58 protein-coding genes (2 of these 58 cut by a window edge) are annotated in these 54,266 nt (G+C 63.6%); 34 read left to right on the forward strand and 24 right to left on the reverse strand.

From position 1 onward, the window contains the following. Nucleotides 1-59, reverse strand: partial view of a LysE family translocator gene (locus ACX17K_RS11010; protein WP_493774821.1) — the start only. It extends 559 nt beyond the left edge of the window; the window shows 59 of its 618 coding nt (coding positions 1-59); its start codon is at nt 57-59; its stop codon lies beyond the left edge, outside the window. A 125-nt stretch (nt 60-184) separates the two neighbouring features. Between ACX17K_RS11010 and ACX17K_RS11015 the strand changes: the two genes are divergently transcribed. Then, on the forward strand, nt 185-676 hold the full coding sequence (locus ACX17K_RS11015; protein WP_493774822.1) for an Lrp/AsnC family transcriptional regulator: 492 nt from the start codon (nt 185-187) through the stop codon (nt 674-676). Between the two features lie 108 nt (nt 677-784). Here the strand turns inward: ACX17K_RS11015 and ACX17K_RS11020 are convergent, their stop codons facing one another. The 8 genes from ACX17K_RS11020 to ACX17K_RS11055 form a co-directional block, all read right to left on the reverse strand. Beyond that, nucleotides 785-1,564, reverse strand: a complete 780-nt coding sequence (locus tag ACX17K_RS11020) for a VOC family protein (protein ID WP_493774823.1) — start codon at nt 1,562-1,564, stop codon at nt 785-787. Nucleotides 1,565-1,593: 29 nt separating this feature from the next. Then, nucleotides 1,594-2,667, reverse strand: coding sequence for a TatD family hydrolase (locus ACX17K_RS11025; protein ID WP_493774824.1), 1,074 nt, complete (start codon nt 2,665-2,667; stop codon nt 1,594-1,596). Nucleotides 2,668-2,688: 21 nt separating this feature from the next. Beyond that, nucleotides 2,689-3,621, reverse strand: a complete 933-nt coding sequence (locus tag ACX17K_RS11030; RefSeq protein ID WP_493774825.1) for an EboA domain-containing protein — start codon at nt 3,619-3,621, stop codon at nt 2,689-2,691. Between the two features lie 26 nt (nt 3,622-3,647). Further along, the gene (locus tag ACX17K_RS11035; protein WP_493774826.1) at nt 3,648-4,589 is read right to left on the reverse strand and encodes a UbiA family prenyltransferase; all 942 of its coding nucleotides are present in this window, start codon (nt 4,587-4,589) and stop codon (nt 3,648-3,650) included. Further along, the gene (gene eboE / locus ACX17K_RS11040; protein ID WP_493774827.1) at nt 4,579-5,808 is read right to left on the reverse strand and encodes a metabolite traffic protein EboE; all 1,230 of its coding nucleotides are present in this window, start codon (nt 5,806-5,808) and stop codon (nt 4,579-4,581) included. The genes ACX17K_RS11035 and eboE overlap by 11 nt, the downstream gene beginning before the upstream one ends. Beyond that, nucleotides 5,805-7,088 (reverse strand): 3-dehydroquinate synthase, encoded by a 1,284-nt coding sequence (locus ACX17K_RS11045; protein WP_493774828.1) that lies wholly within the window; start codon nt 7,086-7,088, stop codon nt 5,805-5,807. The genes eboE and ACX17K_RS11045 overlap by 4 nt, the downstream gene beginning before the upstream one ends. Nucleotides 7,089-7,153: 65 nt before the next feature. Then, on the reverse strand, nt 7,154-8,365 hold the full coding sequence (locus tag ACX17K_RS11050) for a ferritin-like domain-containing protein (RefSeq protein WP_493774829.1): 1,212 nt from the start codon (nt 8,363-8,365) through the stop codon (nt 7,154-7,156). A 30-nt stretch (nt 8,366-8,395) separates the two neighbouring features. After that, nucleotides 8,396-10,555: a hypothetical protein gene (locus ACX17K_RS11055; protein ID WP_493774830.1), complete on the reverse strand. Its 2,160-nt coding sequence runs from the start codon at nt 10,553-10,555 to the stop codon at nt 8,396-8,398. Nucleotides 10,556-10,857: 302 nt separating this feature from the next. Between ACX17K_RS11055 and ACX17K_RS11060 the strand changes: the two genes are divergently transcribed. Next, nucleotides 10,858-12,294 (forward strand): alkaline phosphatase family protein, encoded by a 1,437-nt coding sequence (locus ACX17K_RS11060; RefSeq protein ID WP_493774831.1) that lies wholly within the window; start codon nt 10,858-10,860, stop codon nt 12,292-12,294. Nucleotides 12,295-12,374: 80 nt separating this feature from the next. Here the strand turns inward: ACX17K_RS11060 and ACX17K_RS11065 are convergent, their stop codons facing one another. Continuing rightward, a complete protein-coding gene (locus ACX17K_RS11065) occupies nt 12,375-14,042 on the reverse strand; it encodes an ABC-F family ATP-binding cassette domain-containing protein (RefSeq protein WP_493774832.1) in 1,668 nt (555 codons plus the stop codon). Nucleotides 14,043-14,456: 414 nt separating this feature from the next. On the opposite strand from ACX17K_RS11065, the gene ACX17K_RS11070 reads away from it, so the two are divergent. The 4 genes from ACX17K_RS11070 to ACX17K_RS11085 all read left to right on the forward strand — a co-directional run bounded on the left by ACX17K_RS11070 (nt 14,457) and on the right by ACX17K_RS11085 (nt 17,682). Next, nucleotides 14,457-14,672 (forward strand): sigma factor-like helix-turn-helix DNA-binding protein, encoded by a 216-nt coding sequence (locus tag ACX17K_RS11070; RefSeq protein WP_021475958.1) that lies wholly within the window; start codon nt 14,457-14,459, stop codon nt 14,670-14,672. A 121-nt stretch (nt 14,673-14,793) separates the two neighbouring features. Then, nucleotides 14,794-16,155 (forward strand): aspartate aminotransferase family protein, encoded by a 1,362-nt coding sequence (locus ACX17K_RS11075; RefSeq protein ID WP_493774833.1) that lies wholly within the window; start codon nt 14,794-14,796, stop codon nt 16,153-16,155. Between the two features lie 118 nt (nt 16,156-16,273). Then, complete coding sequence (locus ACX17K_RS11080; protein ID WP_493774834.1) at nt 16,274-17,134, forward strand: methionyl-tRNA formyltransferase; 861 nt, start codon at nt 16,274-16,276, stop codon at nt 17,132-17,134. Between the two features lie 233 nt (nt 17,135-17,367). Beyond that, nucleotides 17,368-17,682, forward strand: a complete 315-nt coding sequence (locus ACX17K_RS11085) for a hypothetical protein (protein ID WP_493774835.1) — start codon at nt 17,368-17,370, stop codon at nt 17,680-17,682. 89 nt (nt 17,683-17,771) lie between these two features. On the opposite strand, the gene ACX17K_RS11090 is transcribed toward ACX17K_RS11085, so the two are convergent. The 4 genes from ACX17K_RS11090 to trxB all read right to left on the reverse strand — a co-directional run bounded on the left by ACX17K_RS11090 (nt 17,772) and on the right by trxB (nt 21,368). Further along, the gene (locus ACX17K_RS11090) at nt 17,772-19,175 is read right to left on the reverse strand and encodes a PhoH family protein (RefSeq protein ID WP_021475961.1); all 1,404 of its coding nucleotides are present in this window, start codon (nt 19,173-19,175) and stop codon (nt 17,772-17,774) included. A gap of 58 nt (nt 19,176-19,233) precedes the next feature. Continuing rightward, entirely contained in the window at nt 19,234-19,689 is a 456-nt protein-coding gene (locus tag ACX17K_RS11095) for a peroxiredoxin (protein WP_046157613.1), read from the reverse strand. Between the two features lie 71 nt (nt 19,690-19,760). After that, nucleotides 19,761-20,396: a Smr/MutS family protein gene (locus ACX17K_RS11100; protein ID WP_493774836.1), complete on the reverse strand. Its 636-nt coding sequence runs from the start codon at nt 20,394-20,396 to the stop codon at nt 19,761-19,763. An 18-nt stretch (nt 20,397-20,414) separates the two neighbouring features. After that, entirely contained in the window at nt 20,415-21,368 is a 954-nt protein-coding gene (gene trxB / locus ACX17K_RS11105; protein ID WP_493774837.1) for a thioredoxin-disulfide reductase, read from the reverse strand. 123 nt (nt 21,369-21,491) lie between these two features. On the opposite strand from trxB, the gene ACX17K_RS11110 reads away from it, so the two are divergent. The 4 genes from ACX17K_RS11110 (at nt 21,492) to ACX17K_RS11125 (ending at nt 24,155) form a co-directional block, all read left to right on the forward strand. Then, nucleotides 21,492-21,677, forward strand: coding sequence for a putative motility protein (locus tag ACX17K_RS11110; protein WP_493774838.1), 186 nt, complete (start codon nt 21,492-21,494; stop codon nt 21,675-21,677). A gap of 266 nt (nt 21,678-21,943) precedes the next feature. Then, nucleotides 21,944-22,471: an ester cyclase gene (locus ACX17K_RS11115; RefSeq protein ID WP_493774839.1), complete on the forward strand. Its 528-nt coding sequence runs from the start codon at nt 21,944-21,946 to the stop codon at nt 22,469-22,471. Beyond that, a complete protein-coding gene (locus ACX17K_RS11120) occupies nt 22,468-23,175 on the forward strand; it encodes an SDR family oxidoreductase (RefSeq protein ID WP_493774840.1) in 708 nt (235 codons plus the stop codon). Before ACX17K_RS11115 ends, ACX17K_RS11120 begins: the two co-directional genes overlap by 4 nt. Before the next feature lie 11 nt (nt 23,176-23,186). Continuing rightward, nucleotides 23,187-24,155, forward strand: coding sequence for a polysaccharide deacetylase family protein (locus ACX17K_RS11125; protein WP_493774841.1), 969 nt, complete (start codon nt 23,187-23,189; stop codon nt 24,153-24,155). On the opposite strand, the gene ampH is transcribed toward ACX17K_RS11125, so the two are convergent. Both ampH and ACX17K_RS11135 read right to left on the reverse strand, forming a co-directional pair. Then, complete coding sequence (gene ampH / locus ACX17K_RS11130; protein ID WP_493774842.1) at nt 24,127-25,443, reverse strand: D-alanyl-D-alanine-carboxypeptidase/endopeptidase AmpH; 1,317 nt, start codon at nt 25,441-25,443, stop codon at nt 24,127-24,129. The genes ACX17K_RS11125 and ampH overlap by 29 nt on opposite strands. 138 nt (nt 25,444-25,581) lie before the next feature. Continuing rightward, on the reverse strand, nt 25,582-26,085 hold the full coding sequence (locus ACX17K_RS11135; RefSeq protein WP_493774843.1) for a DUF2938 domain-containing protein: 504 nt from the start codon (nt 26,083-26,085) through the stop codon (nt 25,582-25,584). 102 nt (nt 26,086-26,187) lie between these two features. Here ACX17K_RS11135 and ACX17K_RS11140 point away from each other — a divergent pair, with 102 nt between their 5' ends. Next, nucleotides 26,188-26,841 (forward strand): ArsR/SmtB family transcription factor, encoded by a 654-nt coding sequence (locus ACX17K_RS11140; protein ID WP_347371743.1) that lies wholly within the window; start codon nt 26,188-26,190, stop codon nt 26,839-26,841. Between the two features lie 171 nt (nt 26,842-27,012). On the opposite strand, the gene ACX17K_RS11145 is transcribed toward ACX17K_RS11140, so the two are convergent. Then, nucleotides 27,013-27,906: a LysR family transcriptional regulator gene (locus tag ACX17K_RS11145; protein WP_493774844.1), complete on the reverse strand. Its 894-nt coding sequence runs from the start codon at nt 27,904-27,906 to the stop codon at nt 27,013-27,015. A 70-nt stretch (nt 27,907-27,976) separates the two neighbouring features. After that, nucleotides 27,977-29,761 (reverse strand): M24 family metallopeptidase, encoded by a 1,785-nt coding sequence (locus tag ACX17K_RS11150; RefSeq protein WP_493774930.1) that lies wholly within the window; start codon nt 29,759-29,761, stop codon nt 27,977-27,979. A gap of 97 nt (nt 29,762-29,858) precedes the next feature. Between ACX17K_RS11150 and ACX17K_RS11155 the strand changes: the two genes are divergently transcribed. Beyond that, nucleotides 29,859-30,077: a hypothetical protein gene (locus tag ACX17K_RS11155; protein WP_493774845.1), complete on the forward strand. Its 219-nt coding sequence runs from the start codon at nt 29,859-29,861 to the stop codon at nt 30,075-30,077. Nucleotides 30,078-30,208: 131 nt separating this feature from the next. Then, nucleotides 30,209-30,334 (forward strand): hypothetical protein, encoded by a 126-nt coding sequence (locus ACX17K_RS11160; RefSeq protein ID WP_021475974.1) that lies wholly within the window; start codon nt 30,209-30,211, stop codon nt 30,332-30,334. Nucleotides 30,335-30,463: 129 nt separating this feature from the next. Here the strand turns inward: ACX17K_RS11160 and ACX17K_RS11165 are convergent, their stop codons facing one another. After that, nucleotides 30,464-30,868 (reverse strand): VOC family protein, encoded by a 405-nt coding sequence (locus ACX17K_RS11165; protein ID WP_343479098.1) that lies wholly within the window; start codon nt 30,866-30,868, stop codon nt 30,464-30,466. Continuing rightward, entirely contained in the window at nt 30,865-31,476 is a 612-nt protein-coding gene (locus ACX17K_RS11170; protein ID WP_231153234.1) for a flavodoxin family protein, read from the reverse strand. The genes ACX17K_RS11165 and ACX17K_RS11170 overlap by 4 nt, the downstream gene beginning before the upstream one ends. A gap of 41 nt (nt 31,477-31,517) precedes the next feature. Between ACX17K_RS11170 and soxR the strand changes: the two genes are divergently transcribed. Next, complete coding sequence (soxR, locus tag ACX17K_RS11175) at nt 31,518-31,964, forward strand: redox-sensitive transcriptional activator SoxR (protein WP_493774846.1); 447 nt, start codon at nt 31,518-31,520, stop codon at nt 31,962-31,964. 221 nt (nt 31,965-32,185) lie between these two features. On the opposite strand, the gene ACX17K_RS11180 is transcribed toward soxR, so the two are convergent. Continuing rightward, complete coding sequence (locus ACX17K_RS11180) at nt 32,186-32,344, reverse strand: hypothetical protein (protein ID WP_493774847.1); 159 nt, start codon at nt 32,342-32,344, stop codon at nt 32,186-32,188. Nucleotides 32,345-32,360: 16 nt separating this feature from the next. On the opposite strand from ACX17K_RS11180, the gene ACX17K_RS11185 reads away from it, so the two are divergent. Further along, nucleotides 32,361-32,576: a hypothetical protein gene (locus ACX17K_RS11185; RefSeq protein ID WP_493774848.1), complete on the forward strand. Its 216-nt coding sequence runs from the start codon at nt 32,361-32,363 to the stop codon at nt 32,574-32,576. 128 nt (nt 32,577-32,704) lie between these two features. Next, nucleotides 32,705-33,076 carry a DOPA 4,5-dioxygenase family protein gene (locus ACX17K_RS11190; protein WP_493774849.1) on the forward strand — a complete coding sequence of 124 codons (372 nt, stop codon included), beginning with the start codon at nt 32,705-32,707 and terminating at the stop codon, nt 33,074-33,076. A 57-nt stretch (nt 33,077-33,133) separates the two neighbouring features. Here the strand turns inward: ACX17K_RS11190 and ACX17K_RS11195 are convergent, their stop codons facing one another. Together ACX17K_RS11195 and ACX17K_RS11200 are read right to left on the reverse strand one after the other, a co-directional pair. Next, on the reverse strand, nt 33,134-34,312 hold the full coding sequence (locus ACX17K_RS11195; RefSeq protein ID WP_046168093.1) for an acetyl-CoA C-acetyltransferase: 1,179 nt from the start codon (nt 34,310-34,312) through the stop codon (nt 33,134-33,136). A gap of 69 nt (nt 34,313-34,381) precedes the next feature. Continuing rightward, nucleotides 34,382-36,088, reverse strand: coding sequence for a PHA/PHB synthase family protein (locus tag ACX17K_RS11200; protein ID WP_493774931.1), 1,707 nt, complete (start codon nt 36,086-36,088; stop codon nt 34,382-34,384). A gap of 329 nt (nt 36,089-36,417) precedes the next feature. Between ACX17K_RS11200 and ACX17K_RS11205 the strand changes: the two genes are divergently transcribed. The 3 genes from ACX17K_RS11205 to ACX17K_RS11215 all read left to right on the forward strand — a co-directional run bounded on the left by ACX17K_RS11205 (nt 36,418) and on the right by ACX17K_RS11215 (nt 38,702). Further along, complete coding sequence (locus ACX17K_RS11205; protein WP_493774850.1) at nt 36,418-37,068, forward strand: fumarylacetoacetate hydrolase family protein; 651 nt, start codon at nt 36,418-36,420, stop codon at nt 37,066-37,068. After that, a complete protein-coding gene (locus tag ACX17K_RS11210; RefSeq protein WP_231163956.1) occupies nt 37,068-37,472 on the forward strand; it encodes an RNA-binding S4 domain-containing protein in 405 nt (134 codons plus the stop codon). Before ACX17K_RS11205 ends, ACX17K_RS11210 begins: the two co-directional genes overlap by 1 nt. 69 nt (nt 37,473-37,541) lie before the next feature. Next, entirely contained in the window at nt 37,542-38,702 is a 1,161-nt protein-coding gene (locus ACX17K_RS11215; RefSeq protein ID WP_493774851.1) for an MFS transporter, read from the forward strand. On the opposite strand, the gene ACX17K_RS11220 is transcribed toward ACX17K_RS11215, so the two are convergent. Beyond that, nucleotides 38,680-39,453: a helix-turn-helix transcriptional regulator gene (locus tag ACX17K_RS11220; protein ID WP_493774852.1), complete on the reverse strand. Its 774-nt coding sequence runs from the start codon at nt 39,451-39,453 to the stop codon at nt 38,680-38,682. The two genes, ACX17K_RS11215 and ACX17K_RS11220, sit on opposite strands and share 23 nt — an antisense overlap. 101 nt (nt 39,454-39,554) lie before the next feature. Here ACX17K_RS11220 and leuC point away from each other — a divergent pair, with 101 nt between their 5' ends. From leuC to ACX17K_RS11295, 15 genes are all read left to right on the forward strand, one after another. After that, the gene (leuC, locus tag ACX17K_RS11225; protein WP_493774853.1) at nt 39,555-40,970 is read left to right on the forward strand and encodes a 3-isopropylmalate dehydratase large subunit; all 1,416 of its coding nucleotides are present in this window, start codon (nt 39,555-39,557) and stop codon (nt 40,968-40,970) included. Nucleotides 40,971-41,102: 132 nt separating this feature from the next. Continuing rightward, nucleotides 41,103-41,288 (forward strand): entericidin EcnAB, encoded by a 186-nt coding sequence (locus ACX17K_RS11230; RefSeq protein ID WP_231153211.1) that lies wholly within the window; start codon nt 41,103-41,105, stop codon nt 41,286-41,288. Nucleotides 41,289-41,318: 30 nt separating this feature from the next. Next, the gene (leuD, locus tag ACX17K_RS11235) at nt 41,319-41,957 is read left to right on the forward strand and encodes a 3-isopropylmalate dehydratase small subunit (protein ID WP_493774854.1); all 639 of its coding nucleotides are present in this window, start codon (nt 41,319-41,321) and stop codon (nt 41,955-41,957) included. Nucleotides 41,958-42,076: 119 nt separating this feature from the next. Next, on the forward strand, nt 42,077-42,472 hold the full coding sequence (locus tag ACX17K_RS11240; protein WP_493774855.1) for a GFA family protein: 396 nt from the start codon (nt 42,077-42,079) through the stop codon (nt 42,470-42,472). Between the two features lie 37 nt (nt 42,473-42,509). After that, nucleotides 42,510-43,091 carry a pyridoxamine 5'-phosphate oxidase family protein gene (locus ACX17K_RS11245; protein ID WP_493774856.1) on the forward strand — a complete coding sequence of 194 codons (582 nt, stop codon included), beginning with the start codon at nt 42,510-42,512 and terminating at the stop codon, nt 43,089-43,091. Nucleotides 43,092-43,110: 19 nt separating this feature from the next. Then, on the forward strand, nt 43,111-43,410 hold the full coding sequence (locus ACX17K_RS11250) for a hypothetical protein (protein ID WP_493774857.1): 300 nt from the start codon (nt 43,111-43,113) through the stop codon (nt 43,408-43,410). Nucleotides 43,411-43,420: 10 nt separating this feature from the next. Further along, entirely contained in the window at nt 43,421-44,485 is a 1,065-nt protein-coding gene (gene leuB / locus ACX17K_RS11255; protein WP_493774858.1) for a 3-isopropylmalate dehydrogenase, read from the forward strand. A gap of 349 nt (nt 44,486-44,834) precedes the next feature. Beyond that, nucleotides 44,835-45,239, forward strand: a complete 405-nt coding sequence (locus ACX17K_RS11260) for a hypothetical protein (protein WP_493774859.1) — start codon at nt 44,835-44,837, stop codon at nt 45,237-45,239. A 1,429-nt stretch (nt 45,240-46,668) separates the two neighbouring features. Beyond that, nucleotides 46,669-46,821, forward strand: coding sequence for a hypothetical protein (locus ACX17K_RS11265; RefSeq protein ID WP_493774860.1), 153 nt, complete (start codon nt 46,669-46,671; stop codon nt 46,819-46,821). Nucleotides 46,822-46,843: 22 nt separating this feature from the next. Continuing rightward, on the forward strand, nt 46,844-47,587 hold the full coding sequence (locus tag ACX17K_RS11270) for an FkbM family methyltransferase (RefSeq protein WP_493774861.1): 744 nt from the start codon (nt 46,844-46,846) through the stop codon (nt 47,585-47,587). Nucleotides 47,588-48,693: 1,106 nt separating this feature from the next. After that, nucleotides 48,694-49,800, forward strand: a complete 1,107-nt coding sequence (gene asd / locus ACX17K_RS11275; protein ID WP_493774862.1) for an aspartate-semialdehyde dehydrogenase — start codon at nt 48,694-48,696, stop codon at nt 49,798-49,800. A 135-nt stretch (nt 49,801-49,935) separates the two neighbouring features. Continuing rightward, a complete protein-coding gene (locus ACX17K_RS11280; RefSeq protein ID WP_493774863.1) occupies nt 49,936-50,946 on the forward strand; it encodes an aspartate-semialdehyde dehydrogenase in 1,011 nt (336 codons plus the stop codon). A 148-nt stretch (nt 50,947-51,094) separates the two neighbouring features. Then, nucleotides 51,095-53,371, forward strand: coding sequence for a motility hub landmark protein FimV (locus ACX17K_RS11285; protein ID WP_493774864.1), 2,277 nt, complete (start codon nt 51,095-51,097; stop codon nt 53,369-53,371). A 59-nt stretch (nt 53,372-53,430) separates the two neighbouring features. Next, on the forward strand, nt 53,431-53,781 hold the full coding sequence (locus tag ACX17K_RS11290) for a hypothetical protein (RefSeq protein ID WP_493774865.1): 351 nt from the start codon (nt 53,431-53,433) through the stop codon (nt 53,779-53,781). Between the two features lie 78 nt (nt 53,782-53,859). Further along, nucleotides 53,860-54,266, forward strand: the start of a protein-coding gene (locus tag ACX17K_RS11295) for a type IV pilus assembly protein FimV (RefSeq protein WP_493774866.1). Its footprint extends 2,035 nt past the window's final position; 407 of the gene's 2,442 nt are visible here — the first part of the coding sequence; its start codon is at nt 53,860-53,862; its stop codon lies beyond the right edge, outside the window.

Raw genomic sequence — 54,266 nt, forward strand, 5'->3', positions numbered from 1 at the left:
AGGATGTAGACGGCGACCAGAGCGGCGAGGTAGAGCGACAACACGGACAAGGACAGCATGGCGGGCTCCGGCATAAGAAGGCAATGCGGCTAGTGTGCGCCCGGCGGAATGAAATTGCTTTGCTTTCTCTTGCGCTAACACGTTAGATTTGGAAAGACTCTTTCCTTTTTGGTTTTAATTAAAAATGAATCTTCCAAAATCAAACCTGGATGATGTGGATCTTGCCTTGATGGCCTTGTTGCAGAAGGACGGCAGGCTGTCCAACGCGAAACTGGCGGAACAGGTGGCGTTGAGCGAGACCCCGTGCTGGCGCCGGCTGAAACGGCTGGAGGCCGACGGCTATATCGAAGGCTACCAGGCCGTGCTGAGCCGCAAGAAACTGGGCTACGGCGTGCTCGCTTTCGTGCAGATCGGCTTCGGCAGCCATATCGGCGAAGCGCCGCTGCGCTTCGAAGAGCGGGTGCAGGCGATACCGGAGGTATTGTCCTGCCATAACCTGACCGGCGAGTGCGACTACCTGCTGCAGGTGGTCGCCGAGGATCTGGAAGCGTTCGGCGTCTTCGTGCGCGATGTGCTGCGCGAACTGCCGGGCGTATCGTCGATCCGCTCCAGCCTGTCCCTGCGCGAGGTGAAAATGTCTGGCAGGCTGCCGATGGGGCCGGAAGCGCGCAGCTAGCCGGGGCCAACGGGTCTGCAAGGTTGAAGCGCCTGTCCGCGCGGCGGATGCCAGCGATTCCGCCCTCGCGCCCCGCGGACAGGTTTGGGGCGCGAAGGCCTGGCGCATTCAGACGGCCTGCAGCAGGCCGATCGGGTTGCCTTCCGGGTCTTTGATCATGGCGAACGTGTAGCCGTCCACACTGGTGATAGGCATGTGCGGACTGCCGCCGGCGGCCAGCGCGCGGTTTATGGCCAGCTGCAAGTCCTCCACCAGCAGATAGAAGCTGTGGCCCGGCTCCATGCCGGGCACGCCGCTCTCGGATTGGCCGATGCCGCCCAGCAGGGTGCGCAATTGCAGCGGGAAGCGGACATAGGCGAAGCCGGAGCCGCCGTTCTGGTAGCGCCAGCCGAACACCTCGCTGTAGAACGCTTTCGATTTGTCCTGATCCTTGGCGATGATTTCAAACATCACGGCCGGATGCCGGTTCAGGCTGCCGATCTGCTCGGCTTGCGGCGAGCGGCTATCCAGGCCGCGGATGAAGCCCTGTTCGCGGCGCAGGAAGGTGACCGTGTTATAGGGATGGCCATCGCTGCTGATGAAGCACTGGCCGTATTTGTCGACGAAAGCGGTGAAGGCCGGGCCTTTGACATGGGCCAGAAACGCGTCTTCGCTGGCATATTCTTCGAAGAACAGCAGGCTGGGGCGCACGGCGGGCGGCAGAGATTGCAGCAAGGGGTTGGGATTGTTTTCCGGCAGCGGGGCGTGAACCAGGTAGATCAGCGTTCCCGGCTCCTCCATCACTTCCTGCACATAGGCGGGCAGCGCCGACAGCACCTGTTCGACGCAGCCGTGACGGATGAACCATTGCGAAACCAGGCTCACGGGGTTGCTTTGTCTGCTTGTCATGCCGTTTTCCTTTTTGGGATGCCTCGCCGTCACACGATGCGGTCGGGGTTGTCCTGGTCCACCCGCGGCGGCTGGCCGCGCAATACCGAGTTGCCGCCGTACAGCGTGCGCTGATCCACCGGCGCGGGTTCCAGCCAGTCGGTTTCGCTCATTTCGCCGTTCAGGCCGTAGACCGCCAGCGCATTGTGGTAGACCACCTGCCGTATCACGGCTTCATCGAGGCCGTGGGCGGCCATGATGCGCGCCGACTTGGCGACGGCCAGCGGGTCGGACACGCCCCAGTCGCAGGCGGAGTCGACGATGATGCGCTCAGGTCCGTAGCGTTCTACGATGGCCGCCAGACGGTCGTTGCCCATCTTGGTGGAGGGGTAGATCGTGAACGCGCACCAATAGCCGCGATCAAGCACCTCTTGTACCGTTTCCTCGTTGTTGTGGTCGATCACGCAGCGCGCGGGATCGAAACCGCAGGCCTCCAGCGTGTCCATCGTCCGCTTGGCGCCGCGCTTTTTGTCGCGGTGCGGCGTGTGGATCATGATGGGCAGGTCGAATTCCTGGGCCAGTTCGATCTGCGCGCGGAAGGCGCGGTCTTCCAGCTCGGTCTGCTCGTCGTAGCCGATTTCCCCCAAAGCCACCACGCCTTCCTTGGCCAAGTAGCGCGGCAGGATATCCAGCACGGCGTCGGCGAGTTCGCGGTTGTTGGCCTCCTTGGGGTTCAGGCCGATCGCACAGTAGTGGCGGATGCCGAACTGCGCGGCGCGGAAGCGTTCGAAGCCGGCGATGGTAGAGAAGTAATCGATGAAGCTGCCCACGTTGGTGCGCGCCTGTCCCAGCCAGAATGCCGGCTCGATCACGGCGACGACGCCGCTGGCGGCCATCGCCTCGTAGTCGTCGGTGGTGCGCGCGATCATGTGGGCGTGCGGGTCTATCAGCATGCCGCCCGCGCCGGGCGAGAGGCGGTGAAACGACTGGCGCTCCTGCTGATGCTGCGCGGCCTGCCGCAGCAAGTCCCGCAGCGTTTCCGGACTCAGGGTGGCTCCGCAGCAGGGGCAGGCCGCGCTGCGTTCGGAAAACATTTCTTCGATTGCGTGTTGGATGTCGCTCATCTGGTTTCCCCCTTGTTGGATTCATTCCCGCCACTGGGCCAGCCGTTCCCATTCATCGCTGAATTCGATGCCGGGCAGCCCGGCGGGCGCCAGCGCCCGGACGTCGGCATGCGGGCTTTCCCTCGCCGCCAGTTGCAAGGCGTACATTTCGTGCGTGCCGGGACGGGTGTCGGCGTATTGCCGCCGCAGCAGCGCGTGTCCGCGCTCGCCGGGGCATAGCGCCAACAGGCGCCAGATTTCCAGGTTCAGGCCGCGGCCGGCGGCGGCGCGTTCCGCCGCCAGGTCGCAAAGGATTTCGCCCAGATCCTGATCGGCGCGATCAGCCAGCCCCTGGATCGGCCACAGCGGCAAGTCCAGAAAGAAGGTTTTGACCACCATCTGATTCCACGCCGCCTGCGGCAGCATCGCTTGCGGCCAGGGATCGCGCAGCGCGAAGGCGGCGAAGACCGGACGGATGCCGCTGCGCACGGCTTCGCCGGCCCGCGTGAGCAAGGCCGGATCTTGCGGATACAGGGCGAACCCTTGATACAGGGCGATCTGCTCCTGGATGTCGCCCTGATTCGCCAACTGGTCGAGCAGGGCGGCGAAGGCCGCTCCGTCGGGCAGATGGCTGGCCGCGGCCAGTATCAGGCCGACGCGGGCCGCCTGGTCCACGCTCCAGCGGCTGGCGTCGAAGCCGGGTTGCAAGGCGCGGGCCTGGCGCTGTTCCGCCTCGCTGAGCGCCAAGTCTTGTTTGCCCAGCTTGCGCGGCGCGATACCCATCGCTTTGAACAGCAGGTTCAGCGGACGATCCCCCGCGGTGGCGTGGGCCAGATCCTGGCATTGCCGCGCGTACCAGTCGCCGTCGGTGCGGGCGCTCAGCCAGTTGCGCAGCAGCGCCTGCCAGGCGGGACGGCTGGTTTGCCATGCGGCCCATGCGCCCGTAGAGGGCGGAGCCGCTGGCGGGAAGGGCATGGAATCTCGAGCGTCGCTGCGCATATTCAGGTTCCCGGGATATAGGTTTGCAGGAAACGCGTGGCGAAATAGGCCGCCACGCAGCCGAGAATGGCCGCAGGCGCTGGCTGCGGCAGGCTGGCGGCCAGGGCCAGGCCATCCAGCAGGCTGACGGCGGCGATCATCCGCGCCACCGCCTGTCCGACCGCGCCGGGCGCGGAACGCTTGAGCAGCCGAGCCGCGGCGAGCGCCAGCGCGGCGGTCAACGCGATGGCCAGCAGCGCGGCGAGCGTCAGCGTTTGCCAGGCTTGGGGGGCTCCGTCCGGGATGAAGCGGACAAGCGCCAGCAGCGCGTAGGCCAATGGCGGCAGGCCGAGCACCGCCAGCGGCCAGAGGGTGCCGATGCGGTCCAGGCTTTCCTGTTTGGCGGCGTGGCTGAGGCCGACGATATGGGCCAACAGCAAAGCGGCGGCGAGACACAGCAGAGGCGGGGTGCCGCCGGCGAAGGCCGAGCCGACGCACAGGCACAGCAGGGCGCGGCAGGCTCCCATTAGCAGCGGGCTGCAGGCGTTGTCCTTATGCCAGACGTTGTACAGCACGATGGCCGATGCCAGCAGCGCGCCGTAGAACCGGCTGTGATCGTTGCCGTATAGCCCCAGCAGCAGCCAGCCGGCCAGCAGCATGCCGAAGCCGCAGGCGAAAACCGTTTGCGCGCGCGCTTCGCCTGACGGGATGGGGCGCTGGGGGCGCTCGCGGGCATCGATTTCGCGGTCGAAGGCGTCGTTGAGGTACATGCCGCCCACGTAGAACAGGCACATCGACAGCATCAACGGGGGCAGGGCCGCCAGGTCTGCCAAGCTCAAGGCATGCCCGCCGGACGCGGCGCCCAGCAGCGCGGCGGCCAGCGCGTTGCTGAGCACGGTGGGCAGATTGGAAACACGGCCCAGGCGCAGCCAGGCCGGCATCGATGAAACGGCGTCAGCGCTCATGGCGCAGCTCCTTCAGAACGGTGTGCAATTCGAGCGCGATGGCCTGGGCCTTGGGCATGGCGCGCAGCTGGGGCGGCAACACGTCCCAGGTATAGGTTTCCACTTCGAGATGGGGACTGACGGCCTGCCGGCGCAGCATGCCGAGCACCGCGTCCAGGCTGTCGCGGGTGTTGGCCAGGCCCGCTTCCGGCGGCGCTTGCCAAAACAGCGGCACGTGGCAGTGCACGCGCCATGATTCCCGCCGGACGGCGTCGGGCGGCAGGCTCAGCGCTTGCGGCAGGTCCGGGTGGTGTTGCAGGCCGGACGCATCGCGCCTGACCACCTGATGCAGGTAAATCCCGTCGTCGAAGGTTCGCAATTGAATGGCGGCGCGCTCATCCATCGTTTCTACCCGCAGAGCGCAGGACAGCTGGATCTTGGCGACGCGGATGCCGGCGTCGAGCAGCGAGGCCAGCGCCGCGCATGGGTCCTCGAATTCGACCGCGCCATGGCATACGTCGTAGCAGACGCCGAGGTGCCTGCGCGCCAATTCCAGCGCATCGCGCCGCGCGCAGCCGGCCTGCCGGGCCAGCTGCGCCAGATTGTCCTCGGCAAACCAATATCGCTGGAAGAAAGACAGCGCGTCGGCGGCGTTTTCCAGCAGGCAGGCCGGCTCCGGCTCCAGCGCCAGGACGATTTCCTTGCCGGTTTCGCGCATCAGCCGGTTGAGTTCCAGCACGGCCAGCCGCAATTGCGGCAGCGAGTCCGCCATCGCCGCTGCGCGGTCGCCGTCGGCGAAGCCCAGCGGCACGGTGGAGATGCTTCCCTCCACGTCCGCAGGCAGCAGCGCGGCCAGCGCCCGCGCGCAATGCTGGGTGTAGGTGGCGCGCTGGGGGCTGCGCCAGTCGGGCTGGTAGACTGCCTGCTTTACCGGTTTCTGATGAAAGTTTCCCCAAGGGAAGGCGTTGATGGTGAACACATAGGCATGCAGCGGCTCCAGCCGGGCGGCGAAGGCGCGCAGCGCGTCTTCGCTCAGCAGGCTTTCCGCCGCCTGGGCGGACAGCCTCAGCCCCAGGCCGAACGGTGCGTCGGTGGGAAGCGCCCGCCATTCCTCCAGATGGGCGCGGATCGCCGGCAGAAAATCATCCAGGCTGGCTTCGACCTCGGCCAGGCTGTCGCCGGCATGGATGTTGGTGCAGTAGGAGAGATGCGCGGGCAGGGGCAGGTGCGCCAGTTTCATCGTCCGGCTCCGCAGACCGTTTCGTGCACGCAGGTGCGCGCATCGGGCAGGGCGGCGACGTGCCGCTGCTGCAGCCAGAGGATGCTCTGCATGACGCGCTCCCCGTCTATGGCGTTCATTTCGCGGCCGTGGCCCAGCTCTTCCAGCAGGGTCACGCACAGATCGCCGCCCAGGTGTTCGCGGAATTCGCCTAGGCCTTGCAGCAGCGCTAGCCGGCCATGCTCGTCTTGGGCCAGCAGCTGTTCGTGCCATAGCTCGAAGCCCAGCGCGCGCAGCAGTCGCCAGACTCGGGCCTCGTCTCCCGCGGGCAGCAGTCCTGCCAATGCCGAATAGCGCGCGTCGCAGGCGACGCCTATGGCCACGGCCTCGCCGTGGTTCAGCGCGTGGCCGCTCAGTCGTTCGAGTTTGTGGGCGATCCAGTGGCCATAATCCAGCGGGCGGGCCGAGCCCTGCTCGAATGGATCGCCGCCCTGGGTGATCTGGCGCAGATGCAGCGCCGCCGAGCGTTGTATCAGTTCTTCCAGGTCTGGCTGCTCGAAGCGGGCGAGCGCGTCGGCCCGGGCTTCCAGCCAGCGGAAGAATGACGCGTCGCGGATCAGCGCCACCTTTACCGCCTCGGCCATGCCGGCGCGCTTCTCGCGCGCGGGCAAACCATCTATCAGCGCCGCGTCATTGATCACGGCCCAGGGCACGGCGAAGCTGCCGATCAGGTTTTTCTGGCCGTTCCAGTTGATGGCGTTTTTGACGCCGACGCCGCTGTCGGCCTGAGACAGCACCGTGGACGGCAGGCGGATGTGGCGCACGCCGCGATGGAACAGGGATGCGGCGAGTCCAACGGTATCGAGCACGGCACCGCCGCCTATGGCCAGCGCGTAGGAGTGGCGGTCTATATTGCGGTCGGCCAGAGCCTGCAGCAGCCGCCACAGGTGCTGGGGATCGTTCTTGCAGGCTTCTCCGCCCGGCAGAGGCACGATCTCTCCGGCTATTTCCAGATGGGCGGCGTGCGTGTCCGCGTAGCCGCGGATGCGCTGCGGCAGTTCCGGGCAGGCGCACAGCACCCCGTCGTCGACGAAGACCGCCACGCGGTGTCGCTTGGCGGGTTCGCGGCGGCGCAGGACCTGGAGCAGCGAGGGATTTTCCGCGGCGAAGGCGTCGCGGGTGTGGATCACGCTGAAGTCATGGTTCAGTTGCAGGCGTTGATGCGAATCCGGCCGAGCATCCGCTGCTGCGGCGCGGGAGGTCGGGAGTAGGCGAACAGGGTCCGTTCCGGCCAGTTTCATCGGCATCTCCTTGTTCGAAGGCTACGCGTTCCGGAAGGCTTGCGGGAACGCGTAGCCATGGGGGATCAACGGATCAGCATGAACGGCGGGGCCGCCATCAGGTTGGACGCATTGCCGCCGACCGGACATTGCGCGACCTGCTGGGCTTGCAGCTTCAACTGGTACATCAGGCCCATCGCCCGGTCCATGGCGGCCGGTTTGCCGTTGAACACCTGATTCAGGCTGGTCAGCAGCATCTGGTAGGCATCGTAGAAGCGTTGGGCGGCGACGGAGGCGGATGAGCCGGGCAGGTAATCGCTGACGGCGGCGTTGGGCAGGAAGTTGTAGATCTGGCTTTCATCCAGCGGCACCGGCGCGCCGTTGTACGACCAGCCCGATACGGCTTCGGGGTCTGGCATCAGCTCGCGGCCGTAAAAGATCTCGCCGAACTTGAAATAGTGCGCGTAGCTGCCGTCGCCGTCGCCAGGGCTGACATTCTCGACGGACACGCCTCCGTTTCCGCCGTGACGATGCCGCGGCAGGATCGATTCATTCAGATTTGCCTTCCTGAGTTTGCCCTCGATTCTCTGGCCTTCGAGATTTCCCTGGCTCTCGCCTCCGGTTTCTATGCCTTCGCCCTGGACGATGATGGTGTTGATCGCCATCGCCGCATCGTCGAGATTGCGGATCTGGCCATTCGCAGGCGCGGTGGGAACCGGCGGGAACCACTTGCTGATGTCGAGCTGCTGTTCCAGCCTGGGGGTGGAGAACAGTTCCGGGTTATTGGCGTTGGCGATGGTGAGGGCGGTCAGCAGCGCCTTGTAGAACTGGCCGATGGAGCCGAATTCGCCAGGCACGGCGGGAGTCGGTTGCGGCTCCACCTCGCCTGGCAGGATTTCCCCAGGTTTGGTCTCCGGGCGCTCTATCGCCATGAACACGTTTTTCAGTTGCGGCTTGCTGAGCGCGGCCAGTCCCACCTGAAGGTTGTTATCGATCTGATCCGGTAGCGGCCCGGGGTAAGTCAGGGATCGGCCAATGGCGACGATGTCCGGATTGCCGCCGATGGCGATCAGGATGTTGGAGGCGAGCGTCAGGTGCAGCATCTCCTCGGTGACGATGGATTGAATCAGCGCGGAGGCTCTTTGATTGCCGCCGGGCATGATGGAAAACAGTCCGGTCAGATAAGGAGGGATGGTGGAAAACTCAAGCGCGATCGCAGTGTTCACGGCTTTTTTCAGCTCGTCCAGGCTACAGCCCTTCAATAGCTGATCGATGATGCTCTGTTTGATGCGCAGCATATTCGTACCCTTTCAGGATGGAGGCGCGGATTATTTGGCCGGGCAATCGGGCTTGCCGTAGCTGACTAAGCCTTGCGGGCAGTCTTTTTGCGAACCTCCGCCTCGGGTGGGGCAGCGCTTGCCGAACATGTCCAACATGCTGGGCGGGCGGCCTTGTTCTTGCAGCACGCTGTCGAAATACTTGATCAGCGCCTGGCGCTTGCTGCTGGACAGATCCCGGGTGACCGGCATCTGGTCTGGGTCGTCGTCCGGTTTGTCCAGCACGAACTTGAGGATGAAGGCGTTGGCGTCCGCCTGCTCTTTCTTGGAAAAATCGAACAAGCCCTGGCTCATCACCGGGTACAGGTTGGCGTACTGTTGCAGGATGGGCTGCACGTCTTCCCAGGTGACCGTATCGGGGACCACGTAGGTGGAGCGGACGACGATCACGTACTGGTCGAACATCTGCTGTACCGTCGGTTGCGGCGCCGCCGACTTGGGGGTGGATGGGTCGGACGCGAAGTTGTAGGCATAGTTGAACAGCTGGCCATCGATGTAATAGCGCGGGTAACCCAGGGCCTGCGGACCGTTGAAGGTAAGCTTCACCATGCCGTTGGCGTTGGTGCGCGCAGCGTTCTGGGCGAAGCGGACTTGCTCCGCCGGCACGTTGAAGGTGGGGGCCGGAGCCTTGGGCGTTGTTTCCGGCGGAGTGTCGGAGGGGCAGTCGCCCACATCCACCTGGGGACCGGTGGAGGTGACGGCCAGGGTGACGTCGCCATTGACCAGCGGCACGCCATATTGCGCGACGTAAACGTCTGAGTCCAAAACGTTGGCCTCCGCGTCGTTGGGGTCAAGGCGCAGCGCGAATTGGTCGGCGCGCACTTCCCAGCCGCCGCTTCCTTCGCAGCACAATAGCAAGGCGATGCCGGTGTCGGGATTGGCTGAAGTCAGCAACGCCAGCGGCAGTTGGTTGATGCTCGCTTGCATGGACGCGGGAATCGGCACCGCGACAATGCCGCTGCGGCTGAGCAGACTGGCATTGCTGATGTCGATGGTCGCCAGCGGCTGATATTGCGCAGCTGCGGGAGCCGGAACGGTTTGCCCCGGCTGCAGATAAGGACTGGTCGGCAGCGTCTGCGATGTCAATTGGGCGATGATCAGGGGTTGCTGCCACAGCTGTTGGCTATTGCCTTCTTTAGGGGCTGCTGGATTGCCGCTGCCCCTGCCGCAGAGAATGTCTACCTCGTAAGTCGTTTCCGGCGTGCTCATAGGCCTTGGGCGGCTGCCGTCTGCCGGAGTTTGCGAGGGTTTGTAGACCAAGGGCAGCGCATTGCTGAGGTCCACGTACAGCGTGCTGTTTTGGGTTTTGTCGTTTGTCACCACTTGCGCGCTGAACCAGCCGACATTGGGAACATAATCTTGCGGCTGGTAAGCGTCGGACGGCAGCAGATTATTGGCGGGAATGAAGCGGCGGCCCAGAATGAAGGATTCCGGTTCGGTCTCATAAGCGGGGCCGATGGCGCCCAGCAGGATGCCGTAGGAAAAGAAGCTTTCGCCCAATGAGTCGTCGTAGCCGTAAGTGGTGAGCCGCAGCGACAGGATATTTCCCTGCTGCTCGCAGATGGCTTTCAAGGCTTGCAGCACCGGGCTGTCGATCTTGTCCAGATCCCATTCCACATGAGTGAGCTGAGTCTGCCAGATGGCGGAGGCCGCGCTGTCGCCCGATATATTGCCCACCCGGTTGAACCACAAGTCGCGGAAGGGGTTGGGCGCGTATTGGCCGCGCATCAGCACTTGTCCGCTGGCGGCGCGCAGGGTGATCACTTGGCCGTAAATACAGGAAGCCAGCTGCCAGTCCGGGTCCAGGTCCACCATCTTGCCGGAAGGCTGGTCGTTGGCGTTGCCCACGAGCAGGCCGACAGCGGCGTCTTCGCCGCTGCTCAGGATTTCCTGGCCGTCCGGTCCCAGCGCCGATTGCACCACGCAATTCTTCAGTCCGAAAATGCCGGTGCCCCAAGGGTTCCACCAGCCGTTGTTGATCGAGAGCTGAGCGCCGCCGGCGTCTTCCTGCACGGGCGGCTGGTAACGCGGCTCCTGGAAGCGCTGTTCAAAGGTGGCGTTGTCGAAATGGCGCGGATCGTTGTTGACGGTGGAGACATCGGATTGAAACAGGCCAGAGAAGGCCAGACGGGGGTACTGGAGATAACTCATGCGATAGCTCCTCGATAAGGTTGCTACGGTCTTGAGCGGTTTTGCGATGCGGCGGAAACGACCAATACGGGAAGGATGCGAGCATCAGCTGTATTTCTAGGGGAGGGTTTCAACAATTTCAATGACAATTGGCTGTTTTGATTCTATTGTGGAGTTTATTGGTATCTAACATGCCTATATCGGCAGATGAGACCAGGACGGTGGTTTCCGGGCGGGGCGAGCCAGGCGGTAGATTAGGCCGTGTCGCCGCGCGTTTCTTGTCCGAGTTGCCGCAAGCCGCGTGATAGGGGAAAGGTGGATGTATGCAACCGCTGCTTCTGCTTGATATCGTTGGCCTGACATCGCGCCTCATCGGCGAGTACACGCCCCGCTTGGCCGAGTTTGCCGGCCAGGGCACCGTCAGGACTTTGAGCAATATCGTGCCGGCGGTGACCTGTTCGGTGCAGGCGAGCATGTTGACCGGGCTGACGCCGGAGCAGCACGGCATCGTCGGCAACGGCTGGCTGTTCCGCGAGCTGGCTGAGGTCTGGTTCTGGCGCCAGTCCAACCGCCTGGTCCATGGCGAGCGCTTGTGGGAAGCGGGCAAGCGGCACGATCCAGACTTTTCCAGCGCCAATCTGTTCTGGTGGTACAACATGGCGTCCAGCCATGATTTCGGCGCGACGCCGCGTCCCATTTACAAGGCGGATGGCCGCAAGCTGCCCGATTGCCACACCAAACCCGCCGAGTGGCGGGACCGGCTGACGGCGGAGCTGGGACCGTTCCCCTTGTTCCATTTCTGGGGGCCGGCTACTTCCATCGCGTCCAGCCGCTGGATCGCCGAAGCCAGCAAGCTGGCGATGGCCGATTTTCGCCCCCGCCTGTTGCTGAGCTATCTTCCCCATCTGGATTACGATCTGCAGCGCCACGGCCCGGATCTGGAGCACCCCGCGGTGCAGCAGTCCCTGCGGGACATCGACTCGGTGGCGGGGGATTTGATCGCCCATGCGCGGGAGCGGGGCTATCAGGTGATGGTGGTGTCAGAGTACGGCATCACCCCGGTGAGCCGCGCGGTGCATCTGAACCGCCATCTGCGCGAAGCGGGCCTGCTGCAGGTGCGGCATGAGGCCGGCGCGGAAATCCTGGATCCCAGCCAATGCCAGGCGTTCGCCGTGGCGGACCACCAGATCGCCCATGTCTATTTGCAGCCCGGGCTGGGCGCGCGCAAGGCGGCGGAAGTGGAGGAGGCGCTGTGGTCCATCCCGGGCGTGGCGGGGGTGTGGCAAGGGCGCGCGCGCGGCGAACTCGGCCTGAACCATGAGCGCGCCGGGGATTTCGTCGCGCTGGCCGAGGATGAGGCCTGGTTCAGCTATTACTACTGGCTGGACGACGCCAGGGCGCCGGACTTCGCGCGTACGGTGGACATCCACCGCAAGCCTGGCTACGACCCGGCAGAACTGTTCATCGACCCGAACATCCGCTTCCCTAAGCTGGCCGTGGCCAGCAGGCTGGGCAGGCGCGCGCTGGGCATGCGCAGCCTGATGGATGTGATCGGCTTGGACGCCGGCGTCGTCAAGGGATCGCATGGGCTGCCCGCGCGCGATGCCGCGGACGCGCCGCTGTTGATCAGCGATTGCGCTTTCGCTTGCGAAGGGGAGCTGTCCGTCACCGACGTCAAAGCATTGGCCTTGCAGGCGATGTTCGGCGTGGATGCGGCCCAGGCGGGGTCGAAAGCGCGCGGGCTGGTGGGCAGCGCCTGAGGACAAGCTGGAGCGGCGAGGCTAAAGAACTAAAGAAAGCCTCGCCGTCCGAGGGGCGCGAATCCACGACTCGCCGCCGCTTACCTCTTGCCAGCCGCCTCCTCGCGCCGCCGCTTGGCCTCTTCCAGCAGGTAGACCTGATAGTCGTCCAGATCGCCGTCGAAGTCGCTGACGCCGCCGCGCGACACCATCCAGAATTCGTCGCATACCGCGCGCAGCAGCGCCCGGTCGTGGCTGACCAGCATCACCGAGCCTTCAAACTCGTTCAGCGCCACGCTCAGCGCCTCGCGCGTGGCCAGGTCAAGGTGGTTGGTGGGTTCGTCCAGCAGCAACAGATTAGGGCGCAGCCACACGATCATGCACAGCACCAGCCGCGCCTTTTCCCCGCCGCTCATGCTGCCCACAGCTTGCTTGACCATGTCGCCGCTGAAGTTGAAAGTGCCCAGGAAATTGCGCAGGCCCTGCTCGCGGCAGTCGTTGGCCGGCGGGCGCAGTTGCGCCGGGGTTTCACGCGCCAACCGCAGCATGTGTTGCAGCGGGTCGTCCTCCGGCCGCAGCACGTCCAGCTCCTGCTGCGAGAAGTAGCCGATATTCAGGCCTTTGCCGCGGATGATCTCGCCGCTGGTGGCTACCAGCGCTTCTGCCACTGTTTTGACCAGCGTGGACTTGCCTTGGCCGTTGGCGCCGAGAATGCCGATGCGCTGCCCGGCCAGCACCGAGCGGTTCACGCCTTTGACAATCACGGTGGGCGGCGTGCCTGCCGCGGCGTCTTCCGGCGCCGGATAGCCGAACGAGGCCTGCGACATGGTCAGCATCGGGTTGGGCAAACTGCCCGGCTCCTTGAACTCGAACTGGAACTCGGCGTCGGCCAGCACCGGCGCGATCTTCTCCATCCGCTCCAGCGCCTTGACGCGGCTTTGCGCCTGCTTGGCCTTGCTGGCCTTGGCCTTGAAGCGGTCGATGAACTTTTGCAGGTGCGCTATTTTTTCCTGCTGTTTGGCTTGGGCGGCCTGCTGCAGAATCATCTGCTCGGCGCGCATGTCCTCGAACTTGCTGTAGTTGCCGCCGTAACGCACCAGCTTGCCGTGGTCGATGTGCAGGGTGACATTGGTCACCGCGTCCAGGAATTCGCGGTCATGGCTGATCACCACCATGGTGCCGGCGTATTGCTTGAGCCAGGCTTCCAGCCAGACCAGCGCGTCCAGGTCGAGGTGGTTGGTCGGCTCGTCCAGCAGCAACAGGTCCGACGGGCACATCAGCGCGCGCGCCAGTTGCAAGCGCATGCGCCAGCCGCCTGAGAAGCTGTTCACCGGCTGCTGCAGCTCGGCCACGCTGAAGCCCAGGCCCAGGATCAGCGCCTGGGCGCGGGCGGGAGCGTCGTGCTCGCCGGCATCGTTCAGGGCGGTGTAGGCATGCGCCATGCGCATGTAATCTTCGCCCGCTTCGGCTTCGGCCACTTCGCGCCGCGCCGCCAGCAAAACGGTATCGCCCTCCACCACAAACTCCGTGGCGGTTTGCGACGTTTCCGGCATGTCCTGCGCCACCTGCGCCATGCGCCACTGGCTGGGAATGGAGAAATCGCCGCCGTCTTCGTGCAGGCTGCCGTTCAGCACTGCGAACAGCGAAGACTTGCCCGCGCCGTTGCGTCCTACCAGGCCGACCTTTTCGCCGGGATTGATGCTGACGGTCGCGCCGTCCAGCAAGACTTTAGTGCCGCGGCGCAAGGCCACGTTTTTCAGAATGATCATTGGGAATAGCCGTGCTGCAAAATTTTAGGGAGCGAGAAAATAGCAGTTCTGGCGACCGCTTGCGTCCCGATGGAATGCGATGAATCAATAGCGCCTTCGGACAAAATTCCAAGGCACGCGGGGGATTATACGCAGATGCAAGCCGCCGGAGGGCGGGCGGCTTGCATTTGTAGACCGGCGAGCTTCAATTGCATCAAGCATTCTGAGCCCGGCATACAGAAAGGCACGCAAACAGCCGCATTCCTGGATCGCCATCCATGCCGGCCATGATTCGCTGCCGCGTCGGTCGCTTCTCGGGCGCCAACTCTCCAGCGCTACCTGCATTTTTCCTGCAAGCATCTATGATGGAGATGCAAGGACATGTTTGGCTCACCGGCGCAGGCCGGGAACCGAGACTACATGGGGAGGCATAAGATGAAGCTGGACGATTTCAATGTGGTGGCTGACCTGATCGGCATGAAAAAACGTTCGCGCGAGGCGGTGTGGCTGATGGAGGTGGAAGGCATGACAGGCTACTTCGCCGCGCAGCAGATGGACATCAGCGAATCCACCGTATCCCGCGCCCACGCGCGTTTCCGCCGCGCGGTCGGCAAGCTCAATACCCTGTCGGGGCACTTGCCCCTAGGCTGAATAACCGTTCATTGCAGCACATTGGCCCGGAGCGTGTTTCCTCCGGGCCTTTTGTCGTGGTGGATAGGGTTCTGGCGGGTTTGGCATACTGTCCGCACCCCGGACAACAGGAGCGGCGAGCATGGCGATTCGGCACGGCATCGATCTGGACAGGGCGCGCGCTGTGCATGCGCGCGAGACGGAGGATTTCCTGGCGAGACATCCGCGTTCGCTGGCGCTGGCGGAGCGGGCCGGCGGGCATTTGCTGTTCGGCGTGCCGCTGCACTGGATGGATGATTGGCCGACGCCGCGCTCGCTGTTCCTGGCCGAGGCGAGGGACGCGAAACTGACCGATGTCGACGGTCATGTCTATGCTGATTTCTGTCTGGGCGATACCGGCGCGATGTTCGGCCATTCGCCGGCGCCGGTGGCGGAGGCCATCGCCCGCGAGTCGGCGCGGGGCTTGACTGCGATGCTGCCCGGCGAGGACGCGCTGTGGGTGGCGGAGGAACTGTCGCGGCGCTTCGGCCTGCCGGTGTGGCAGTTCGCGTTGTCGGCCAGCGACGCCAACCGATTCGCCATCCGTTGGGCGCGGGCCGTCACCGGGCGAGACCGGATACTGGTGTTCAACGGCTGTTATCACGGCACGGTGGACGATGTGTTCGTTGACCTGGCTGGCGGCGAGGCTGTGCCCAGAGCCAGCCTGCTAGGCCAGGTTTACGATTTGACCGATCACAGCCGTGTGGTGGAATTCAACGACCTGGCCGCGCTTGAGGAGGCGCTCGCCGATGGCAGCGTCGCCTGCGTGCTGGCCGAACCGGCGATGACCAATATCGGCATGGTGCTGCCCGACCCCGGCTATTGGGAGCAGGCGCAGGCCATCATCCGCCGCCACGGCAGCCTGTTGCTGCTGGATGAAACCCACACCATCAGCTGCGGCCCGGGCGGCTATGCCGCCGCGCATGGCTTGCGGCCGGACATGCTGGTGCTGGGCAAGCCGCTGGCCGGCGGATTGCCGGCCGCCGCCTACGGCTTCAGCGCCGAACTGGCGGCGAGGGCCCAGCAGGCCAAGCGCGCCGCGCCGCCCGGGCATTCCGGCATCGGCACCACGCTGAGCGCCAACAGGCTGGCCTGCGCGGCGATGCGCGCCAATCTGGCTGAGGTGATGACCGAGGGCAACTACCGGATCATGTTCGAGCGCGCCGGCCGGCTGGCTCAGGGCTTGCGCGAGCTGTTCGCCCGTTTCGCCTTGCCCTGGTGCGTGACCCTGTTGGGCGCGCGTTGCGAGTTTCAGTTCACTGCCAGGCCGCCGCGCAATGGCAGCGAGGCAGAAGCGGGGCAGGACGAAGAGCTGGAGCGCTGTGTCCATCTGTACCTGTTGAACCGAGGCCTGTTGATCACGCCGTTCCACAATATGCTGCTGTTCAGTCCGCACACGTCGGAGGCCGATGGGCAACGCTTGCTGGAAGCTTTCAGCGCATGGCTGGAGGGGGCCGTAGCCTGAGTGTGTGGAAGGATGCCGGCTTCTGTTAATTTGCGTGTCATCGCCGAAGGCTCGGTCAGGCCGAATGGTATAACCAAGTCATCGGGCCGGGTGGGCCTGCTTGCCCTGAGTGGATGCCATGCGTTTCGCGATTACCCTTTCCGACCGTTTCAAACCGGTGCTCGATGTTTTCCTGCAGGCGGGATGGCAGCCGGTGAAGGTGTTTTGCACGCCGGTGGACCACCGGATGCATCACAACAAGATGTCGGTAGGCTTTGCCGAGCAGCGCAAGCTGCCGCTGCAGCTGTCGCCGATGCGGCCGCGGGATCTGGAAGAACTGGCTGAGCTGGGGTGCGAGGCATTGCTGGTGGGCAGCTACAACTGGCGCATACCCGACTGGACCCCGTATCTGAAATACGCGATCAATTTTCATCCTTCTCTGCTGCCGATGGGCCGTGGGCCGTATCCGCAGGTGCGCGCCTTGCTGGAGGGCCATCGCGAATGGGGCTGCAGCTGCCATAAGGTGAGTCCTGAGTTCGATGCCGGGGACATCCTGGCGCAGGAGCGTTTCGCGCTGGGCGAGACCGATAGCCACCAGATGCTGGACATCAAGCTGCAACTGGCGCTGCACCGGCTGAGCCATAAATTGGCCCATGATTTCGAGCGCCTGTGGAGCGAGGCGAGGCCTCAAGGGGAGGGCGGCAGCTATTGGCCGCTGTGGTCCGACGGCGACCGGATGCTGGATTTCAGCCGCACCACGGCGGAGCTGCTGCGCCAGGTGCGGGCTTTCGGCGATTTCGAGTGCGCGGCTGTGGTCAACAATGTCACGTTTTTCGTCCATCGCGCCGAAGGCTGGAGCGAGACGCATGGCTTCGCGCCGGGCAGCCTGGTTTACTCCCAGGCAGAACAGTTGCTAGTGGCGACTGGCGACGGGATGCTGCTGATCAGCGAATGGAGCCTGTATGGGCCGGACGCAGTGACGGGGAGGGGCCGGCGTTGAGACAAAAGGGCATTTGCGTGATCCTGACGGCATTTTTGTGGCGTGAATGCCGCGGGATTGTCCTGAGCGGGATCGATTGATTGACCCTGTCGGGCGATTGTTAAAAAATGTGAACGGTTGGGGAGTGATCGGCAGGCGTGCGGAACGCCGGCTGGAAATCGCCGCAGGGGCATGCGCCTGGCGGCGATTGTTTTTATGGCTGGGCGGATGAGGTCGGCGCGGAAGCGCGCTGAATGGGAATGATCAGGTTTTTGTTGTTGTTTTGCGCGTTTTGCGTCGTGGTGCTGGCGGCGAGCTGGCATGAGCTGGGAAATGAGCTGCCGCCGCGCGTATGCGTGGTGTGCGCCGACAAGTCCGCCGCGCGGGTGGCGGCTGCGGAGCCGCTGGATGGCGTGGAAAGGCTGGCGCTCGCGGCCGAGTTGATGTCTCGCAGCGAGAGCATGCGGGACGCGAAGAAATGGTTCGCGCTGGATTTGCTGGTGCTGGGCGTGGCGGTGTTGTGCCTGCTGGGCTATCTGCGCGGCATGCGCGAGCAGGAAGACTGGTAAGGGGGAGGAAAGCGGCGTCCGCGGCGAGGCGGACGCCGTTTTTCCATTCGGGGCGCGGCGGGCGGAAGAGCTCGCCGCGCCCCTTGCGCTTACAGCACTTCGCCGGCGTAGTCGGCCAGCCGCGAGCGCTCGCCGCGCTGCAGCGTGATGTGGGCCGAGTGGCCCCAGCCTTTGAAGCGGTCCACCACGTAGGTCAGGCCGGAACTGCCTTCGGTGAGGTAAGGCGTGTCGATCTGGCTGACGTTGCCCAGGCAGACCACCTTGGTGCCGGGGCCGGCGCGGGTGATCAACGTCTTCATCTGTTTCGGCGTCAGGTTCTGCGCCTCGTCGATGATCAGGTACTTGTTGAGGAAGGTGCGGCCGCGCATGAAGTTAAGGCTTTTCACCTTGATGCGGCTGCGGATCAGGTCGCGGGTGGCGGCGCGGCCCCAGTCGCCGCCGTCGTCGTCGCTCTTGTTCAGCACGTCCAGGTTGTCCTCCAACGCGCCCATCCACGGCGCCATCTTTTCCTCTTCGGTGCCGGGCAGGAAACCGATGTCCTCGCCCACCGGCACGGTGACGCGGGTCATGATGATTTCGCTGTAGATCTTCTGTTCCAGCGTCATCGCCAATCCGGCCGCCAGCGTCAGCAGCGTCTTGCCGGTGCCGGCCTGGCCCAGCAGGGTGATGAAGTCGACGTTGGGGTCCATTAGCATATTGAGCGCGAAGTTCTGCTCGCGGTTGCGCGCGGTGATGCCCCAGACGTTGTTCTTGTTGTGGCTGTAATCCTTCAGCGTCTCAAGAACCGCGGTCTTGCCCTCCACCTTGATCACCCGCGCCTGGAACGGTTTTTCGCCCTCATGCCATAGCAGCTGGTTGACGTAAAGCCCGTTGCAGTCCGGTCCGGCCAGCTGATAATAGCTGCGGCCGTGGTCTTGCCAAGACTTCATGTCCTTGCTGTTGCGTTCCCAGAAGATCTGCTCGATCTCGCGCGTGCCGGTGTACAGCACGTCGGTGTCTTCCAGCACCTTGTCGTTGAAGTAGTCTTCGGCTTCCAGGCCCAGCGCGCGGGCCTTGATGCGCATGTTGATGTCTTTGGACACCAGGATGACGGCGCGGCCTTCGTAATGGCCTTTCAGCGCCATCACGATGCCGAGGATCTGGTTATCGGCCTTGCCCATGGGCAGCGAGGAGGGAAGGGTGCCGTTGATGGCCTGGGTTTGCAGGATCAGCTTGCCGCTGGCGGCGTCGCGGCTGGCGTGTTTGAGGGGGATGCCTTCGGAAATGTCCAGCTCTTTGCCGCTGATGATGTCGTCGAGGAAGCGGCTGGCCTGGCGGGCGTTGCGCGCCACTTCGGACATGCCCTTCTTGTGGGTGTCCAGTTCTTCCAGCGTGATGATGGGGATGAACACATCGTGTTCTTCAAAGCGGTACAGACAGGTGGGGTCGTGCAGCAGTACGTTGGTATCCAGTACGAACAGTTTGCACGCGGTGGTCTTTTTACGGCCGGCCATGATGTGGTCCCCTTGTTCATGTTCTGGCCCGGCCGGTCGGCCGGGCGGCTACGGCTTGCTACTTCAACGTCTTGACGTACGCCAGCACCTCCTCTGCGTGACCGGGCACTTTCACGCCGCGCCATTCGCGCGACACCTTGCCGGAGGCATCGATGACGAACGTGCTGCGTTCGATGCCCCGCACCTGTTTGCCGTACATGTTTTTCATCTTGATGACGCCGAACAGGCCGCAGGCGGTTTCCTCGGCGTCGGACAGCAGCTCGAACGGCAGCTCCAGCTTGGCCTTGAAGTTGTGGTGGGACTTCAGGCTATCGCGGGAGATGCCGACGATTTCGGCGCCCAGCGCGGCGAATTCCGGATGGAGGTCGCGGAAGGCCATGCTTTCATTGGTGCAGCCGGGCGTGTTGTCTTTGGGGTAGAAGTAGATCACCAGCGGCTTGCGGCTGGAGGAGAGCTGAAAATCGGCGCCGGCGGTGCCGGGCAGGGTGAAGTCGGGGCAGGGTGTGCCTGTCATGCATAACTCCTGGTAGTGTGCAGGGGTCCGCCTTGTTTTGAGCTTAGCGGATTATCATTGCGGTTGTCACGTTATCCTTCGTCGCGGATTTCTCCGGGCGCGGGGCGGCGCAAAAGCACCAGTAGCGAGCCGCCCGCGCCGCCGGTTTCCGCCTCGCAGAAAGCCAGCACGTCGGGGTGGTGCTGCAGCCAGCTGCGCACCAGTTTTTTCAGCACCGGCTCTCCCTGCGGCGAGCCGAATCCCTTGCCATGGATCACTTTCACGCATTGGCCGCGGTGTCGGGCCCGATGGATGAACAGCGCCAGCGCGTCCTGCGCCTGATGGCGGGTGTAGCCATGCAGGTCCAGCTGGGCGCAAACCGGCCAGTTGCCCTGGCGCAGCCGCTTCAGCGTGGCGGACGGCATGCCTGGGCGGGCGTACTGTTGCAGCTGGTGGGTGGGTTCGAACCAGCCTATCTGATGCTGCAGGATTTCCAGGCAGGCGGACGCGTGCAGCGCCGGGCCCTGGCTGGGCTTGCGCGGACGGGGGCTGGGCTTGGGAGGCTGAGGGTGATGGCGGTCGTCAGGCTTCAGCGGCTTGACCTTGCCGACCGACTGGCGGAAATCCGCTTCCTCGGGCACTGCAGGCTGCGGCGAGGCCGCCCGCGGCGGGGCGGCCTGGCGCAGCGTCTGGCGAAGGCCCTTCAGAGAGTCCTTGAAGGTCTTCATGGTGCTGGATTCCGGCGCTTACTTCAGGCTGTCGAGATAGCGCTCGGCGTCCAGGGCGGCCTGGCAGCCGGAAGCGGCGCTGGTCACAGCCTGGCGGTAGATGTGGTCCTGCACGTCGCCGGCGGCGAAAACGCCGTCGATGCTGGTCAGGGTGGCGTTGCCGTCGCGGCCGCCCTTGGTGATCAGGTAGCCGGTGGCGTCCATTTCCAGCTGGCCCTTGAAGATGTCGGTGTTGGGCTTATGGCCGATGGCGATGAAGACGCCGGTCAGCGCCAGGTTTTCGCTGGCGCCGTCGTTCAGCTTGACGCGCACGCCGGTCACGCCGGTGTTGTCGCCCAGCACTTCGTCCAGCGTGGCGTTCAGCTTCAGGCTGATCTTGCCTTCGGCGACGCGGCTCATCAGCTTGTCGACCAGGATCTTCTCGGCGCGGAAGGTGTCGCGGCGGTGGATCAGGGTGACGTGCTTGGCGATGTTGGCCAGGTACAGCGCTTCTTCCACGGCGGTGTTGCCGCCGCCTACCACCGCCACATCCTGGTTGCGGTAGAAGAAGCCGTCGCAGGTGGCGCAGGCGGACACGCCCTTGCCGGAGAAGGCTTCCTCGGACGGCAGGCCCAGGTATTGGGCGGAAGCGCCGGTGGCGATGATCAGCGCGTCGCAGGTGTATTCGCCGGCGTCGCCCACCAGGCGGATCGGCTTCTCGCTCAGATGGGTGGTGTGGATGTGGTCGAACAGGATTTCAGTGCCGAAGCGCTCGGCGTGCTGCTGGAAACGCTGCATCAATTCCGGACCCTGCACGCCTTCTGCGTCGGCGGGCCAGTTGTCCACATCGGTAGTGGTCATCAGCTGGCCGCCCTGGGCCATGCCGGTGATGACTACCGGCTTCAGGTTGGCGCGGGCGGCGTAGACGGCTGCGGTGTAGCCGGCCGGGCCGGAGCCAAGAATCAGCAGAGGGCTGTGACGGGGTGCGCTCATGTGTGTTTTCCTGTCGTCAAAAGGGGTGGATTGGCTGACATTCTAGCAGTTTTGTTGTGACAGCAGGCCTGCGGGCCGCTACACTGCAAGCAATGGCAGCGTGTCAAATGTGGAGGTTGGGGTATGGATGCAGTAAGTCAAGTGAGCGCGAATGTCAGCACGAACGCGCAGGCGCTGGTGCTGAAGAAGGCGATGCAGTCGCAATCGCAGGCGGCGATGACGCTGCTGCAGGGCGCTGAGCAGTCCGCCCAGCAGATTCAGGCTTCCAATCCCGCCCATCTGGGACAGAATCTCGACGTCCGCGCCTGAGCCGGCGCAGCGTGCGGAAAAGCGACCTTCGGGTCGCTTTTTTGTTGTCTCCGGTTTGACGGAGCAGGGCATGCTGGCGGGTTTCTTCTTCGGGAAAGGCGCCGCGCCGCGACGTTTGCCGTTTCTGCCGGCTTGACCGGCTCTTGCATTGGTTTGGCGTGATTTTCAAATTCAGCTGTAAAATCATCCAATCATCAGGCTAATTATCAATTCATTCCGACAGTCCAATAATCGACTCCCAAGCAAGCCAACAACCAGGAGCCGATATGAACCGTCTTCCCAATCTGATAAGCGCCAGCCTGCTGGCATTCGTCGCCTGCGCCGCGATGGCCGCCGATGCCTTGCCGCAACCGGCGCGGGTGTTTTCCGAACGCAACGGTGGAAATGCCGCCGCGGTGAAACTGGCGGCCTTGCGTTACGCCGCCTTCTGGAACACCGGCGATCCACGCTACGCCGAGCTGGCGTTGGCCCCGGACTTTCTCGACCGCACGTTGCCCGAGGGGCGGCGCCAAGGTACGGCCGGGCCGTTGCAGGCTTCGCAAACCTTCCGCGCCGCGGTGCCGGATCTGAAGGTGGAAGTCACCGATATGGTGCTGGCCGCCGACCGGGTGGCGCTGCGCCTGCATTTCACCGGCCACTTCAGCGGCAAGTTCGGCGATGTCCAGGGAGCCGGCCAGGCGGTGGATTTCCAGGCTTTCGACCTCTACCGTGTGAAAAACGGCCGCATCGCCGAGAACTGGCACCTGGAAGACAACCTGACCCTATTGAAGCAATTGGGAGCGCTGAAGCCATGAGCGCGGCCATGGACTTTCTGCGGCAAAAAACGGTGGCGGTGCTGGGCGGCACCTCCGGCATCGGGCGAGCTGTGGCGCAGGCCGCGGCTGATGCCGGCGCCCAGGTTTACGTGCTGGGCCGTTCCGTCGCCCAGCCTGGTCCCTGGCAGAGCCTGCAGGCCGATGTCACCGATCTGCACAGCCTGCGCAAAGCCTTCGCCGGCATCGGCCGCATCGACCATCTGATTCTGACCACCGGCGCGCGGGTCGGCTCGCCTAGGTTGGAGGACATGACGAGCGACGATCTGCGCCAGACCTTCGAGGTGAAGTTGTTCGGCAATCTTCTGGCGGCGCAGCAGGCCTTGCCTTACTTGGCCGCGGATGCCTCCATCACTTTCACGTCAGGCCTGCTGTCGCGCAAATACGGCGCCGGCGGCTTGCTCAAGAGCACGGTCAACGCGGCGCTGGAGGCGGCGGCCAGGAATCTGGCCAAGGAGTTGGCTCCGCGCCGGGTCAATGCGGTGAGCCCCGGCGTGGTGGACACCGAGCTGTGGGGCGAACCTGGCGCGGAAGGGCGCGGGGCGGCGATGGCGCGGATCGCGTCCGGGCTGCCATTGGGCCGGGTGGGCAGGCCGCAGGATCTGGCCCAGGCGTATTTGTTCGCGATGGGCAACGCTTTCCTCACCGGCGCGGTGCTGGATGTGGACGGCGGCGGCCTGCTATAGCGGAGGGCGCCATGAAGAAATCGATACCGATCAACCGCCGTCAGTTTCTGGCCAGCGCCACGGCCGGAGGCGCGAGCCTGGCCATGGGGCAGGCCTGGGCGGCAACGGGAAGGACAGGGAAAATGACGCAAAGCAAGAATGAGCAAACCGGATTCTGGCCGGGGGACGCCCGGCTGGTGATTTCCATCTCCATGCAGTTCGAGGCCGGGGCGCAGCCGGAGCGCGGCGCCAGCGGGCCGTTTCCGCCGCTGGACCCGAAGTACGCGGATTTGCCGATGCAGACCTGGTACGACTACGGCGTGAAGGAGGGCATTCCGCGCATGCTGGACCTGTGGGACCGCACCGGCGTCAAGGTCACCTCGCACATGGTGGGGCAGGCGGTGGACCGCAATCCGCGGCTGGCGCGCGAGATCGTCGAGCGCGGCCACGAGGCGGCCGGCCACGGCCAGACCTGGGAGCCGCAGTACTCGATGACGCCGGAGCAGGAGCGGGCCGGTTACCTGGCCAGCATCGCCAGCATCGAGCGGGCCACCGGCACGCGGCCGATCGGCTTCAATGCCTTCTGGCTGCGCGGCACGCCCAACACGCTGGGCATTTTGCAGGAGCTGGGCTTTGCCTACCACATCGACGACATCAGCCGCGACGAGCCGTTCACGGTGCCGGTGAACGGCAAGCCCTTCATGGTGGTGCCGTACACGCTGCGCAATAACGACATCGTCCGCTACGATTCGCCGGCATTGACCGTGGATGGCTATCTGGCCGACCTGAAAGCCGAATTCGACCTGCTGTACCAGGAGGCCGGCCATCGTCGCAGAATGATGTCGATCAGCACCCACGACCGCATCTCCGGCACGCCGGCGCGGGTGAAGGCGCTGGAGACCTTCATCCGCTACGCGCAGGGCCATCCCGGCGTGCGCTTCATGCGCAAGGACGAGATCGCCCGCTTCGCGCTCACTGCGCCCGGTGTGCCGATGTCTTGACCAGATGGGCTTTCTTCTTGGCGCCGTTCTTCGCGACGGCAGTCTTGGGGCCGGCGGCTTTCCGCGCGGCCTTTTTCGCGCGCGGGGCGGTTGGCTTGGCCTGGGCGATCGCCGCTTTGCCGCGGGCGGCCTTGCCCTTGGCCAACGTGGGTTTGGGCATCGGCGCGGCAACCGGCTTGTAGCCGCTCAGTTCGGCCACCAGCTTGTTCACGCCGTTGCTCAGGTGCTGGTAGTGGGTGCCGCCGCTGCGGGTGAGGCCCACCCATACCGCCACGTCGTTGCGCGGCGCCAGCGCCGCATAGCCCAGGAAACCGCCGCCGCCCGCTGTTTTCTGGATGATTTCCGGCGCGTTGGGGCTGGGTTCCATCCGTATCCAGGCCAGGCCCAGTTGGTCCGCTTGTCCGGCCACGTCCATGCCGCGCAGGCTGTTCAGGTCGGCGCGCTGGAAATGCATGCGCAGGGTTTGGTCGCGCAGCTGGCGGCGGGCCTCGTTCCGCGGGCGGAGCAGCTCCTGCAGCCAGCGTTGCATGTCACGCGGGGTGGAGTAGATGCCGCCGCTGCCTATCGCCGCCGTGGTGTCGACGCAGGGGCTGGCGCCGTAGCCTTCCATCAACCGCGCGCACTGGGCGGGATTGGGGGTGAAGGTGGTGTCCTTCATGCCCAGCGGAACGGTGATTTTTTCTCGGAACAGGACCGGGTAGGGTTTGCCGGAGGCGCGGGACAGCGCGTCGGCCAGCAGATCGAAGCCCAGGTTGGAGTATTGGGCGCGCTGTCCGGGCGCAAGTTTGTTCTTGGTGCCGGACAGCCAGCTCCAGCGTTGCTGGACATTGGGCCAGACGAAAACCGGCGTGTCCTTGGGCTTTTCGCCAGGCATTTCGCGCGGCACGCCGCTGGTGTGGGTGGCGAGGTTGAGCAAGGTGATCGATTGTCCGGCCGGCGGCAACGCCACGCCGGCTGGAGCGTATTTCTGCAGTGGGTCGTCCAGCTTCACTTTTTTGTCCAGCGTCAGCGCGGTCAGCACCTCGCCGGTCATGGCCTTGCTGATGCTGGCGATGCGGACCAGCGAGTCGGCGTCCGGCGTCTGGCGGCTGCCGGAGCGGGTCTCGCCGTAGAAGCGCATCTGGGTCTGATTCTTGTCGATGACCACCATGGTCATGCCGATGGCCCTGCTGTTCTTGAAAATCTGCTGGCCGTAACGGTCTATCGGGGATTCGGCCGGTTGCGCGGCGGCCTGGGCCAGGGTGGAAAGCAGGGGCAGGCCGAGGCTTAGCAGAGGGGAAATTCTCATTGTTGTTCCGTGTTGCTGTTGGGCGCGGACGGCGCCGATGAATCTTTGCGCTGCATTGTATTGCCGCTTTAGTCAGAACGATACGGAAAGATTGCTAATACCTGCTAAATGGATTGTTTCAGCGGAAGCTGGCCGCTCTCAGGAGAGGACAATAGCCAATAGCAGCGCGGAGAAATAGAGCCCTGTCCCGAATGCGGCATGGGCCGCCAAGCTGCGGACTCGCGCTGCGTTCGGATTTGGCGTATTGCGCGCGGCGATGCCTGCGCCCATGCCGGGTTGCAGAATCAGGAATGGGGCGCTCACGCTGACCAAGCCGAAGGCCAGCGCTGGAAGGGGCGTGGGGCGGATCAGCCACTGGGGGCCGCACAGCGCCAGCAGCAAATAGGCGAACAATATGCCTATCAAGTAGTGCGCGGCCCAACCCAGCGCTTTTTCGCCGCCGATGGGGGCGGAGCGGCCGATGCCGTCATGGCGGAAATGGCCGCGCGGCAAGTGTCCCAGCCAGCGGCCGACCATCGCGTAATCCAGCGACGGAATGCCGAAGGCCCGTTTCAGCAACAGCGCCCACGCATCCATGATCAGGGTCGCCCCGATGCCCAGCGCCGCCGCGTAGGGCAGCAGCGATTGCCATGCATTGTCCATTGGAATGCCTTTCATGTTCCGAGTCGCGGGTGAGTCTAAGTTTTGATAAGCTATCATTCAATTTATTTATTGAATGATGAAGTGATGGAGGCGGAGATGTCAATGGGCGCGGATATGTCGCGGCATGGAGCGTTGGATGAGTTTGCCGAGCTGGCGCGTACGTTGGGCAGTCCGCATCGCTTGCTGCTGCTGGAGCTGGCGGCGCAGGGCGAGTGGAGCGTGGAGGCTCTGGCCGAGCAGGCGGGCTTGAGCGTGGCCAATGCCTCGCAGCATCTGCAGCAACTCAAGCGCGCCGGCTTCGTGTTGTCGCGCCGGGATGGTAAGCATGTGCGCTATCGGCTGGGCGAGGGGCCGGTGATTCCGTTGCTGGCGGCGCTGCGTCAATGCGTGGAGCACCGGCGGGCGGAATTGGGACGGCTGGCCGCAGGCCTGGCCGGCGGCGCTGAGGGCATGACACGCGAGGCCTTGTTGGCGCGATTGCGCGATGGCGACGTGCTGCTGCTGGATGTGCGCCCGCGAGAGGAGTATCTCCAGGGCCATCTGCCCGGCGCCATGAGCCTGCCGCTGGAGCAACTGGAGCGCGGACTGGCCGAGCTTCCGCCGGCGCTGGAGATCGTCGCCTACTGCCGCGGGCCGTATTGCGCGCTGTCGGCGCAGGCGGTGGCGTTGCTGCGGGCTGCTGGACGGCCGGCGCGACGGCTGATGGACGGTTATCCGGACTGGAAAGCCGCGGGCTTGGCCGTGGAGCGCGGTTAGGCGCGCTCGGCGGCCCTGCGGCCAGCCGGGATTGCTATGCTCGCAACCCCAGCCTTGGGGCGGCGTTCGGCGATATCGGCTAGATTGCGCGTCGCGTGATTGCGGCCCAGCACGCTGGCCTGACATTTACGAGCGCTTGCGGCGCGACGGCCTCATGCCCGTAACTTGGCCTTATCGTGAGAATTCCGCCAACAGGAAGTCGACCAGCCGCCGTATCCGCGCCGGCTGCAGGCGATGGCCGGGGTAGAGCAGATGCAGCGGCGCGGGCTCGGTGAAGTAGTTGTCCAGCACTGTCGCCAGCCGGCCGGCGGCGAGATCGGCGGCGATGTCCAACTGCGACTTATAGGCGAAGCCGAGGCCCTGCACCGCCCAGCGGCGCAGCACCTCGCCGTCGTTGCTCTGGCGCGCGCGTTCCAATCGCAGCGTTCGGGCCTCCCCCATGTCGCGATAGCGCCATTCGTTCATCGGCCCGTGGCCGGTCATCAGCGTCAGGGTGGGAAGCGCGGCCAGATCCTGCGGGTGGCTGGGCATGCCCAGCCTTTCCAGCAGCGCCGGCGCGGCGCAGACCACGCGGCGGCTGGCGGCCAGCTGCCGCGCTACCAGGCTGCTGTCCGCGGGCTGGCCATAGCGGATGGCGAGGTCGATGTCGTCGCCGATCAGGTCGGCCGGGGTATCGCTGAGCGACAGCGAGAAATGCACGGCGGGGTGTTCGGCGCCGAAGCGGTCCAGGCAGTCCAGCAACTGATTGCGGCCCAGGTCGGACGGCGCGGACAGGCGGATCACGCCGCTCAGTTCCCGCTGTTCTTGCTGCAGCCGGTGCTCGCCTTCCTCCAGCAGGTCCAGCGCTTGCCGGCAGTAGCTTAGATAGGTTTCGCCGGCTTCGGTCAGCCGCAGCCGGCGGGTGGTGCGCTGGAACAGGCGGGCGCCCAGCGCGGCTTCCATGCGTTGGATGCAGGCGCTGGCGGCGGCGGGGGACAGGCCGTGCTTGCGGCCGGCGGCGGAGAAACTGCCAAGCTGGGAGGCGTCCTGGAACAGGCGCAGGTCGGCCAGGCGGTCGAACGGCATCGATCTTTCCTTGCAAAAACGAAACAGGCCATGCCGCGGGGCATGGCCTGTAGACGGGTGTCGCCGCAGTTTACAGCGTTTCGGTGTTGGCCAGCAGCCAGTCGCGCGCCGCGCCGTCCACCAGCGGCAGCAGCCGCGCGCGCACTTCGGCGTGGTAGCCGTTCAGCCAGGCGATCTCCGGCCGGGTCAGCAGCGAGTGGTCGATGCAGCGGCGGTCGATCGGGCACAGCGTCAGCGTCTCGAACTTCAGGAAGTCGCCGAACTGGTTCTGTTCCGAAGCCACGTTCAGCACCAGGTTTTCGATGCGCACGCCCCACTGGCCGGCGCGGTACACGCCCGGCTCGATCGAGGTGATCATGCCTTCCTGCATCGCCATGTGCGGTTCCGGCATCGCGCGCGAGATGCTCTGCGGGCCTTCATGCACGTTGAGGAAATAGCCGACGCCGTGGCCGGTGCCGTGGCCGAAGTCGATGTCGTGCTGCCACAGCGGCGCGCGAGCCAGCGCGTCCAGCATCGGCGACAGCGTGCCGCGCGGGAAATGGGCCATCGACAGCGCCATCGTGCCTTTCAGCACCAGGGTGAAGTCGCGCTTTTGCTCGGCGGAAGGGCTGCCGACAGCCAGCACGCGGGTAATGTCGGTGGTGCCGCCCAGATACTGGCCGCCGGAATCGATCAGCAGCAGGCCATCGCCCTTGATCTCGCTGTGCGCTTCCAGGGTGGCGTGATAGTGCGGCAGCGCGCCGTTGGCGTTGAAGCCGGCGATGGTGCCGAAGCTGGGCGAGACAAAGTCCGGGCGGCGCGCGCGGGCGGCGGTGATTTCTTCGTCTATGGTCAGCTCGGTGATGCGGGCCTGGTTGACGTTGGCTTCGAACCAGGCGAAGAACTCGGCCAGCGCCGCGCCGTCCTGCTCCATCGCGCGGCGCACGTGTTCGGCTTCGGCCGCGCTCTTGCGCGATTTCATCAGCGTGCTGGGGTTGATCGCCTCGATCACCTTGACGCTGTCCGCCACCGCCTGGCGCAGGCCCAGCGTGACGCGGCGCGGATCGATCAGCAGCGCTCCGCCGGGCAACGCGGACAGAGCGGGTTTGGCCTCGGCGTAATCGACCACCCGGACGCCGTCGGCGGCCAACTGGGCGGCGAGGGCGGCGTCTATCTTGCCCGGCGCGACGAATAGCGTGGCGGAACCGGCCTCGACCAGCGCGTGGGCGATGAATACCGGGTTGTAGCTGACGTCGGCGCCGCGCAGATTGAACAGCCAGGCGATGTCGTCCAGCGTGGAGATGAAGTGGCGCTCGGCGCCGGCCGCGCGCATCGCTTCGCGCACGCGGGCCAGTTTGGCGGCGCGGCCTTCCGGCGCGTAGGCGGCGTCATGCTGGTAGACGGCGGCGGCGGGCAGCGCCGGGCGGCCGGGGTAGATCGCGTCGATCAGGTCGATGTCGGTGCGCAGGGCGACGCCGCTCGGCTCCAGCGCGGCTTGCAGCGCCTTGGCCGCGGCCAGGCCCAGCACATCGCCGTCCACCGCCAGCGCCTGGCCAGGCTTCAGCGTGTCCGCCAGCCATTGCAGGTGCAAGCTGCTGGCGGCGGTGTCGATTTTCATCAGTTCAACGCCGGTGCCGGCCAGTTCCTGCTCGGCCTGAACCCAGTAGCGGCCGTCGGCCCAGACGCCGGCGAAGTCGGCGCTGACGATCAGCGTGCCCATCGATCCGGTGAAGCCGGACAGCCATTGGCGCGCCTGCCAGCGTTTGGGCAGGTATTCGGAAATATGCGGATCGGACGAGGGCACCAGACAGGCGTCGACGCCGGCGTTCTTCATCGCGGCGCGCAGCGAGGCGATGCGTTGCGGAATGGTGTCCAATTGCGGGGTTGCTACAGTGTTCATGCCGGCTCCGGGAGGGTGGTTGCATGCATTCTGTAAGCAAAGGAAACGCCGCGCAAGTGGATGAGCGCGGCTCATGGCTGGCATGCTCATCCGCCGGCGCGGCGGCTATGGGGCCGAGCGTGGCTCAGCGGTGTTTGACGCGGTGGTGGCCGGGGCGGCCTGCTACGTTGCAAAGCTGGACGAGCGTGGACAGAAAATGCTTCATCATGGATTCCTTTGTCGTTTTATCGCCGCTCTTGGCTTGGCAAAAGCTTTGTTTGGCGTGAATCTGAATGATAATGGCATTTATTGATTTGGCAAGACATTTGATGCAAGGCAAGATGTTGCGCGCATTTTTGTTGCGTTTCCGGCATTCCTCTCGATTCTTACTATACTGAGGCCGGTGTCGGTCATGCCGACGCTCGACTAAATCAGGAGCGAATCATGAGCAAATCCAGACACACCAGCAAAGAGTCGAAGAAACAGCCGTTGATGACGCCGAAGGAGAAACGGGCCGCCAAGCATCAGAAGAAGCATGCGCCGGAAGCCCCCGTCATCGTTCCTCACTAGTCGGCCGCGCCTGAGCGGCGCCATCGCCGAACCCAACCGCCCTGCATGGGCGGATATTTCCGGCCGCTTGGCCGGACAAGAGGACAAGCCTCCCGAGCATGGCGCTGCGGGAGGTTTTTCATTGGGCTTTCAGTCTTGCGCCAGCCGGATCTTCAGGGCCGCGTAATCGTAGCTGGTGATTTCGTAGCCGTTGCCGTCCGGATCAAGGAAATACATCGACCAAGAAAGCTGGTGGTCCACCGCTTCCGGCCGCGTGCCCAGCTCTCGCCGCAGATGGGCGCGCCATTGCAGAAAGCCGTCGGCATCCACCCCCAGCGCGATCACCGCCCCCGGAACGACTTCGGGCCGTTCGAACAGCGCCAGCTTGAGCGTGCCGGCCGCGTTAGCGACGGTCAGCGGGCCGCGGCCGGGGCTCCAGGATTCCAGCTCGGGCACGCGGATGAGGCCCAGCACGCGGCGGTACCAGGCTTCGGCGGCGGCGCGGTCGCGCGCGTAGACGTGGATGTGGTCTATGCCATGGATATCGGGTGTCATGTCTGTTGCTCCTTTTTGAGCGCGGCGGCGCGCATGCGGTTGGCCAGTCCGGCGACGCGGCGCCCCAGGTGGCGGGCGGTGGCCAGATCGGATGGATGCAGCTTGCCATCCGGGCTGTGCGCGGTGGCGCCCAGCTGGCAACCCAGACGGTTGAGCCCCTCAGGGCTGTAGCCGGCGGCGATGTCCAGCCCGCACCACAGCATGCCGTGCTGGGCGGCCAGCGTGGAGAAGTAGGCCAGCGTGCATTGCTGGTCGCCGTTCAGGTTGCCGCCTATGGTGAAGCCGGCGGCGATCTTGTCGGCCCAGGTCTGGCGGCACCAGTTGGCGCTGCTGGCGTCGGCGAAGGCCTTGAACTGCGCGGCCGGTCCGCCCATGAAGGTGGGACTGCCGAATATGATGGCGCTGGCGTCCTGCAGCTCGTCGGCGAAGGCCTGGATCGGGTAGCGGCCATGCTGGATATGTTGCGGCAGTATGCGCAGCAGGCGGGCGCGGCCATATTCGGCCGCGCCTTCCTGGATGGCCTCGGCCAGCCGGTGGGTGCTGTCGCCGCTGGAATAATAGACGATCTGGATATGGCTCATGTCGTTCGCGTAATGAATGATTGCCATGCTAGTATCAAAGTTAAAGTTAACTTTAAGTCAATGCGAATATGGAAGACGGAGCCATCACCATAGGCCGATTGGCCAAACGCACCGGCGTGGCGGCCAGCGCCTTGCGGTTTTACGAGGCGAAAGGGCTGATCCACAGCGTGGGCGAGGCGGGCAAGACCCGGCGCTATCGTCGCGACGCGATACGCCGGGTGTCGTTCATCCGGGTGGCCCAGGCGATGGGCATGAGCTTGCAGGACATCGGCGCGGCGCTGGAGGAACTGCCGTCGCAGCGCACGCCGACGGCCGACGACTGGACCAAGATCTCGCAGGCCTGGCGCCCGTTGCTGCAGGCGCGGATAGACGCGCTATGCAGGCTGCGGGACCAACTGGACAGTTGCATCGGCTGCGGCTGCCTGTCGCTGGAGCGCTGCAAGCTGTACAACCCGGACGATGAGGCGGGGGAGAAGGGAAGCGGGCCGCGCTTTTTACTGGATAAGAAAGCATGAGCCGCGCCGGCTTGGGCTGCAGCGCTTTGCGCAAGAAAACCCGGCTGGTTCCGGGCGGATCGCAGGGTATTTCCCCGAAAACCTGCCAGCCGCGTTTTGGTAAAAGCCCGGAGCCTGGAAGCTGATGGTGTACCGCACGGCATGGCGGCAGCCGTCGCGGCGTCCTTCATCGCAGTGACTCGGGCAAATGGAACAGGTCCAGAAACAGCAGACCTGCGGCCCTAGGCGTCGCCGAAAACCTCTCCATTGACGGGATCGCGCGCCAGCACCGCCAGTGTCTGGCGGTCGGCATGGCCGGCGATGTGGTTCAGCTCGCTCTCGATGATGTCGGCGTCGCTGGGTGGAATATGGTTCTGGATGACGATTTCAGGCGTGCGCATGGCTTAGGTTATGTTTATGATTTTGACATTTTTGATTGGCGCGTTGCCGCGCAGCAATCATCAAGGGAGTTTGGCATTGGATTGGGATGCTTTCCGTTGTTTCGGTCAGGGGCCGGAAAGCGGCAATCTGGCGCTGGTGCGCCATGCTGGAAGCCAAGCGCTTGAGGGCAATGATGTCGAGCGCTTGAGTCTGGCTTTGCGGCAGAGATTGGGCGCAGCTTTTACGGCTTGAGGCGTATTGACGTTGGCTAAGGGTGGTGAATTCCCTGGTTGCATATTTACATCTTAAGATATATCGTAAGATGTAATTGCGCAGTTCGTGCGCAGAGCAGCGGGCAGCATTCGCAAGGGAGAATAAGCATGCAACAGGCGATAAAAGTGACGGGCTATCACGCCCATGTGTATTTCGACGAAAACAGAAAGACGCGCGCAAGCTGGCTCAGGGAGGCGGTGCAGCAGCGTTTCGATGTCAGCGTGGGGCGGTGGCGCGACCAGGCCTATGGGCCGCATCCCTGCGGCGCGTACCAGCTGGCGTTCGACGCCGCGCAGTTCGGCGAACTGGTGCCCTGGCTGATGTTGAATCGGGGCGAACTGGATATTCTGGTGCATCCGCTTAGCGGCGACGATGTCGAGGACCACAGCGATTTCGCGATGTGGTTGGGACAGCCGCTGGATTTGGACATTGCCTATCTGCGCGAACGGGGGCAGCGCAGGGAGGGAGGCGGAAACTGAGGGAATAAAAAACCGCCGGCGAAAATCCGGCGGTTTTGATTTGACGGGGGGAGGCGCTTACGGGCGCTCAACCGCCAACGCCACGCCCATGCCGCCGCCGATGCACAGCGTGGCCAGGCCCTTCTTGGCGCCGCGGCGCTGCATTTCGTGCAGCAGCGTCACCAGCACCCGGCAGCCGGACGCGCCGATCGGGTGGCCCAGCGCGATCGCGCCGCCGTTGACGTTGACCTTGTCCGAACCCCAGCCCAACTCCTTGGCCACGCCCAGCGCCTGGGCGGCGAAGGCCTCGTTGGCTTCCACCAGATCCAGATCTTCCACTTTCCATGCGGCTTTGGAGAGCGCCTTGCGAGTGGCGGATACCGGGCCGATGCCCATGATTTCCGGCTCGCAGCCGGTCAGCGCGTAGCCCTTGATGATGGCCAGCGGTTTCAGGCCCAGCTGATCGGCCTTCTGGGTGGACATCAGCAGCACGGCGGCGGCGCCGTCGTTGATGCCGGAGGCGTTGCCGGCGGTGACAGTGCCATCCTTCTTGAAGGCCGCGCGCAGCTTGGCCAGGCCTTCCGCGCTGGCGTCATGCTTGATGAACTCGTCGGCGTCGAAGGCCAGCGGGTCGCCCTTGCGCTGCGGCACCAGCACCGGGACGATCTCGTCCTTGAACTTGCCGGCTTTCTGGGCGGCGGCGGCGCGCTGCTGCGATTGCAGCGAGAAGGCGTCCTGCTCTTCGCGGCCGATGCCGTATTTGGCGGCCACGTTCTCGGCGGTGATGCCCATGTGGTAGGCGTTGTAGGCGTCGGTCAGGCCGTCGTTGACCATGGTGTCCACCAGCTGGGCGTTGCCCATGCGGAAGCCGTCGCGCGAGCCCGGCAGAATATGCGGGGACAGCGACATGCTTTCCTGGCCGCCGGCGATGACGATGTCGGCGTCGCCGGCCAGGATGGCCTGGGCCGCCAGATGCACGGCGCGCAGGCCGGAGCCGCACACCACGTTCAGCGTGGTGGCCGGGGTGGTGACCGGCAGGCCGGCCTTGATCAGCGCCTGGCGGGCCGGGTTCTGGCCGCTGCCGGCGGTGAGCACCTGGCCCAGGATCACTTCGCTGACGTCTTCCGGCTTGACGCCGGTTTTTTCCAGCAGCGCCTTGATCACGGTGGCGCCCAGTTCCGGCGCCGGGATTTTGGCCAATCCGCCGCCGAAGCTGCCGATTGCGGTGCGTTGCGCGGCTACGATCGCTACTTCCATGTCTTTCTCCTTTTGCTTGCGGCCCGCCCGGAGGCGGGCCATGCGGCCCTGGAGGGCGTTTGAATTGGGTTATTGCAGGCTGGCGGCGACGGCGGGCATGGCCTTGGCCAGCACGTATTCGCCGGGGGCCGCCTGCAGCGGAGGCAAGTCCTTATTGCCCAGGCTCTTGGGCGCGGCCACCTGCTTGCCGGATTGCGGCGCCAGCCAGGCGTCCCAGTCCTTCCACCAGCTGCCGGGCCGGCTTTCGGCGCCTTCCAGCCATTCCTCGGCGTGCAGCGGCAGCTTGTCGTTGGCCCAGTAGTTGCGCTTGTCTTTCGTCACCGGATTGATGGAGCCGGCGATGTGGCCGGACGCGCCCAGCACGAAGCGGCGGCTGGGCGCGCCGCCCAGGTATTTCAGGCCGGAGAAGGCGGAGCTCCACAGCACGATGTGGTCGTCGCGCGCGGCGAACATGTAGACCGGCACGTCGATCTTCGAGATGTCGATCGGCACGCCGCACAGCGTGATCGCGCCCGGGCGCACCAGCGCGTTGTTCATGTAGAACTGGCGCAGCAGAAAGGTGTGCATCGGCAGCGGCAGATCCACCGCGTCGTTGTTCCAGAACAGGAGGTCGAACGGCGCCGGGGTCTTGCCCAGCAGATAGTTGTTGACCACGTAGTTCCATACCAGATCGTTGGCGCGCAGGCTGGCGAAGGTGCGGCCGATCTCCTTGCCGCTGATGATGCCGCCGGCGGCCATCTTGGCTTCGCGGCCGGCGATCACGTTTTCGTCGATGAAGAAGGAGATCTCGCCCGGCTCGGCGTGGTCGATCAGCGAGGTCATGAAGGTGGCGGAGTCGAAGTATTTCAGCCCCTTGGCCTGGGCCACGCACAGCGCGGTGGTGAGGATGACGCCGCCCACACAGAAGCCGAGCACGTTCATCGTCGGCTGCTTGGTGATCTTCTGCACCGCCTCCGCCGCCTCGAACACGCCTTTTTCGATATAGGTTTCCCAGGTGAAGTGCCTCATCTCGGACACGGCCGAGCGCCAGCTGATCAGGAACACGCGGTAACCCTGGGCGACGAAGTGGCGCACCATCGAGTTGTCCTGCTGCAGGTCCATCAGGTAGTACTTGTTGATGCAGGGCGGGATGAACAGCAACGGCTTCTCGTACACCTTGTCGGTGGTGGGAGTGTACTGGATCAGTTCGATCAGCTCGTTGCGGAACACCACCTGGCCGGGCGTCACCACCAGGTTCTTGCCGATCTCGAACTTGCTTTCGTCCGACATCGAGATGTGGCCCTTCTGGATGTCGTCCAGCATGTTCTTCATGCCTTCGACCAGGCTCTCGCCCTTGGTCTCGATCGCGCGTTTGACCACGTCCGGATTGGTCAGCATGAAGTTGCTGGGCGACATCGCGTCCAGATACTGGCGGGTGGCGAAGGCCAGCTTGTCCTTGGCGTCCTCGTCGAGCTGGGTCTTGTCCACCAGCTCCATCATCCACTTGGAGGTTTGCAGATAGCTCTGCTTGAGGAAGTTGTAGAACGGATGCTCGTTCCACTCCGGCGACGCGAAGCGGCGGTCGGAGGGCTTGGCGCCCGGCTCGGCCGGAGCTTGCTGGCTGGCGGCCTGGCCGAGGAACTGCGACCACAGGTTGATCTGTTGCTGGTATAGCGAGGACTGCAGGGCGAACAGCTGATTGGTCTGGTTCATCAGTTGGGACCAGGCGCCGGAGAACGGATGGGTTTCGGCGTCGGGGGCGTAGGCCGGCGACAGTGAGTTGACGAACTGCTGCATCCATTGCTGGTTGGCCTCGGAGAGGCTGGTGAAGAAACCTTCCAGCGCGGCGGTACTATTCTGGGACAAGATGAATCTCCTGAAACGTGCAAATCGTTGTCGAAGCCTGTCTGAATGTCTGGACTGCATGGTCAAGCGGATGTCCCTGCGACTTTAACAGGGTTGCATGACATTTTCACGCCGTCCGGCGGCGAAATCCGCCATAAGGCGGGCATTGGCCGCAGTTTGTTGCTGCGATGCACAAAGCGTCATAAAACACAAAGCGTTTCGCGGTATGGGTTTGACATCGCTTGTGGGATAATCGACTTCGAAATCCAGGGGGAATTGCAATGTCGAGTGTAAAACTAGGCTTACATGCCATCCGCGTCGGCAATATTTTCTGCATCGGCCGCAATTACGCCGCGCACGCCGCCGAGCTGGGCAACAAGGTGGAGGACGAGCCGCTGGTGTTTTTGAAGCCGACCTCGGCGTTGCTGGACGAGTCCTCGCCCATTCGCCTGCCGGCCTATTCCGACGATGTCCACCACGAGTGCGAGCTGGTGGCGCTGATAGGCAAGGGCGGGAGCGACATTCTGCCGGACGCGGCGCTGAGCCATGTGGCGGGCTACGGCATCGGCCTGGATCTGACCGCGCGCGACGCGCAGGCTGAAGCCAAGCGCAAAGGCCATCCGTGGACCAAGGCCAAGGGCTTCCGCGGCGCGGCCTGCGTGTCCACGCTGGTGCCTGCCGCCCGGGTGGCGGATCCGCAGCAATTGAAGTTCGAATTGCGGGTCAACGGCCAGCTGCGCCAGAGCGGCGACGCCGGCCTGATGCTGTTCACGCTGGCCGAGCAGATCAGTTATCTGTCCAGGCTTTACGGCTTGTCCGACGGCGACCTGATCTTCACCGGCACGCCGGAAGGCGTGGCGCGCATCGTGTCCGGCGACCAACTGGACCTCAGCCTGCACGGGCAGGTGTCGGCGCATTGGAAGGTGGAGTGATGGCAAGGCAGGAAGAACGGGACGACGACAAGGTCCGTCTCGACAAGTGGCTGTGGGCGGCGCGTTTCTTCAAGACGCGCCAGCTGGCGCATGAGGCGCTGGAGCTGGGCCGGGTGCTGGTCAACGGCGATCGGGTCAAGGCCTCGCGGGTGGTGAAGGAGGGCGACAGGCTGTTCCTGCGCCTGAATCAACTGGAGTACAACGTGGAGGTGCTGCAGCTCTCCACCCAGCGCCGCCCGGCCAAGGAGGCGGTGCTGATGTACCGCGAGGACGAGGCGTCCATCGCCGCCCGCGAGGAGCGGTCGCTGTTGCTGAAGGCCGAGCACGCCAGCTTCCCGCATGGCGACGGCCGGCCCACCAAGAAGGCGCGCCGCGAGATATCCCGCTTCAAATCGTCGTTTTAGCCGCCATCGCGGCGTCGGTCCGGCCCGGCGCCGGATGGCGCCCGGCATCGAACCTTCAGAAAGATGACAATGCAGTCGCTGTGGCCGTTCGCTTCGTTCTACTTCACCTATTTCACCTTCCAGGGCATGTTCAGTCCGTTCTGGGGCCTGTATCTGCAGTCGCTGTCGTTCAGCGCCTGGCAGATATCGGTGCTGATGGCGCTGTCCACGCTGGCGCGGATCGTCGCGCCGGGCTTCTGGGGTTGGCTGGCCGATAAGAGCGGCCGCCGGCGCAACATCATCGTCACCACGTCCATCCTGTCCGCCGCCAGTTTCTGCCTGGTGGGGCTGCATGACGGCTTCTGGTGGATCTTCGTCAGCCTGGCGGTGTCGCATTTCTTCTGGGCCGCCGCGCTGCCCTTGGTCGAGGCCAGCACCGCCTACCTGACCCGCGACAATCCCGGCCGCTACAGCCGGGTGCGGGTATGGGGGTCGATAGGCTTCGTCTGCCTGGCGATGAGCGGCGGCTATTTGCTGGACTGGCTGGGCATCGCGGCGACGCCGTGGATCGTTTCCGCGCTGCTGGCCGGCGTGGCGCTGGCCGCGTTCAAGGTGCCGGAGGTGGTGCCGCAGGGCAAACCCAAGCCGGCCGGGCCGATCTGGGACACGCTGAAGAAACCGGCGGTAATGGCGCTGTTCGCCTGCTGTTTCCTGCAGGCCTTCGCCCATGGGCCTTACTACACCTTCTATTCGCTGGGCTTGAAGGCTTTCGGCTACGATAAGGCGGCGGTCGGCGTGCTGTGGGCGCTGGGGGTGGTGTTCGAGGTGGGCGTGTTCATGCTGATGCCGCGCATCATGCGCCGTTTCGGGCTGGAGGCCTTGATGCTGGCGTCGCTATCGGCGGCGGTGCTGCGTTTCGGACTGATCGCCACCTGCCTGGCCTCGCCGGCGGTGGCCGCCTTCGCCCAGGCCTTGCACGCGCTGACCTACGCCTTGCACCACGCGTCGGCCATCGGCCTGATCAACCGCATGTTCGCCGAGCAGCACCACGGCCGAGCGCAGGGCTTGTACATCGTCGCGTCCTTCGGCGTCGGCGGCAGCGGCGGCGGCTTGATAGGCGGGCTGGTGTGGCCGCATGGCGGCGTGATGCCGACCTTCGCGATGTCGGCTGTCGCGGCCTTGATCGGCGTGCTGGTATGCCTGCGCTGGCTGCGGCCGGCGGGCAAGCTCAGAGCAGCATTACCAGTTTGAATTCCGGCGCGTTGGCCGGCCGCAGCGTGATTTGCTGCTTCTGAAGGCGGCCGAGGCGGGGGTGGTTGAAGCCGCGCTCGCCGCCTTCGCGCTCCAGCACGTCCTGTTGCTGCCACAGCCGGTCGAACTCCGGGCTTTCGCGGCGCAGCTTCTCCAGCATGCCGGCGGTTTCCGCGTCATCCAGCTGCTGGCCCAGGTCGGCGCGCAGCTCGGCGACCACGCGCCGGGCCCGTTCCGGCCAGTTGTCGATGAAGCCGCGCGCTTCCGGCATCAGGAAAATGAAGTCCAGCTGATTGCGGCTGGCATCGGGTTTGCCCAGCCAGTCGCAGAATAACGCCTCCGCCGCCGCATTCCAGGCCACCGCGCGCCAGCGGCGGTCCAGCACGTAAGCCGGCATGTCGATGCGCGGCAACATCTTCTCCAGTATCTCCCGCGCCTGCGGATTGGCGTCGGCGCGCTTCTCCTGTGGATTCTTCAAGCCAGCCAGATCGAACAGGTAGTCGGTTTCCGCGCCCGACAGCTGCAGCGCGGCGGCCAGGCGGCCCAGCGTATGCGCGGACACCGATTCGCTGCGGCCCTGTTCCAGCCAGGTCAGCCAAGTGGCGCTGATGCCGGCCAGCTGCGCCACTTCCTCGCGGCGCAAGCCCTTGGCGCGGCGGCGCAGCCCAGCGGGCAGGCCGGCTTGCTGCGGAGTCAGTCTTTCTCGGTGGGCGCGCAGAAAAGCGCCCAACGGCGTGGCGGCGGTGTCCATGGTCTTATCCTGTTGGTTTTTATACCAGTATAACTGCTTATCTTGTAACAGGATCAAAGCTGTTCGAATATGCAGTCAACGATGACCCGAGGAACCGCAACATGACCGCGCAAACCTTGTACGACAAACTCTGGAACAGCCATGTGGTGCGTGAAGAGGCCGATGGCACCGCGCTGCTGTACATCGACCGCCACCTGGTGCACGAAGTGACCAGCCCGCAGGCCTTCGAGGGCCTGAAGCTGGCTGGCCGCCCGCTGTGGCGCGTCGATTCCGTGGTGTCCACCGCCGACCACAACACGCCGACCGACCATTGGGACCAGGGCATTCAGGACCCGATCTCGCGCCAGCAGGTGGAAACGCTGGACGCCAATATCAAGGCCTTTGGCGCGCTGGCTTATTTCCCGTTCAAGGATAAGGGCCAGGGCATCGTCCACGTGATGGGGCCGGAGCAGGGCGCCACGCTGCCCGGCATGACCGTGGTTTGCGGCGATAGCCATACCTCCACCCACGGCGCTTTCGGCGCGCTGGCGCACGGCATCGGCACCTCCGAGGTCGAACACGTGATGGCCACCCAATGCCTGACGGCCAAGAAATCCAAGAACATGCTGGTGCGGGTGGATGGCAAGCTCGGCGCTGGGGTGACCGCCAAGGATGTGGCGCTGGCGATCATCGGGAAAATCGGCACCGCCGGGGGCACCGGCTATGCGATCGAGTTCGGCGGCGAAGCGATCCGCGGGCTGAGCATGGAAGGGCGGATGACCTTGTGCAATATGGCGATCGAGGGCGGCGCCCGCTCCGGCCTGGTGGCGGTGGACGACAAGACCATCGAGTACGTCAAGGGCCGTCCGTTCGCGCCCAAGGCCGGGCAGTGGGAGCAGGCCGTCGCCTATTGGCGCACGCTGCATTCCGACGACGGCGCGCATTTCGACGAAGTGATCGTGCTGCAGGCCGCGGCCATCCAGCCGCAGGTCACCTGGGGCACCTCGCCTGAGATGGTGACGGAGGTGGGCGGCAAGGTGCCGAATCCGGCCAATGAGAGCGATCCGGTGAAGAAGGCCGGCATCGAGCGCGCGCTGGCTTACATGGGCCTCGCGGCGGATACGCCTATCGATGAAATTCCGGTGGACGTGGTGTTCATCGGCTCCTGTACCAATAGCCGGATCGAGGACCTGCGCGAAGCCGCGGCGGTGGCCAAGGGCCGCAGCAAGGCCGGCAATGTCAAGCAGGTGCTGGTGGTGCCGGGGTCCGGCTTGGTCAAGGCCCAGGCCGAGGCCGAAGGGCTGGACAAGATTTTCGTCGCCGCCGGTTTCGAGTGGCGTGAGCCGGGGTGTTCGATGTGTCTGGCGATGAATGCCGACCGGCTGTTGCCGGGCGAACGTTGCGCCTCCACGTCCAACCGCAATTTCGAAGGCCGCCAGGGCCAGGGCGGACGGACCCATCTGGTGAGTCCGGCGATGGCGGCGGCGGCGGCGGTGGCGGGGCATTTCGTCGACGTGCGCCGGTTGGCGGCGGGCTAAGCCGCGACGGCGGGGAGCAAAAGCCGGCGAGGCGTGTCAGACAGGAATGGAAGGTTGCCCGGCGATTTCGCTAGAATGCCTGTTTTATCTTGTCTGACAGCCTGGCTGTCACCCCAAAGGAACGGAAATATCATGAAAAAAGAGATGGTTTGTCTGAGCCTGGCCCTGCTGCTGGCCGGCTGCAACACCGTGCAAGGCATCAAGACCGACGCCAAGGAAGGCGGGCAGGCGGTGGGCCATGGTTTGCAGAAGGCGGGACAGGCGGTCGGCAACGCGGTGGAAAAGGGCGGCCAGGCGATAGAGCACGCCGCCCAGTAAACGCCGCGCCATCCTGAACGGGAGCGCATTATGAAAGCATTCACCACTTTGCAGGGCCTGGTCTGTCCGCTGGACAGGGCCAACGTCGATACCGACGCGATCATTCCCAAGCAGTTCCTGAAGTCGATCAAGCGGTCCGGCTTCGGTCCCAATCTGTTCGACGAATGGCGCTACCTGGATCATGGCGAGCCAGGCATGGATAACAGCCAGCGTCCGCTGAACCCGGACTTCGTGCTGAACCAGCCGCGCTACCAGGGCGCGCAGATCCTGCTGGCGCGAGAGAACTTCGGCTGCGGCTCCAGCCGCGAGCACGCGCCGTGGGCGTTGGACGACCAGGGCTTCCGCGTGGTGATCGCGCCCAGCTTCGCCGACATCTTCTTCAACAACTGCTACAAGAACGGCCTGTTGCCCATCGTGTTGGCGGCGGACATCGTGGATCAGTTGTTCCGCGAGTGCGAGGCGGCGCCGGGCTATAGCCTGAAGGTGGATCTGGTAGCGCAGACGGTGTTCGCCCCGTCAGGCCAGGCCTTCCTGTTCGACATCACCGAGCATCGCAAGCACTGCCTGCTGGGCGGCCTGGACGAAATCGGCCTGACCTTGCAGCATGCCGACGAGATCAAGGCTTTCGAGGCGCAACTCCGCGCGGCGCAGCCCTGGCTGTTTTCCTGAAAGGCGTATCACGGTCCGGTTGCCTGCCTGCGTTTTCAATGCTGGCCCACCCTCATGGGGCGGGACGTCCCGCGGAAGCGTTCGTTCTGCCCGGCATGAACCATTGGAAGAGCCACTCTATGCCTAACCGCCTCGCCGCATGCAGCTGCGGCCAGCTTACCGCCCAAGTCTCAGGCGATCCTGTACGCGTCTCCATCTGCCACTGTCTCGCCTGCCAGCGCCGCACCGGCAGCGTCTTTGGCCAGCAGGCCCGCTTTTACCGCAAGGACGTCGCCATCGCCGGTGACTCCACTGTTTACGTCCGCGTGGGCGACGAAGGCTCCCGCGTCAAATTCCATTTCTGTTCCGCTTGCGGCGCCACCGTGTACTACGAGCCGGAAGGGCTGGAAGAGTTTGTGGCGATACCGGTGGGGGCGTTTGCCGACCCAAGCTTTCCAGCTCCGAGCGTGTCGGTTTATGAGGCGAGGAAGCATGGATGGGTGGTGGTGCCGGAGGGCGCGGAGCATTTTGCGTAAGGCAAACACGGGTTAGTTCATTGTCGAGGGAGGCCGCATGGGGCAACGTTACCAGGAGCTACGGGACTCGCATCGCGAGTTCATCGCCGGGCAAAAACTGTTCTTCGTCGCCACCGCCCTGTCGGATGGCCATGTCAACATGTCCCCCAAGGGCATGGACTCCTTGCGGGTGCTGGGGCCGAATCGAGTGGCTTGGCTGAACGTCACCGGCAGCGGCAACGAGACCGCCTGCCATGTCGAGCATAGCCCGCGCATGACCTTGATGTTCTGCGCGTTTGAGGGCAAACCGCTGATCCTGCGTCTTTATGGCCAAGCTCGCGCGGTTCATCCCGGCGATGCCGATTGGGACAGCTGTTATGGCCTGTTCGAACCGCTGCCTGGCGCGCGCCAAATCTTTCTGTTGGACGTGGAGCTGGTGCAAGCTTCCTGCGGCATGTCGGTGCCTTACTATCAGTACTTGGGCGAGCGGGAGCAGTTGAACGACTGGGCTCGCGCCAAGGGCGAGCCGGGCATCCGCGACTACTGGCGAAGCCGGAACAGCGTGAGCCTGGACGGTTTGCCGACCGGCATCGTCGAGAAAAGCGGCATGGTCCCGCTGGACGAGGCGGAGCAAGCATGAAAACAGGGGTGAGATCGCCATGAGCGGCCGCGGCTGGATGGTCTGGCTGCATCGCCGCCCGCTGGCGGCCTTCCTGCTGCTCGGCCTGAGTTTCCTGCTGTTCGGCGCGGCCACCGTCAACCTGGCTTTGCTGCTGCAGCTGAATCTCAAGCTATGGCTGGATGTGGGCTGGCAGGCGGCGATGGACGGCGCGCTGCGCCAGCTGGGAGAACTGCTGCTGTCCGGCTACGCCGCGATGGCGGCCTATATCGTATTCAAATGTTGCGAACGGGTATTGGTGGAGAGACTGACCCGGCGCGACGACGACAAGCGGAAATAAAGGAGCATTCATGAAGATCGCCATCCTGCCGGGAGACGGCATCGGCCCTGAAATCATCGCCCAGGCGGAGCGCGTGCTGGACGTGCTGCGCCGCGACGGTTTGAAGATGGAAACCGAACACGCGCCGCTGGGCGGCGCCGCCTATGACCAGTACGGCGCGCCGTATCCGGAAGCCACGCAGAAGCTGGCGCGCGAAGCCGACGCGGTGCTGCTGGGCGCGGTGGGCGGCCCGGCCTACGACAAGCTGGACCGGCCGCTGCGTCCCGAGCGCGGCCTGCTGGCCATCCGCAAGGACCTGAACCTGTTCGCCAACCTGCGGCCGGCCATCCTGTACCCCGAGCTGGCCAACGCGTCCACGCTGAAGCCGGAAGTGGTGGCCGGGCTGGACATCATGATCGTGCGCGAGCTGACCGGCGACATCTACTTCGGCCAGCCGCGCGGGCTGGGCGTCAACGCCCAGGGCGAGCGAGAAGCCTTCAACACCATGCGCTACAGCGAGAGCGAAGTGCGCCGCATCGCCCATGTCGCCTTCGGCATCGCCATGAAGCGCAACCGCAAGCTGTGCTCGGTGGATAAGGCCAATGTGCTGGAAACCACCGAGTTCTGGAAGGAGATCATGATCGAGGTGGCCAAGGAGTACCCGCAAGTGGAGCTCAGCCACATGTACGTCGACAACGCGGCGATGCAACTGGTGCGCAATCCCAAGCAATTCGACGTGATGGTCACCGGCAACATCTTCGGCGACATTCTGTCCGACGAAGCCTCCATGCTGACCGGCTCCATCGGCATGCTGCCATCCGCCTCTTTGGACCAGAACAACAAGGGCCTGTACGAACCGAGCCACGGCTCCGCGCCGGACATCGCCGGGCAGAACCTGGCCAATCCGCTGGCCACTATCCTGTCGGCCGCGATGATGCTGCGCTACAGCTTCGGCCAGGAAACCGCCGCCCAGCGTGTGGAAAGCGCGGTGAAGAAGGTGCTGGCACAAGGCTACCGCACCGGCGACATTTACGAAGCCGGCTGCGAGAAGGTCAGCTGCTCCGGAATGGGAGACGCGGTGGTGGCGGCGATGTGACGCTGTTTGTCAGCTGATTGATTTGCGCGGCGCGATCCTTCATCGGATCGCGCCATTTCTTTTGCTGCGCCAGGCTGTGTAAGGGAGTGGTTGGCCCCATCGGCGGAGTCCAAGGGGTATTCAGGGACGGACGAGGCGCGTCAGCCGTGTTCTTCAACTATGGTTTGCCTGGCAGAATTGGCGATGCTTTTGGCATGCCGGCCTGAGGTAGAATTCTTCCGCCTTTTTCGAAGACGCCGGGTTCGCGCCGTTGTCGGAAGCTTTGCGCTTATGGGCCTGTCTTGATTTCGCATTCAGACAGGATGCGGCGTGATCAAACCATATCGATCACTTGATTGGGGAGTTCGTCATGCGTGTCAAAACTGTCTCGATGATGCTTTTAATCCTTGCTTCGCTGGCCACCCAGGCGGCGACTTCCGTTGTCATCGATGCGAAGAATAACTGTTTGTCCGCTGCCTTCGGCAGCGCTTCCGGCGGCGTTCCCGCCTCTTTCCAGCTAGTGCCGGGACGCTATGTCCTTTCGTTGGTTGCCAATAGTATGAGCTGCTCCAATGGCAATCTGGGAGGCGGCTGCAATATCACATCGGTCATGGTGCAGGGGGGATATGGCGTCGGCAGATGGGGTGTCGCTGTGACCGAGCCGATGATTCTCGATGTGCCATCCACGACATCGACGCTGTATGCCTATGTCAGCGACAACTATTGCCAGGACAACACCGGGCAGGCTAGTTTGCTGATCCAGGCGGCGAATTGAGATGGGCCTGCTGGGGGAGTTTGCGAGGCCCAGCGTTCACTGCGATATCGCGTGGCCTATACGCATGGGATCATGATTTTTCCGGCAGGTGTTGGATTTGATTTCATTCGGCTCGGGTGAAAGGCTGGCCGCCATCCTGCCCGCCGCGTCGATGCTACAGCTTCGGCTAGGAAGAGGTTTCCCGGGGCGCAGAGCAGAAGCTGTTGGTCCAGGACCTGGCATCGCCGGCATTTACGCGGCTGGCTGCGAGGACGTCCGCGGCTCAGGCATGGGCCGGCCGCGATGGCGGCGGTGATGTGAAGCAGGGTCTTTTTGCTCGAGGGCGATGGAGCATGGAGCGGTGCCGCATAAATCCACAAAGGGATGGATGCCTTCTTTTCCCTGGGTGGATTTATGTCTAGAGCTGTCTGGCCATGCTGAAGCCGCTCAGAATGGCAGTGGGTATTTGTCGCTCAGCTTCCTGGCCATTCAAACATTTGGCTGTCACCCCTTCATCAAGCAACGTTTTTGATTTTTACCAAACTGCGGCGATGGCGCAGCCCCTGCGCTTCCACATCGCCAGGAGCGCATCTTGTGTCTATATGCCTTGTGACGCGCTTTCCCCGCCTGAATCGCGCCGTTGCGTCTCTTGCCGCAATCGTTTCATGGCAAGTTCATTGCCAAAAGCAACAGCTTTTCCCGCTCTGGCTATCGGCTCATTGGGTAGATTCGCGCCAACAGAGAGGGGAGGCGCTGGCGCATGTCGTCGGTAGTTGTCGGCCACCTTTTTGACTCGATTCGCCGCATTTTCATTCCATGGCAATGACCAAATCTGCATCCCGCGTGGTTGACGACATTGGGGACGGCGGTCCTTGGTTTTCCATTCGCCTTCATCCTGTTTTTGGGCAGCAAATGTAAAGCTTTTGAGGCCTCGTGATAGGGGGCTGCTGTGCAGCGCCGCGTACTGTAGCCCGGCACGGTCAGCTCAAGGAGGGCCTGCTTGGCTAAGTTTTCCGTGCGGTCGATGGGTTGGGGCAATGCTAGTCCGTGCAAGCTGAACGGGGCATCGCTCTAGGAGTGCGCCAGCACAAGCTTGCTCTGGGGCGCAGCCTACTATGTTGTGCTTGTGTCCTGCTTAATGAATAAGGAGCCGCATTGGATCAGGGGCGTACGTCTTGGTTGGCAACTGGTATTGCTTCGGGATGCGTTCGGTCATGCTGCTATTTTATCAAGCCATCAGAATTGATGGGTCCGCGCTGCAACGCTATTTTCAGTTAGGTAGCCTTTGGCGAGATATTAGGCGGGTATGTCTTGACTGATGTTGAGTGGGTTTGTTATTGGAGAGTGGTGGAGAAGGTGTGGTTGGTATGCAAAAAAATGCAAAAGAATGTGTTGTGTAATACAATTGTTATGCTTTTGTACTTTTCTGGATGTGTGGTTATTGTGTAACATGTGGCTGCTGTTTGTGGTTTTTGCGAAGAACGTGCTTGCAGGTATCGATCTTTCCCTGTATGTGCTTGTGTGCCTCATTGCGCATATCTTTGTTTTTATTGCAATTATTTCCCTTGGCGCGCGCGGTGGCTTTTTAAACGCTAGAAGCTGAATTTATGTAAAGGAGATTTGGGATGGGAAAAATAACTAAAGCTATTCAAAACCCCAGCTTAATTACTAAGGCGTTGAGAAATAGGCTTAATCATTTCCATAAATTCTATATTGAAAAGGATGAATTTACTATCGCGGTAGATCAGTGGTTTAAGGATAGGGGTGATGAGAGTTTGAGGTTGGATTATCCACTGAGTCAAAATAGTATAGTATTTGACTTGGGGGGGTATGTTGGTGATTTTGCAAGTGAAATTCATGAGAGATATGGTTGTTATGTCTATGTTTTTGAGCCGGTGAAAGAGTTTTATGAGGTTTGCGTCGAGAGATTTAAGGGTAATGAAAAAATTCAATGTTTTAATTATGGATTATCCAATGAGGATGGTAGCCTGGCAATAAGTCTTCAGGAGGATGGGTCCAGTCTAATTAAAATGGGGGAGGATGGTAAGCAGGAGATTGTCTCGCTCAAGAGTTTTGATGAGCAGCTTTTGGAGCAATTGAAAGTGATGCAGATTGATCTTCTGAAGATTAATATTGAAGGAGGGGAGTTTTTGGTGATCCCTCATATCATTTCAAATGGGATAATTGAGAAGGTTAAAGATCTTCAAATTCAATTCCATAATTTCTATCCTGACGCTAAGGATCAGAGGGATAATATTCGAGTGGAGCTTGCTCGTACGCATTTGGAGAAATGGAATTATACTTTTGTTTGGGAGTCCTGGTCTCTGAATGCTAGCCAAGCTAAAGCTAATCTTCTCTCAACTAATTGAGTAGCCTAAGTTAAGGGTTTTTGGTTTGAAAGTGGGTGTGGCAGAACTCGGTGGAATTCTGGCTGGCCTAGAGAATCATGGGCCCTGAATCCGTTGTAATCCTGTTGTCAGTATTGATTTTGCATGCGCATCTGTCGGCGACAGATGCCAGTGCACATTCAGGCGCTCATCTCATAGTTTTCTGTTAAGCGACTTGATGAAAAGGCTCTTCGTGAGCTTGCCTTGCGAGAAATGGCGCGCGACACCCTGCTCATGCATCCGCTGCTCCAGCGTGACCGGAATGAATTGCTATCGTGGTCAACAGGAAGCGGCCGTTCCGCGCAGTGAATGGGTGCGACGGGTGGCAGATTACGCATGACGAGGCTCGAGAATTCACAAGCGCTCCGTTTGGTTGTCATGGAGCTATGGATTGATGAAAGTCAGGCGCGCTGCCGCCGATTGGATAATCGCGGCGGCATGTTGAGCGATGGGTTGCGTTGGGCTTGGAGAGCTCGCCTGCTTGCGTTTGCGAGCAGGCTTTTCAGCTTTTGGGAGATTGTTTTGTTGGCCTTGGCCTGGCTTGTCGACTATGGCATTGGGTTTCCTGATTTCAAGCAGACAGTTTGCTGGCACTCCAGCCGACATGCTGTTACTTCTTGTTAGAGGGGCTCTGTTTGAGTGTGAACTTTGTGACAGTGGCAGCCGACTCGGCCTGATTTGGCGCGAAGATGATCTGTTCTTTCGATGAGCTTCAATTGTCATGAGAAATCACCCGGCTTGAATGAATTTCAATTTGTCAGAAAGCGCTAGTTCCCGGCGCTATGTTTGACGAGGGGAGTCGGCCGCGAGTCAACTTTCAGTGACTCCAAGTCCTCGCTGACCGGGAGGTCCTGGCTGTGCCTTGTCCCCCTTCGGCACTCTCTGGTCGGCATCGTGAATGCCTGTGGGTACGCTGTTCATTACAGCTTAATCATTTGTTCTGCGGAACTTCACAATAAAAACGATTTACCCCATTGCTTGCCATCGTGGCGCGCTGCACAATGGGGTAACAAAAATTTAACCGCCGCGCAGGCCTCAGCCGCGCGGCGGTCACGATTCGGACTTAGGACAGACTCGGGAGATTTCCAGTGAGAGTAGGCTTTGTAGGCTGGCGCGGCATGGTGGGTTCCGTGCTGATGCAGCGCATGCGCGAGGAAAACGATTTCGCGGTGATCGCGGAACCGGTGTTCTTCACCACCTCCAACGTCGGCGGCAAGGCGCCGGACATCGGCCGCGACGTGCCGCCGCTGAAAGATGCCGGCAATATCGACGAGCTGAAGGCGATGGACGTGATCGTCACCTGCCAGGGCGGCGATTACACCACCGAGGTGTACAGCAAGCTGCGCGCCGCCGGCTGGAAGGGCTACTGGATCGACGCCGCCTCTACGTTGCGGATGCAGGAAGACTCCATCATCGTGCTGGACCCGGTCAACCGCGAGCTGATCGACAAGGGTGTGGCCAACGGCGTCAAGGATTACATCGGCGGCAACTGCACCAACTCCATCATGCTGATGGGCATGAACGGCCTGTTCCGAGAAGGCCTGGTCGACTGGGTGTCCTCGATGACCTACCAGGCGGCTTCCGGCGGCGGCGCCAATCACATGCGCGAATTGCTGAAGGGCATGGGCGCGATCCATTCCACCGTGGCCGACGAGCTGGCCACGCCGTCGTCCGCCATCCTGGAAATCGACCGCAAGGTGGCCAAGGCCATCCGCGAGGATGTGCCGACAGAATTCTTCGGCGCGCCGCTGGCCGGCGGCCTGATTCCGTGGATCGACAAGCAGTTGGACAACGGCCAGTCCAAGGAAGAGTGGAAGGGCCAGGCCGAGGTCAACAAGATTCTCGGCACCTCCAGCGTGGTGCCGGTGGACGGCCTGTGCGTGCGCATCGGCGCGATGCGCTGCCACAGCCTGGCGCTGACCGTGAAGCTGAAGCAGGATCTGCCGCTGTCCGAGATCGAATCCATCATCAAGTCCGGCAACGACTGGGTGAAATGGGTGCCGAACGATCGCGAGATTTCGGTGAAGGAACTGACGCCGGCCGCCATCACCGGCGGACTGGAAGTGGGCGTCGGCCGCGTGCGCAAGATGAATATGGGCGGCGAGTATCTGTCCGCCTTCGTGATCGGCGATCAGCTGTTATGGGGCGCGGCCGAGCCGCTGCGCCGCATGCTGCGTATCCTGATCGAGCGCTGACAGGTAGAATAGGCGCGAGCCTGGGCCGGCCTTGCCGGCCGCAACAGAATTCAAGGGCACTTCGGTGCCCTTTTTGCATTGGATGACGCCTTGCGCTTATGCTGCGGGCGTGCCGCAACAACAGGAATACCGAATATGTCGACTTCTCTGCAGATCGCCGTCGTGGGCGCCACCAGCCTGGTGGGCCAAGCCGTGCTGGAACTTCTGGCCGAACGCCGCTTCCCGGCCGCGCGCGTGTTCGCCGTGGACTGCGCCGAGCAAGACGGCAGCACCGTGTCGCTGGGCAATCTGGAACTGGACGTGCACGTGGTGGACGAGTTCAATTTCGAGAATGTCGGCCTGGCCATCTTCGCCGCCGGCGGCGACATCTCGCGCCAATACGTTCCGCAGGCGCGCGACGCCGGCGCGGCGGTGGTGGACTTCAGCTCCGCGTTCCGCGGAGACGCCGGCGTGCCGCTGGTGGCGCCGGCCATCAATGCCGCCGAGCTGGAAGAGCTGGGCCGCGCGCCGTTGGTGGCCGTGCCCAATTGCACGGTGACGCCGCTGGCCCTGGCGCTGGCGCCGCTGGCGCCGCTGGGAATCGTCCGTGTGACCGTGGCCACCTACCAGGCGGTATCCGGCAGCGGGCAGAAGGCGATGGAGGAGATGGCGGAGCAGACCACCGCGCTGTTCTCGCACCGCGACGCGGAAGTCAGCGTCTACGCCAAGCGCATCGCCTTCAATGTATTGCCGCAGATCGGCGATGTGGACGAGAACGGCGATTCGGAAGAAGAGCGCTCGGTTCGCGACGAAACCGCCCGCCTGTTGAAGCTGAAGCCCGAGCAGCTGGAAGTCACCTGCGCGCGCGTGCCGGTGTTCTTTGGCCATTCCTGGGCGATTCAAGTCGAATTGCATGAAGAGTTTGACCTCGAACAAGCGCGCAAACGCCTCAAGGCGGCAGGATTGCAGGTGGTCGGCAGCGAGCAGCATGGCGGCTACGTGACGCCGATGGAGGCCACCGGCAACGAGATGGTGTGGGTCAGCCGCTTGCGCAAACACGGCAAGACGCTGAGCCTGTGGGTATCGGCTGACAACGTCAAGGCCGGCGCGGCGCTGCACTGCGTGCGCATCGCTGAAATCCTGGCTGGGCAAAGCGCTTTGATGTAAACGACGCGCACGGCATGCCAAGCGGGCATCGGTTGTGAAATCTGGCTAAACGACGTGCAAGGGCCTAAGATTGCAACAGTTGCACACTCATCCCGAAGGGATCGGTGCCGATAACATCTGATAATGCGACAGTGCCGGAAGGTAGACAGTGAGAAATCAGGGAAAACTCAAGCTTGGCGTGCTATTGATCGGCCTGGCGTACTCCGCGTGCGCCTGGGCCGGTTTGGGGAAGATACATGTTCGCTCCAATCTGGGCGAGCTATTGAAGGCCGACATCGAGATGACCGGCGTGCAGCCGACGGAGCTTGACGCCGTCAGAGTCGGGCTGGCGGGCATCGAGACCTTCCAGGCCCTGAATGTCGACTACGCCAGCTCCTTGTCTTCCCTGCGCTTCGCGTTGAATTCCAATGCCCGTGGCGCGACGATACGCGTCAGCTCCACCCAGCCCATCAACGATCCCTATCTGCGCTTCGTGGTCGAGGCCAAAGCGCCGTCCGGCCGCTCGGTCCGCGAATATACGGTGTTGCTCGATCCCGCCAACTACACGGCGCAAAACATTGTTCAGGATGTGCCCAGCTATGCCGACGACGACCAGGCCAGCCGCTATCGCCAGGCCGCGCCGGTCAAGGTGGCGCCCGCCGCGCCGCGCGAGCTGACGGTGCGCCAGGGCGCCACGCTGCGTTCGCTGGCTGCCAAGGTCAAGCCGAAGGGCGCGTCGTTGCGGCAGACCATGGCGGCCTTGGTCCAGGCCAATCCGGACGCTTTCGCCGACGGCGATGTCAGTCATCCCAAACCAGGCTCGACGCTGCAGGTGCCATCCGCGCGCAAGATGCGCGCGCTGTCGGCCAGCCAAGTGGCCGGCATTCTGGGCGAACCCGCTCCGGCGGCGGCTTCGTCTGCGGCCAGCCAGGCCGGCGCGCCGTCGGGCAAGGGCGGCGACGTGCTCAAGCTGGCGCCGGGAGATGGTTCCGACAGCGCCAAGCTCAATGATCTGCAGCAACAGATCAGCTCCCGGGAAAAGGCGTTGCAGGACGCCACCACTCGCATCGCGGCGCTGGAGCAGCAGCTGAAGGCGCTGCAGAGCAGCCTGCAGGCGCCGGGAGCCAAGCTGGAGTCCATCGCGCCTGCCGCCGCGCCGACGCCGTCCAGCGCGCCGATGGCGGCAAGCGTTCCGCATGAGGCGGTTGCGGCCAGCGCGCCCAAGCCGGCGCCGAAGCCGGTAGAAAAGCCTCATCCCAAGCCGGCCGCCGCGCACCCCGCGCCGCCGCCTGCGCCATCGTTGATGAGCAGAGTGCTGGGCTATCTGCCGCTGATCGGAGGCGGCGTCGCCGGCGTAGGCTTGCTAGGGCTGCTCGGAGTCATGGTCGCCAGGCGGCGCAAGGCTGCGGACGAGAACGCGGGCAGCGCCGCGCTGGGCCGCAGCACGGTGGCCGGCCATGACGCCAATGCCGTCGGCGGCAGCAATTCCTTCATGAGCAACTTCACGCAGGCTGCCGGCGCCATCGACGCGGCGGAAGTCGACCCGGTGGCGGAGGCTGAGGTGTACATCGCTTACGGTCGCGACCAGCAAGCGGAGGAAATCCTCAAAGACGCGCTGCAGAAGGACCCGTCGCGCCATGAGGTGCGGATGAAGTTGATGGAGGTATACGCGGCCAGGCCGGATGTCGCCGGTTTCGAGCGGTTGGCCAAGGAAATGCATGCCGCCTTCGACGGCAAGGGCGCGCTGTGGGCCAAGGCGGCGGCTCTGGGCCGGGCGATCGATCCGGGCAACGCCCTGTATCAGGCGGATGCCGGCGAGCAGGAGGCCGCGCCGGCTGCGGCGGGCGGCGAGGTGATCGATCTGGATCAGGAGCTGTTTGGCGAAGACGCGCCCGCTGCCATCGAGGCGGCCCCGGCGCCGGCAGAACCGGCATCGCCGGCTGCTGCCGCGGAAGAGGCGGATCCGTTGGCGGCGCTGTTCGATGCTCCGGCAGGCGGCGAGGCCACGCCGGAGCCGGAGGCCAGCGCGCTGGATTTCGATCTGGACGCCATGCTGACGGCGGAGCCTGCCGCGGGGGAGGCCAAGGCGCCGGAGCCGGAGGCCAATATGCTGGACTTCGACTTCAACCTGGACGGGGCGCCGGCAGCGGAAGCCAAGCCGGCCGAGGCGACTGCCGCCGAGGGACTGGAGTCCTTGTACGAGGACATGCTGGCGGAAGCGCCGCCGGCCGCCGAGGAGGTGCCGCCGGAACCGGCCGCTCCGGCAGAGGCGGAAGGCGTGTCGGTGATGGACGATCCTCTGGCCACAAAGCTGGATCTGGCCAAGGTTTACCTGGACATGGGCGACCGCGAGGGCGCGCGCGAGGTTCTGCAGGACTTGCTGAGCGAGGCCCAGGGGGCGCTCAAGGAAGAGGCCCAGGCCTTGCTCGACAAGATCAGCACCTGAGAGATTGCCGCCCTCAGGCAAGAAAGCCGTCTGCAGCCATGCGCTCAGGCGGTTTTTTCATGTTTGGGCTTTTCGCTAAGTTTTGCGGGTTTGCCCGAGGCGGCTGTTTTGACGATCCAGCAGCCGGCTTTTCATTTCGACCGGATCGGAGCGCTTGGCGTTTGGCCATCGCGGCGCTAAACGCGCCGCAGAAAACGCAACAGAATGAAAAGGCAAATTCTCTTTTGGACGTCGGGCGATTTTCATTAGCCGCGATGAGGATTCATTGCTTGGATGATTCGGCGAAGTGGCGAGGCGAGGCGTCGGGAAGCCATGAGGCAGGTATTGCGTTTCGCATGGGATTGTCAGGCGAAAGTGCTATAAGGTTTAATTATGCGTTTTTGCAAAATGCCGGCTGCCTTGATGGATAAGGGCCTTTGGGTGAAGACGGGTATTTTTCCGCCGGGCCGGGTTGTATCATGCACGCAAGAAGATTGGGAACATCAACGATGGCTGCAAATTTTCGCAAGACAGGTTTGGCGCTGCTGCTGGCGGGCATGGGTAGCATTTATGCGGCGCATGCGGGATTAGGGCCGATACGCGTGCTTTCGGCGGATGGGGAATCGTTCGCCGCTGAAATACCGGTCGTCAATGAGGATATCGAAGATCTGGCGCAGGTGAATCTGGCCGATCGCAACAATTATCCGCTGCTGTCCCCTTACAGCGGCTCCGCGCCGGTTTTGCATTTCAATCTGGTGCGCAGCAGCGATGGCCGCATCAGCAAAGTGCAGGTCAAGGGCCCGGCGAGCTTCGGCGAACCCTTGCTGCGCTTCGCGGTGGAGGTGCGCTGGCCTGCGGGCAGTCTGGTCCGCGAATTCGAGGTGGACTACAAGCGCGACGGGCCGCGCCGAAAGGC

It is taken from the genome of Chromobacterium sp. INPA-IVC (assembly GCF_059047085.1).

Bases quoted from the DNA above. Each gene is read 5' to 3' on its own strand.
- ACX17K_RS11200 (WP_493774931.1), bottom strand. From the start codon at position 36,088: ATGCAGCAGTTCGTCAACTCACTGTCGCCGGCCTACGCCCCCGACGCC.
- ACX17K_RS11055 (WP_493774830.1), bottom strand. From the start codon at position 10,555: ATGAGTTATCTCCAGTACCCCCGTCTGGCCTTCTCTGGCCTGTTTCAA.
- ACX17K_RS11140 (WP_347371743.1), top strand. From the start codon at position 26,188: ATGGGCGCGGATATGTCGCGGCATGGAGCGTTGGATGAGTTTGCCGAG.
- ACX17K_RS11095 (WP_046157613.1), bottom strand. From the start codon at position 19,689: ATGACAGGCACACCCTGCCCCGACTTCACCCTGCCCGGCACCGCCGGC.
- ACX17K_RS11110 (WP_493774838.1), top strand. From the start codon at position 21,492: ATGGATGCAGTAAGTCAAGTGAGCGCGAATGTCAGCACGAACGCGCAG.
- ACX17K_RS11120 (WP_493774840.1), top strand. From the start codon at position 22,468: ATGAGCGCGGCCATGGACTTTCTGCGGCAAAAAACGGTGGCGGTGCTG.
- ACX17K_RS11195 (WP_046168093.1), bottom strand. From the start codon at position 34,312: ATGGAAGTAGCGATCGTAGCCGCGCAACGCACCGCAATCGGCAGCTTC.
- ACX17K_RS11245 (WP_493774856.1), top strand. From the start codon at position 42,510: ATGGGGCAACGTTACCAGGAGCTACGGGACTCGCATCGCGAGTTCATC.
- ACX17K_RS11135 (WP_493774843.1), bottom strand. From the start codon at position 26,085: ATGGACAATGCATGGCAATCGCTGCTGCCCTACGCGGCGGCGCTGGGC.
- ACX17K_RS11080 (WP_493774834.1), top strand. From the start codon at position 16,274: ATGCGTTTCGCGATTACCCTTTCCGACCGTTTCAAACCGGTGCTCGAT.
- eboE (WP_493774827.1), bottom strand. From the start codon at position 5,808: ATGAAACTGGCGCACCTGCCCCTGCCCGCGCATCTCTCCTACTGCACC.
- ACX17K_RS11115 (WP_493774839.1), top strand. From the start codon at position 21,944: ATGAACCGTCTTCCCAATCTGATAAGCGCCAGCCTGCTGGCATTCGTC.
- ACX17K_RS11215 (WP_493774851.1), top strand. From the start codon at position 37,542: ATGCAGTCGCTGTGGCCGTTCGCTTCGTTCTACTTCACCTATTTCACC.
- ACX17K_RS11035 (WP_493774826.1), bottom strand. From the start codon at position 4,589: ATGAGCGCTGACGCCGTTTCATCGATGCCGGCCTGGCTGCGCCTGGGC.
- ACX17K_RS11155 (WP_493774845.1), top strand. From the start codon at position 29,859: ATGGCTGGCATGCTCATCCGCCGGCGCGGCGGCTATGGGGCCGAGCGT.
- ACX17K_RS11025 (WP_493774824.1), bottom strand. From the start codon at position 2,667: ATGAGCGACATCCAACACGCAATCGAAGAAATGTTTTCCGAACGCAGC.
- ACX17K_RS11145 (WP_493774844.1), bottom strand. From the start codon at position 27,906: ATGCCGTTCGACCGCCTGGCCGACCTGCGCCTGTTCCAGGACGCCTCC.
- ACX17K_RS11160 (WP_021475974.1), top strand. From the start codon at position 30,209: ATGAGCAAATCCAGACACACCAGCAAAGAGTCGAAGAAACAGCCGTTG.
- ACX17K_RS11070 (WP_021475958.1), top strand. From the start codon at position 14,457: ATGAAGCTGGACGATTTCAATGTGGTGGCTGACCTGATCGGCATGAAA.
- ACX17K_RS11165 (WP_343479098.1), bottom strand. From the start codon at position 30,868: ATGACACCCGATATCCATGGCATAGACCACATCCACGTCTACGCGCGC.
- ACX17K_RS11290 (WP_493774865.1), top strand. From the start codon at position 53,431: ATGTTTGGGCTTTTCGCTAAGTTTTGCGGGTTTGCCCGAGGCGGCTGT.
- ACX17K_RS11240 (WP_493774855.1), top strand. From the start codon at position 42,077: ATGCCTAACCGCCTCGCCGCATGCAGCTGCGGCCAGCTTACCGCCCAA.
- ACX17K_RS11060 (WP_493774831.1), top strand. From the start codon at position 10,858: ATGCAACCGCTGCTTCTGCTTGATATCGTTGGCCTGACATCGCGCCTC.
- ACX17K_RS11170 (WP_231153234.1), bottom strand. From the start codon at position 31,476: ATGGCAATCATTCATTACGCGAACGACATGAGCCATATCCAGATCGTC.
- ACX17K_RS11075 (WP_493774833.1), top strand. From the start codon at position 14,794: ATGGCGATTCGGCACGGCATCGATCTGGACAGGGCGCGCGCTGTGCAT.
- ACX17K_RS11220 (WP_493774852.1), bottom strand. From the start codon at position 39,453: ATGGACACCGCCGCCACGCCGTTGGGCGCTTTTCTGCGCGCCCACCGA.
- ACX17K_RS11260 (WP_493774859.1), top strand. From the start codon at position 44,835: ATGCGTGTCAAAACTGTCTCGATGATGCTTTTAATCCTTGCTTCGCTG.
- ACX17K_RS11030 (WP_493774825.1), bottom strand. From the start codon at position 3,621: ATGCCCTTCCCGCCAGCGGCTCCGCCCTCTACGGGCGCATGGGCCGCA.
- ACX17K_RS11050 (WP_493774829.1), bottom strand. From the start codon at position 8,365: ATGCTGCGCATCAAACAGAGCATCATCGATCAGCTATTGAAGGGCTGT.
- soxR (WP_493774846.1), top strand. From the start codon at position 31,518: ATGGAAGACGGAGCCATCACCATAGGCCGATTGGCCAAACGCACCGGC.
- leuD (WP_493774854.1), top strand. From the start codon at position 41,319: ATGAAAGCATTCACCACTTTGCAGGGCCTGGTCTGTCCGCTGGACAGG.
- leuC (WP_493774853.1), top strand. From the start codon at position 39,555: ATGACCGCGCAAACCTTGTACGACAAACTCTGGAACAGCCATGTGGTG.
- ACX17K_RS11090 (WP_021475961.1), bottom strand. From the start codon at position 19,175: ATGGCCGGCCGTAAAAAGACCACCGCGTGCAAACTGTTCGTACTGGAT.
- leuB (WP_493774858.1), top strand. From the start codon at position 43,421: ATGAAGATCGCCATCCTGCCGGGAGACGGCATCGGCCCTGAAATCATC.
- ampH (WP_493774842.1), bottom strand. From the start codon at position 25,443: ATGAGAATTTCCCCTCTGCTAAGCCTCGGCCTGCCCCTGCTTTCCACC.
- ACX17K_RS11210 (WP_231163956.1), top strand. From the start codon at position 37,068: ATGGCAAGGCAGGAAGAACGGGACGACGACAAGGTCCGTCTCGACAAG.
- ACX17K_RS11265 (WP_493774860.1), top strand. From the start codon at position 46,669: ATGTGGCTGCTGTTTGTGGTTTTTGCGAAGAACGTGCTTGCAGGTATC.
- ACX17K_RS11020 (WP_493774823.1), bottom strand. From the start codon at position 1,564: ATGACAAGCAGACAAAGCAACCCCGTGAGCCTGGTTTCGCAATGGTTC.
- ACX17K_RS11015 (WP_493774822.1), top strand. From the start codon at position 185: ATGAATCTTCCAAAATCAAACCTGGATGATGTGGATCTTGCCTTGATG.
- trxB (WP_493774837.1), bottom strand. From the start codon at position 21,368: ATGAGCGCACCCCGTCACAGCCCTCTGCTGATTCTTGGCTCCGGCCCG.
- ACX17K_RS11250 (WP_493774857.1), top strand. From the start codon at position 43,111: ATGAGCGGCCGCGGCTGGATGGTCTGGCTGCATCGCCGCCCGCTGGCG.
- ACX17K_RS11270 (WP_493774861.1), top strand. From the start codon at position 46,844: ATGGGAAAAATAACTAAAGCTATTCAAAACCCCAGCTTAATTACTAAG.
- ACX17K_RS11185 (WP_493774848.1), top strand. From the start codon at position 32,361: ATGATTTTGACATTTTTGATTGGCGCGTTGCCGCGCAGCAATCATCAA.
- ACX17K_RS11125 (WP_493774841.1), top strand. From the start codon at position 23,187: ATGAAGAAATCGATACCGATCAACCGCCGTCAGTTTCTGGCCAGCGCC.
- ACX17K_RS11190 (WP_493774849.1), top strand. From the start codon at position 32,705: ATGCAACAGGCGATAAAAGTGACGGGCTATCACGCCCATGTGTATTTC.
- ACX17K_RS11205 (WP_493774850.1), top strand. From the start codon at position 36,418: ATGTCGAGTGTAAAACTAGGCTTACATGCCATCCGCGTCGGCAATATT.
- ACX17K_RS11045 (WP_493774828.1), bottom strand. From the start codon at position 7,088: ATGAAACTGGCCGGAACGGACCCTGTTCGCCTACTCCCGACCTCCCGC.
- ACX17K_RS11230 (WP_231153211.1), top strand. From the start codon at position 41,103: ATGAAAAAAGAGATGGTTTGTCTGAGCCTGGCCCTGCTGCTGGCCGGC.
- ACX17K_RS11085 (WP_493774835.1), top strand. From the start codon at position 17,368: ATGGGAATGATCAGGTTTTTGTTGTTGTTTTGCGCGTTTTGCGTCGTG.
- ACX17K_RS11100 (WP_493774836.1), bottom strand. From the start codon at position 20,396: ATGAAGACCTTCAAGGACTCTCTGAAGGGCCTTCGCCAGACGCTGCGC.
- ACX17K_RS11065 (WP_493774832.1), bottom strand. From the start codon at position 14,042: ATGATCATTCTGAAAAACGTGGCCTTGCGCCGCGGCACTAAAGTCTTG.
- ACX17K_RS11180 (WP_493774847.1), bottom strand. From the start codon at position 32,344: ATGCGCACGCCTGAAATCGTCATCCAGAACCATATTCCACCCAGCGAC.
- ACX17K_RS11280 (WP_493774863.1), top strand. From the start codon at position 49,936: ATGTCGACTTCTCTGCAGATCGCCGTCGTGGGCGCCACCAGCCTGGTG.